The organism is Bianquea renquensis, assembly GCF_014384895.1.
GTDB classification, from domain to species: domain Bacteria; phylum Bacillota; class Clostridia; order Lachnospirales; family Bianqueaceae; genus Bianquea; species Bianquea renquensis.
Map to the genome: position 1 here is coordinate 230,687 of NZ_JACRSQ010000001.1, position 57,671 is coordinate 288,357.

Genomic DNA, 57,671 nt, shown 5'->3' on the forward strand with positions numbered 1-57,671 from the left:
ATGGCGGTTGCAGCGCTCCGATTGCGGCCTTTGCCACCATTGCCCATGATCAACTGACCTTGGAGGGGCTCTATCAAGAAGAGTCAACGCGGCGGGTCCTGCGGGATCGCATTACAGGTCCGTGTACAGATGCGGTGGAGCTGGGCCGGCGTCTCGCAAGAAGGATGCGGGAGGAGGCGGAGACGAGATGACAAAAACAGGAAAGGTTTACTTGGTCGGAGCAGGGCCGGGCGATGTGGGGCTGCTGACGACAAAGGGAAGAGAGATGCTGCAAAAGGCACAGGTTGTGGTGTACGACCGGCTTGTCAGCCGCGATATCCTGGAACTGATCCCGGAAGAAGCCATCCGCATCGATGTAGGAAAATATGCGGGGCGCCATCCAGTCCCGCAGGAAAGGATTAATGAGATCCTGCGGGAACAAGCGCTGGCTGGCCGTCAGGTTGTGCGGTTAAAGGGGGGAGACTGCTTCCTATTCGGCCGCGGAGGGGAGGAGCTGGAGCTTCTCTGGGAATCCGGGGTTCCCTTTGAGGTTGTACCGGGAATTCCGTCGGCGTTAGCAGCCCCCGCCTACGGCGGTATCCCCGTCACCCACCGGGATTTTTGTTCATCCGTCCACATCATAACGGGCCACAAAAAAGAGGATGGAGAGCTCTCCCTGGATTACGATGCCCTGATCCGGCTGCAGGGGACGCTGATTTTTATGATGTCAGTTGCCAGCGGCGCGGAGATCGCCAAGGGCCTCATGACACATGGAATGGCGGTCTCTATGCCCTGTGCCGTGGTGGAGAACGGCACGAGAAGTGAGCAGCGCACCTTTGTGACCACATTACAACACCTGGAAGGCATCATTCAAAAGGAGCGGATTCAGTCGCCGGCTTTGATCGTGGTAGGTCCTGTTTGTACCCTGGCGGAAAAATTCGATTGGTTTTCGAAGCTGCCCCTAAAGGGGGCCCGATTGTTGGTGACGAGGCCAAAAGAAAAGGAAGGCACTCTCGTGGGCCGGCTTCGGGAGCTTGGCGCCCATGTGACCAGTCTTCCGGCCATTGCGACAAAGCCCGTACCCTTTCCGATCCCAGACCTATCCCAATACGGAGTTTTAGTGTTCACCAGCGGCGCGGGGGTGAACAGCTTTTTTCAAGCTCTTTGGAGGGAGGGGCTGGACGCCCGCAAGATGGCGGGTTTGAAGATCGCTGTGGTCGGCAAGGAAACAGAAAAACAGCTTGCCACCTATGGGCTTCGCGCAGATTTTGTGCCAACGGTTTTTTGCGCGGAGACATTGGCCGGCGAAATGCTGGAGAGTGGATTTTTGGAGAAGGGAATTCGGGTTCTGCTGATTCAGGCGAAGATAGCGTCGGAAGAGGTATTCCAGCGGTTGTCGGCCCGAGGTATCCAGACTGACCGGCTGACAGTTTATGAGACGCAGTACGTTCAACAGGAAGGGATTGATCCGGGGGAATATGACTTCGGAATCTTCACCAGTGCCAGCAGCGTCGAGGGCTATGCCAGGGCATTGGGAGAGAAAGCGGAAGTCGAAGCCCTGGCGGCGGTCTGCATCGGGGAAAAAACAGCCGCGGCCGCCAGGGAACTTGGTATGCCGGTTTATGTAGCGAAAGAAGCGACGATCCAATCCCTAATTGAGACTGTATGGGAGCAATATAGGGATAAAAAGAAGGAGAACGAGGGATGAAGCTCTGGATGATTGGCGCGGGCCCTGGGGAACCCTCCCTTATAAGCGCATACGCCCTTGAAGTGATGCGGGGGGCTCAGGTGGTGTTGGCAACGGAAAGGCTTTATGAAGCCTTTCAACCCATCCTGGAAAATGTCCGTCTCGTATCTTTAACCGAGATGGAGACGTTTTTGGCAGACAATCCGGAAGACGTAAGCAGGGTGGCGGTGCTGGCTTCTGGGGATGTGGGGTTTTACAGTATTTCCAGAAGATTGACAGAAAAGTTAAGTGGGCGCTGGGAGATCGAGCGCGTCAGCGGGGTCAGCAGCCTTCAATATTTGAGCGCGAAGCTCAACATAGACTACGACGATATTAAGACGGTAAGCGTTCACGGTCGAGACCGGTCAGTTATTCCCTTTGTCAGCTACAATGGGAAGGTCTTTGTCCTAACCGGTGGGCAATATCGTGTGCAAGATGTGGCGGAGCAGCTGTATCAGGCGAATATGGGGCATGTGATTCTCCACGTGGGGGAGAATCTGTCCTCTGGGCAGGAGCGGATTCTATCGGCAGCGCCCGCCGTCATCCGGGAAATGGAATTTGGCAATTTGGCGGTGCTGCTCATTGAAAATCCCCATGCCGCGGATTGCCGGCATCAGCTCCGCGATGAAGATTTTCTCCGCGGCAAGGTCCCCATGACGAAGGAAGAGATTCGGTTGCTGAGCGTGGCGAAGCTGGATATCCATCCTCAGGATGTGATCTGGGATATTGGAGCCGGCACGGGCTCTGTGTCCATCGCCTTGGCCTACGCGGCTTCGGAGGGGATGGTGTACGCCATTGAGAGAAACGAGGAGGCTGTAGCCCTGCTTGCGGAAAATAGAAAGCGGCTAGGGGCCTATAATGTACAGATACGCCAGGCGACGGCACCGGAGGGACTGGAGAAGCTGCCAGCGCCGGATAAGGTCTTTATCGGCGGCAGCAGTGGAAACATGGATGCCATCCTGGAGGCGGTCCTTCGAAAAAATCCGACGGCCCAGGTGGTAATCAATGCGATCACCCTGGAAACGCTGCAAGCTGCGGTCAGTTCCATGGAGCAACGCCAGATGGAGCCGGAGATTCTATGCGCCTCTATGGCGAAGGCGGATGTCGTCGGCGGCTACCACATGATGAGGGGATTGAATCCCATCTATATTCTGAGCGGAAGGCGGCGAGCATGATGCGACAGAACATTCCGCGGTTTATGCTCGTTGGAACGGGAAGTGGCTGCGGTAAAACCACGATTACCTGTGCCATCTTAAAGGCGCTGTCCAATCGTGGATTGGCGCCAGCCAGCTTTAAATGCGGTCCGGATTATATTGATCCCATGTTCCACAGCAAAATATTAAAGACGAAATCTAAGAATCTAGACCTCTATCTGTGTGGTGAGGAGACTGTCCGCTTTTTGCTAGCCAGGAGTGCGGCCGGTCACACCGTATCCGTGCTGGAGGGAGTCATGGGGATGTATGATGGACAGGGATTTGAGGATGATACGTTCTCCTCGAACCATCTGGCAAGGGTAACCCAGACTCCCCAGATCTTGGTGGTCAACGTAAAGGGGATGAGTGTATCCGTAGCAGCCTTGATCAAAGGGTTTATGGAATACCGCCCCAATGAAATCAGAGGGGTCATTCTAAACCATTGCAGCAAGGGCATGTACCCGGTGTATCAGAAGATGATCCAGAGGGAGCTAGGAATTCCAACGTATGGATATATGCCACCTCTGCCAGAGGCTGCCATCGGTAGCCGGCATTTAGGATTGATCACGGCGGATGAGGTGGAAGACCTGATGGAAAAAATGAATCTTTTGGCGGCGACGGCGGAAGAAACCCTGGATCTCCATGGCCTTCTGGAGTTGGCCAGGACAGCGCTACCCTTAGTCTATGAGGATCTCTGGAAAGACTATACAGGGTGTATGGCAATGAATCCCCCTCTGCGGATCGGATTCGCCTGTGATCAAGCCTTTTGTTTTTTCTATGAGGACAATCTAGAGCTGTGGAGGGAGATGGGGGCAGAACTGATCCCCTTTTCTCCGCTGACAGATCGAGAACTGCCGGAGGAGCTGGATGGACTGCTGCTGTACGGGGGATATCCAGAGGAACACGCCCAGGCACTGGCGGAAAACGAGAGGATGCGGGCGAGTATTCGCAGAGCCGTCCGGGATGGATTGCCGGTTTTAGCCGAATGCGGGGGCATGATGTACCTGCAAGAGACGCTCACAGATGGAAAAGGAGAAACCTGGCCTATGGCGGGGGCGCTGGCGGGGGATAGCCATATGACGGCGGGGCTGACGCGCTTTGGGTATGCTATCTTGGAAGCCAATCAAGAAACGCCCATCTGTGAAAAAGGGGATACGCTGCGAGTCCATGAATTTCACTATTCTGACAGTACGTCCAATGGAGATGGATTTACCGCGCATAAAGGAACGAGATCTTGGCCCTGTGTCCATGTGACAAAGACTCTGATGGCGGGCTATCCGCATCTCCATTTTGGAGCGTACCCACAGTGCGCGAAGAAATTCTTGCAGACATGCCATACAGATGCCATTACGAAATGGAGATCAAGATGGAAATAGGAATTGCAGTATTGCTAGGTTTTTTGCTGGATTTGTTGCTCGGGGATCCCCACTGGCTGCCCCACCCTGTCCGTCTCATCGGATGGATGATTGCCAAAGGGGAAACGATTCTGCGTAAGCTGTTGCCACGGCATGAAAGAATGGGAGGCGCAGTCCTCACCATTTTCGTGACGGGGATTTCCTTTGCTCTGCCCCTGGGGATATTGCTGCTGGCAGGGCGGGTTCATGTGGGATTGCGCATTGGGATTGAGACGGTTTTTTGTTATCAGATTCTCGCGACAAAGTGCTTAAGGGTGGAAAGTATGCGGGTCTATACGTACCTAAAAAAAGGAGATATTCCCAATTCAAGGAAATACCTCTCCTGGATCGTCGGCCGGGATACGGAAAACCTCAACGAAGAACAGATTTCGAAGGCTGTGGTGGAGACCATTGCGGAAAACACCTCGGACGGCGTGATCGCGCCTATGCTATTTCTGATTATTGGCGGCGCCCCTTTGGGATTCTTTTACAAAGCGGTCAACACGCTGGATTCCATGATCGGATACAAGAACGATCGGTATCTCTATTTTGGCCGGTTCGCGGCCAAGCTGGATGATGTCATGAATTTTATTCCCGCCATTATATCCGCATGGCTCATGATTCTGGCCAGCTTTTTACTGCGCTTAGACGCCAAGAACGCCATTGCGATCTATAAGCGGGACCGGCACAATCACGCGAGCCCTAACTCTGCGAAAACAGAGTCGGTGGCGGCGGGGGCTTTGAATTTACAGCTGGCAGGGGATGCCTATTATTTTGGAAAGTTGGTCACAAAGCCAACCATCGGGGACTCGAATCGAAGGATTACCATCGAGGATATTCCCTTGATGAACCGGCTCATGTATATGACGGCGGTGCTGTCGCTGCTGATCATGAGTGCGGCACGCTGGGGGATTTTGTTTGGACTGGGTGTAGGACCTTTTTAGGAGTGGTGTAATAACGTCCGCTTCGCGAACTTTTCTTTAGGATAACAATGCCGCTGTCAAGCGGCAGTATGGAGGTAGCAATGGCAAAGGCAATTATGATACAGGGGACGACGTCCAATGCGGGGAAGAGCCTGCTGGCTGCTGGGCTATGCCGGGTCTTTCACCAGGATGGATATAAGGTGGCTCCTTTTAAATCGCAAAATATGGCACTAAACTCATTTATCACCAAGGATGGGTTTGAAATGGGCAGAGCCCAGGTGATGCAGGCGGAGGCTGCCGGAATTGCGCCGGATGTAAGGATGAACCCTATTTTGTTAAAACCTACCAGCGATAAGGGATCCCAGGTCATCGTCAATGGCGAGGTGCTGGGCAATATGAACGCCAAGGAATACTACGCCAAGAAACACGAACTCATCCCCGATATTATGAAAGCTTATGGGGAGCTGGACGCGGAATACGATATCATCGTGATCGAGGGGGCAGGAAGCCCGGCGGAGATCAATCTGAAAGAGCAGGATATAGTAAACATGGGAATGGCCAGGATGGCAGGCGCGCCGGTTTTAATCGTGGGGGACATCGACAAAGGCGGTGTTTTCGCGGCTCTTGCCGGCACAATGCTGTTGCTCACAGATGAGGAAAAGGCCATGGTCAAGGGAACCATTATCAACAAGTTTCGCGGGGATGTCTCCATACTAAAGCGGGGATTGACTATGTTGGAGGATATCATCCATGTGCCAGTGGTGGGGGTGGTCCCGTATCTGCGCATCCACGTCGATGACGAAGATAGTCTGACGGAGCGTTTTGAGCGCAGTCAGAAGCCGGCGCTGGTCGATATTGCAGTTCTGCGGTTTCCCCGAATTTCGAATTTTACGGATTTCAATCCGCTGGAATATATCGAGGGTGTGTCTCTTCGATATGTGGGCAGTGTTGCAGAGCTCGGCGATCCGGATTTGATCATCCTTCCCGGAACGAAAAATACGATGGCCGATCTGCTTTGGATGCGGCAGTGTGGTCTGGAAGCTTCTGTGCTTAAGCACGCAGCCAAGGGAAAACCCGTCTTTGGCGTCTGCGGCGGCTATCAGATGCTGGGGATGACACTCAAGGATCCCTATGGAGTTGAACACGGAGGCGAAATGGCGGGCCTCGGTCTGTTGGATATGGATACCATCTTTGAGAGGGCGAAAACCCGGACACAGATTTCCGGGAATCTGCCAGCTCTCGATGGAATCTTTTCCTCTCTCTCGGGACTTCCCTATACGGGCTATGAAATCCATATGGGACAGAGTGGCCGGGAGGAGAAGGTGGTGCAGAGCGGGAACGTGTACGGCAGCTATCTCCACGGATTATTTGATCAGGATGGGATCTCGAAGGCCATTGTAGAGGCACTGTTGAGGGCAAAGGGGCTGGACGCCACCGCAGTGCAGAGCTTTGATATGGAACAGTATAAAAATCAACAGTATGATCGATTGGCAGATGCGGTGCGGGAATCGCTGGATATGGAGTATATTTACCGCATCATGGAGGAAGGGGTGTCTCAATGAGTAAAGGACTGGTCCATCTATACTGTGGCGACGGCAAAGGAAAGACGACTGCGGCTATGGGCTTGGCCGTGCGCGCTGCGGGGAGCGGTATGAAGGTAGTGGTGGTGCAATTTTTGAAGGATGGGGACAGCAGCGAGCTATCCATCCTGTCCTCACTGCCCAATGTGACAGTGCTGTCGGGAAAGCCTGTGAAGGGCTTTTCCTTCTCCATGACTCCGGAGGAGAAGGCGTTGGTAGCGAAGACCCACAATGGGTATTTGGAGACGGCGATCGCGTTGTATCAGGAGGGCAAGGCACAGCTTATCGTGCTGGATGAGGCGGTGGCCGCTCTATCCCTGAATATGCTCAATCGAGAGAGGCTTTTAACCTTTCTGCGGGGAGATGAGCATCCCGAAGTGGTTTTGACAGGGCGAGGGCCTGATTCGGAACTTCAGGAGTTGGCAGACTATATAACAGAGATGACATTGCGGCGCCATCCCTATGATCGGGGCATTATGGCGCGAAAGGGTATTGAATATTGAACCTGATACGTAACATCGGAATCATATACTTTTTATAAAAATAACCGAGGAGTTTCAACATATGACGCGCAACCTAACGAAGGGAAATCCGGCAAAGCTCATTGTCCTGTTTACAATCCCATTACTGATCGGCAACCTCTTTCAACAATTCTACAGCATGGCGGATACGCTTATCGTAGGCAGGACAGTGGGAGTCAACGCTCTGGCGGCAGTAGGCTGCACGGGGAGCCTTTCGTTTTTGATTTTAGGATTTGCCCAGGGATTGACATCCGGCTTATCGATCATTACAGCCCAACGGTTTGGAGCGGGCGATGATACGAACGTTCGAAGTAGCTTTGCCGCGTCTGTGTTAATCAGTGTTGTGGTGACAATTCTCCTCACAGCGCTCTCCGCTCCGCTGGCAAAACCGGTCCTGCGGCTGATGCAAACGCCGGATGAAATCATAGAGGATGCTTATCAATATATTGTAATTATTTTTTGGGGAATCGGCGCATCCGTGTTGTTTAATCTGTTATCCAACGTGATTCGCGCTCTAGGGGATAGCCGAACGCCCCTGCTTTTTTTAGTCGTGGCCTGCACTCTCAATATTGCGCTCGATTTTTTGCTAATCCTCGTGTTTCACATGGGGGTAGCGGGTGCCGCAGTCGCAACGATAATTGCTCAGATTCTCTCCGGCGTTATGTGTCTTCTATATATGGTCAAGCGATTCCCGATCCTTCGGCTGACGGCAGCAGATTGGAAGATTCGAGGGGAGACGCTTCGAGCCCATTTACAGGTTGCGCTGCCCATGGCGTTTCAGTCCTCCATTATTGCCATTGGCGCCATTATTCTACAATTTGCCCTGAATCATCTAGGGGCGACATCCGTTGCCGCATATACAGCTGCACAAAAGATCGATATGGTGGCGACGCAGCCGATGGCGTCCTTTGGCATTACCATGGCGACCTATGCAGCGCAGAATTTTGGCGCGGGACAGTATCATCGCATACGACTGGGGGTTCGTCAGTGCTGTGTGATCTCGGTGGCGTTCAGTCTATTTATGGGAGTAGTCAACATAACCTGTGGACGGTGGCTGGTCGCGCTATTTGTCGGGGCGCAACTGGAGGTTATTTCTCTTGCAAAGATTTATCTCCTCACCAACGGAGCCTGCTATTGGATCTTATCCCTCCTGTTTATTTACCGCTACACCCTCCAGGGATTGGGCAATAGTTTTGTCCCCACTATAGCCGGAATTATGGAGTTGGGGATGCGGACCATTGCAGCGGTGGTATTCACGCAATTCTGGGGATTTACAGGAGCATGCCTGGCAAATCCGTTGGCCTGGCTTGGCGCCTGTGTTCCTCTGGGGATCGCGTATTTTTCTGTGATTCGAAATTTACCGCAAGATACAGGGGATTTGTCAACGGCTGGAAATCAGATAGAAAAAGATGAAGAATTGTTATAATCTAGGCAATGTTGTGCGCATTTGCACGTTTATAGGCCGTTTTTTTGCTCAATATGAAATATTGCCGCATTAACTAGCCAAATGAGCAGAAATGAGGTATGATAGAGAAAATAAACAGTGAGGAGAGAGCGCTATGATTCCCTTTCAAACAATGAGTATCACGGATTTTGTCAACACGACGTTTCCCTGCGACTGCGGCAAGGAGCATCGAATGGATATGGACCGGATTATGGTGTCGGAAGGAGCCATCCAGGACATTCCGGATCTGATGGCGCAATATGGATACGTGAAAGCGTACCTGATAGCCGATGAAAACACATGGAAAGCGGCAGGGCAGACAGTCGAGACCTGCATCCTGGAGAGCGGCCGTACCTGCCAGCGGTTTATTTTCCACGGGGAGAGCGTTGTGCCCGATGAACAGGCTATGGGAAGCCTTCTGATGGATATTCCCGTGGACTGTGATGTTGTCATTGCCATCGGCAGCGGAACTCTCAATGACATGGGCCGTTTTTTGAGCTATAAGCTGGGGCTGGACTATTTCATCGTGGCCACGGCGCCCTCTGTGGATGGATTTGCATCAGGGGTGGCAGCGCTGATCACAGACAATCTCAAAACAACCTACCCAGCCCATGTGCCCAAGGCGTTTATCGGGGATCTATCGGTTTTATCACAGGCGCCCATGGAGACGATTGTGGCCGGAGTCGGCGATATCATCGGGAAGTACACCAGCCTGTGCGATTGGAAGATGAGCGCCATCATCAATGGAGAGTATTATTGTCCTGTGCTGGTGGATTTAGTCGAGGAGGCGGTCAAACGGGTCTGCGAAAGTAAGGCAGGACTACAGAGCCGGGAGCCGGAGGCGATCCGCAGCCTGACGGAAGCGCTTTTGCTGTCGGGGATCGCCATGGGCTATGCTGGAAATTCAAGGCCGGCTTCAGGGAGTGAACATCATATGTCTCATTTCTGGGAGATGGATTTCCTGTTTAGAGGAAAGAAAGCTGTACTGCACGGGATCAAAGTAGGAATCGGGACCGTAGTCTCCTGTAAGCTCTACGAGTACTTGCGCAGCCTAAGCCTTGAAGAGATCAAGGGGCGGCAGATGGAGAGGGAGCCATTTAATAGACAGCGGTGGGAGAAGGAAATGAGGAGGGTGTACCAGAGCGCGGCGGATGGAATCATCCGTCTGGAGGTGGAAGCGGAAAAGAACGAGGAATCGAAACGCGCAGTCCGAATCAAGAGCATTCAGGACCATTGGACGCAAATTCAGAATGAAGCAAAGCGCCTTCCAGGGACTGCCCAGATTGAAGCGCTGCTTGCAAGCATGGGTGGTCCGATCCGGCCAGGGCAGGTGGGGCTATCGAGAGAAACAGTCTACGATAGTATCCTCTACGCGAAAGAGGTTCGCAATCGATATACCATCCTCCAGCTGCTGTGGGATATTGGACTGTTGGAGGATGCGGCAGGTAAAATCGTCGATGACCTATACTCTTAGTCGAAGAAAGGAGCTTACATGCTGAATATTCAGCGCCTGGATTATATTCTGAAGGAACTTCGGGACAAGAAGACCGTGTATGTGGCAGATCTCGCAGAGAGATATTACGTCAGCCCGTCCACCATTCGCCGAGACTTGGCCAGTTTGGAGAGGGAGGGGATTGTGCGCCGTATTTACGGGGGAGCGGTCCTCATCGAACGGGATACTTCTGAAATCCCGTATCTAATCCGTCAAAATGAAAGACAGCAGGAGAAAGATACGCTGTGTGCGCTAGCGGCGGAGCTAGTGCAGGACGATATGATGATCTATCTCGATCATACCAGCACAGCGGTCAATATGGTAAAATTTCTGGTGTCCAAAAAAAATCTAAAGATTTTGACGACGAGCTTGCAGGCAGCAGCTAGCTGTCTGGATTCGCTTTCCGCCAGTGTATATTGTACAGGCGGCTGGCTAAATCCTAAGCTTAGAGGGTTCACCAGCGAAGCGGCGAGACGGCAGCTTGCATGTTTCTATCCGGATCTTAGTTTTTTTTCAGCCCGAGCGCTCTCTCTGGAGGCTGGCGTTACGGATGTCAATGAAGAAGATATCTTTCTCAAGCAGGAGGTTCTCAAGCGCTGTAAAACATCGGTATTGCTCTGCGATGGCAGCAAATGGGGGAAGATCTCCTATCGAAAACTTTGCGAGCTGAGTGAGCTCGATGCCATCGTGACGGATCAGAAGCCGGATTCTCGTTGGATGACCGCTTTGGCTGAGCAAAAAGTCAGGCTGTATTATCCCAAATAACTCTTGACTTTCCTGTCGCTTTTTTATATAGTGAATGGGAATAAGGAAATACGAGGGAGGATACAAGATGGAGCAGAGTGAATATCACGGTTTTTTGCGGTTAGATTTTGAGTACCAGGGACGGGAGGTCATCGTCGTATGCCCTAAGCAGAGGGCAGCCGGAAATCCTTGGGTCTGGCGCGCTGAATTTTTTGGCGCTTTTGATACGGTGGATGTGGAGATGTTGAACCGTGGATGGCATGTTGTGTACTATCAGGTGAGCAATATGTACGGGTGTCCGGAAGCGATCTCTCTCATGAAAACCTTTCATGATTTTGTGACAGTTGCATATGGACTTAGCCAGAAGGCCGATATTTTTGGATTCAGCAGAGGCGGCCTCTACGCGGTTAACTATGCGCTTCGGTACCCGCAGGAGGTCTCTACCCTGTATTTGGACGCGCCGGTAGTGGATTTGATGCAGTGGCCCCGGGAAAGCGCCGGGGCGGAGTGGGCCGAATGTAAAGCCGTCTATGGAATTCAAGAGGATTCGGAGCCTATCGCGGAAAATCCCATCTCCCATTTGGAGGAGCTGGCCGCCACCCAGATACCAGTTATTCTTGTAGCGGGGGATGCGGATCAGGCCGTGCATTATGAGAGGAATGGAAAGATCCTGGTGGATACACTTGAGAGGAAAGGTTCAGAGGTGCAAGCCATCGTCAAACCTGGCTGTGACCATCATCCCCATAGCCTGGAGGATCCCACACCCGTAGCGAATTTTATCGCGCGCCGCCGGGGACAATGGGATGAATATACGCTGGAGCCAGGTGAGTGGACCAACGCATGGTATGAGCGTCCGTCCGAGGACCGTACGCGCGTTATGTTGATCGGAGATTCCATTACCTACGGGTATCGCCCCTTCGTCCATGTCAATATGGGCCAGGAGGTCTGCGTGAATATGTTGGCAACGTCCAAAGCCGTGGATAATCCATATTTCATACCGGAATTGGATTTCGCCCTGGATCAGTACGGGTTACAGTATGATCTGATTCATTTTAACAATGGGCTTCACGGGCATCACTTGTCGACGCAGGCATACGCGGAAGAGTATGAGAGAGTGATCCGGCATCTGCTGGAGCGGTATCCTGACGCAAAGCTGTGTTTGGCGCTTTCGACCCCTTGTTCAGAGACAGACAATATCATGGTGATCAAAGAGGATGAGGATCGCACGATCCGAGAGAGAAATGCGGTCGTTGTTGCATTGGCAGACAAGTATCATGTGGCGGTGGACGACTTATATGAGGCGATGCTTCCCCATCCGGAGTACCATGTCGAGGATGGGTGCCATTTCACCGATGAAGGACGGGAACAGCAGGGGAGACTCATAGCAGAGTTTATCAGAAGGAACTTGGGATTGGGAGAGAATTGACATGCAGTGCTCTCATGATGAGCTTATTCAGGGGAAAGGCCTATCGATATTCGGAAGGCGTTTTCCCTGTGATCTTTTTAAAGGCCCGATTGAAGTTTGCCGTGTTGTTGAATCCACATCGGCAGGCGATCTCTAGAATGGAGCTGTCGGTGGACTCCAAATATTCGATGGACTGTTCAATGCGCTTAATCGTAATATAATCCCATGGGGAGATTCCGTTTAAGCGCTTAAATATTGTAGAAAAATACGACCGGCTCATGTTGGCGGCCTTTGCGAGATCGTCTAAGCTCAAATCAGAGTCCAGATGGTCATGGATATAGTGGATGGCGTCCTCGATTTGGGAGAGGCTTTTGACATGAACCGCAGGCCGGGATGACTCGCGGGAAACATAATCATAATGGCGGCTGACCGTCACGAGAATGGTCAGCAGTTGAATTTTAACCATAAGCTCGTATTCGGGAAGCTGCTTGGCAAATTCGTCCTCCATTTGCAGGATTAGGCTGCGGATCACGGCCGTTGCAGGGTTCTGGCGGTCCAGCCGATTCTCAAAGGCATCGTTCCGCTCAAAAAAGATTTTAAGATATTTCGCGTCAAACAGATCATTGCCCGTTGACCAGATGAAGCGCGGCTCGAAATGGACATTGAGTAAAAGCATATCCTCACCCTCGTGGATTTCTGTAATACAGTGTACCTCGTGGGTGCTGAAAAGAAAAATATCGCCGGGCTGGATGGCATAGGCGGTATCTCCAACCGTATAGGTGCCACTGCCGGATTTGAATAATGCGATTTCAAATTCCGTGTGATGATGGCGGCGGTTCTGGCGCTTTCCCGGCTTTACCTGCGAGTGGTACAACTTAAGCAAGAACATATCCTTGGTTCTCGCAGGAATCAGTGCTTCCTGAAATTTCATAGGACCCTCCTTTGGTCGAAATATAATTTGCAAGGTTCATAACAAAGTTGATGCCATTCAAGGCCTTGCTGTATATAGTTATTATAGTCAGGCAAAATAAAAAGTCAATGGAGGGTCTATGGAAAATAGCAATATATTTGATGGAATGATGGGCAAAGTGCGGACAGAGTCCGCGCCCTCTCAGTTGAGAATTACGGATCTCAGAATTACCAATATCGATGGAGCGCCAAAGCACTGTATCCTGTTAAAGCTCTTTACCAATCAGGGACTGATTGGATATGGAGAGCTTCGGGACGCCTCCAGCGCCACCTATGCGCTGATGTTGAAGAGCCGGCTATTAGGGGAGAATCCCTGCAATGTCGATCGCTTATTCCGGCGGATTCGGCAATTCGGCGGAATGTCCCGGCAAGGCGGAGGGGTTTCCGCTGTGGAAATCGCGCTTCTGGACCTTGCGGGGAAGGCCTATGGGATTCCAGTTTATCAGCTTTTAGGAGGACAATACCGCTCTCAGGTCAGAATGTACTGCGACACAGATGTTGAGGGAAAGCATTCGGGGACACAGATGGGGGAGGCACTGAAGAGGCGCATCGAGCGCGGGTATACCTTCTTAAAAATGGATCTAGGGATGGACCTATTGTTTGACGAGCCAGGCTGCCTCAACGCGCCTCTTGGATTTCTGGAGGATGTGGAGAAATACTCTGCCAAAGCCCTTCGACATCAGAGCGGGTCCATCGCTCCTGAGGTGATGCGGGGAAGACACTATGAGACTTTTACCATTCCGCACCATGCCACGGGAATCCATTTGACGGAGCGGGGAATCCAATACTTAGTGCAATATGTGCGGGAAGTCCGCGACGTGATTGGATATGAAGTGCCCTTGGCAATCGATCATCTGGGACACCTTGGCCTCGGCGACTGCATTCGCCTTGCGCGGCAGCTGGAGCCGTATAACATCGCATGGCTGGAGGATGTGGCGCCGTGGCAGTATACAGAGCAGTATGTAAAAATCGCCAATGCCACGACTATTCCCATCTGTACGGGGGAAGATATCTATCTGCACGACACCTTCCGTCCTCTGTTGGAATCCGGGGGAGTTTCTGTCGTCCACCCCGATGTGCTGACCATTGGAGGAGCTATGGAGATCAAGAAGCTAGGAGATCTGTGCGAACAATATGGCGCCGCGATGGCGATTCATATGGCAGAGAGTCCCATCGGCTGCATGGCGGCGGTTCACGCGGCGGCAGCGCTTCCCCATATTTTGGCGGTGGAACATCATTCGACGGACATTCCATGGTGGAATGATTTGGCCATGGGAATTGCCAATCCCTTGGTGCAGAATGGATTTATTCAGGTTCCCGATACGCCAGGGCTGGGGATCTCAGAACTCAATGAGGAACTGATCCGGGAGCATCTTCACAGCCGCAAGGCCGGATACTGGGAAGAAACGTCGCAGTGGGATGAGGAATGGTCGAATGATCGAGTCTGGAGCTGAGAAAGGAGGGATTACAAATGCAATGGAAGGAATTGGAAGGCAAAAAAGCGTTGGTGACGGGATCGACACAGGGGATCGGAAGAGCGCTGGCGTTAGCTCTGGCGTCATGTGGCGCGCGGGTTACCGTTCACGGCGCATCGAGCCGTGAGAAAGCCATGGCTGTGGCAGAGGAAATCACGGCGGCAGGGGGAGAGGCCTCCTGCGCCATAGCGGACCTGCGGCGGCTTGACTGCGCCGCCACTCTGTTTCAGCAGACAGGGCCTGTCGATATTCTGATCTTAAATGCCTCTGTTCAATATCGCAGAGAGTGGGCTTGTATTTCACAGGAAGAATTTGAGGCGCAGATGCAGGTCAATGTCCACGCAACTCTACAGTTGATGCAGGCCTATGTGCCAGGGATGAAGCAAAAAGGGTGGGGACGGATCCTAACCATTGGAAGTGTCCAGCAATATAGACCTCATGAGCAGATGCTGATCTATGCCGCGTCGAAGGAGGCGCAGATGAGTATGATCAAGAATCTGGCAAAACAGCTGGCGCCAAGCGGAATTACGGTCAATTCTGTTGCGCCTGGCGTCATTGATACGCCGCGCAATCGAGAGGTGCTTGCGGATGAGCAGTACCGGAAGGCGGTGCTCGCCAAAATTCCCTGCGGGTATATTGGCGCGGCGGAGGATCTGGCAGGAGCGGTTCTTCTTCTGTGCTCAGAGGGAGGACGCTATATTACGGGAATTGATCTTTTGGTCGATGGCGGGATGCATTTGTAGTGCCGCAATTGTGAAGGAGGAAATGAATCGATGCATTTCAATGATCGAGAGGAAATCATAGCTCTCACTCCGCAGTGGACTGGGGAGCGTTTTGCGGACGGAAGGCCCAAAGTGGCAGATCGATATTTAGATGCCCTCTATGGCATGACGCTAGAGGAAGTTTGGAAGCCGATTTTCTTGAAAGGGTATGAAAATCAATTTGAGGGAAAGCTTTCGACGCTGCACCAAGGGAAAAAAATGGTTGGACGGGCGGTAACCTGTTCTTTCTGCCCCACGCGGCCGGATCTGCATGAGACGGCGATGATCACCGGAACTTCTGAGGGCAGGAGAGGAACATACAATCAGTGGGTGATTGACAGCTTAGTTGAGCGGGATGTCGTGGTGGTGGATATGTATGATAAGATCTATAAAGGAACCTTTTTAGGTGGGAATCTGACGACGGCGGTGGCTGCGAGAACAAAAAGCGGCGGTGCGGTCATCTGGGGCGGAGTGAGGGATCTGGAACAGATGAAGGCCATTTCCGATGTACAGGTCTTTTACCGCGGGATTGATCCGACCCCCATCCGAGATTTTGTCATGACAGGCTTTAATACAACGACTCGAATCGGAGGCGCTGTCTGTCTTCCCGGGGATGTGGTGTTTGGCGCCGGAGGCGGAGTGCTGTTCATCCCCAGCCATCTGGTAGCGGAGGTGGTAGATGGAGCAGCGAAAACCCATGTGAAGGACATATTTGGGTTCGAGATGATCTCACAGGGGGTATTTACCACGGCGCAAATTGATCAGAGCGTTTGGTCCCGCCATATGCTGGACCGGCTCATTCGCTTTATCCAAACGGATGCCCGGGGAGAAGAGTATCGGGAGCTGGATTGGACGCAGGAGTACGCGGCAGCAGAAGAGCTGACGGGAGGATACGGGCAGTCTGCCTTATAGGGAATATGCGGTTTTACTCGGGCGGTGTATGGCACCGGAATGGAGGTCAAGTATGGAATCACTGTATATTGGAACGTATACGGACAGGCAGAGTGAAGGGATCTACGGAGTAACGGGAGATCCGGAGACGGGGCGGTGGTCATCGCCTGCCTTGCTGGCCAAAACTCTGTCCCCCACCTATATGTGTTGGAACACGGATCGAAGGGTTTTGTACGCAATCTCCGAGGAACCTTCCGAGATTGCGAGTCAAGCGAGAGGGAAGGTCATGTCGTACCGGCGCGACCCGGAGACAGGAGCCCTGACGGAGCAGAGCTCTGTAACGGCGCCGGGATTGGCTTTTTGTCATCTGGCGGTTGACAGCCAGAGCCGGTATCTGTTTGCCGTAAGTTACCGTGAGGCCTCCATCCAAAGCTATAGGCTCCGGCCGGATGGGTCCATCGGGGACCTTGTCTGTCACACGGTTCACTATGGCAAGGGGGTTAACCCTGAGCGGCAGGAGAATGCACACGTTCACTCTGTGTGGTTTTCACCGGATGAAACACGGCTGTGCATCTGCGATTTGGGTCTGGACCGGTTATACTGGTACAGCGTGGATTGGTCAACGGGACGCTTTCTATATGAAAACTCCCTTGCCTTTCCTGGCGCCAGCGGCCCACGGCATCTGGTCTTTCACCCAAATGGGCATTTTGCCTATGTGGTGGCGGAGCTGAGCTGCCAGATTTTCGCGCTGGCGTACACCCAGGAGGGGTTTCAAATTCTCCAATGCTTAGAACTTTTGGATGAAGCGGATCCTGATTCCACTGCGGCGGCCGTGCGCATAACCGGTGATGGGCGATTTGTCTATGCCTCCACCCGAGGGCAGGATGTGCTGACGGCCTTTCGCTGTGGGGAGGACGGCTATTTGACGCGGATTGCGCAATATCCCGCCAGAACCGCCCATCCCCGCGATTTTCAATTGATCCACGGTGACGCCTATATACTCTGTGCAGGGAGGGATTCCGATTCCCTCGCTGTCTTTCAGAGGAAGGCGGATGGTGGGCTCCAGTATGAGCATTCGATTGCCGGTCTATCGATGCCCGTTTGCATACTGCCTTTTTAACCGAAGCAAGGACGGCCTGCGAAATCTGTCGCCAGTCTTGAAATTCGCCGCCGTTTATGATATATTTAGTTGAACTGCCAAATTGCGTTTGACGAAAGGAGATTACTATGGCACGGGAATCATGTATAAGCGGGCAAGGCGAGGAAATTGTTACCTTTGCGAGAGAAGAGCTGGAACACTATCTGTCGCTGGCGGGAGATACTTTTCAGCCTCCCCGCATTGTTGTTGACAAGGAGTATGCGAAACAATGCTTTCCAGACGAGACAAACGGCCTCAAACCCGATGGTTTTGTGATCGGAAAAAAGAACGGCGAGGTTATGATCGGGGCGATCAATGACCGCGGACTGCTCTACGGAGTGTATGAGTATATTGAACACGCCGTCGGAATCCGTTTTGTCGACGCGCCCTATGGAGAAGTTGACACCGGAGTGCGTGATCCCCAATGGCCAGCAGAAACCATACTAGAAAATCCCACCTTTCCATATCGCGGCGGCAATATGCACATGGCGCGGAGTGATGAAAATTTCTGCTACAATGTCGACCGCCTTCCTAAATTTCGGTTCAACAACGTCCTTCTCTTTTCCCAGCAGCTGGATTTGCTCAAGCGGCACATCGGGGAGTTTAGAAAGCGCGGTATCTGCGTCACGCTGGGAGGGCATTGCTGGCCCTATCTCTTCCGCAATCGCGGTCAGGTATCGCCGGAGGAGTTTATGCGTGAGCATCCCGAATGGCACGCCCTTGTTGACGGGAAACGCATGATGTGCGAGGATTCTGAGGGGCACTTTTGTCTGTCCAATGAGGAAGCGGTAACAAATTTTGTGAACAACGCCCTTTCGATGATTGAAGAGTATAAGGAATGCATCGACATCATCAGCCTATGGCCGAACGACACAGATGCGCTTTTCTGTGAATGCGAAAATTGTGCTAAGCATCGAAATTCCGACCTTGTGCTGCGCCTGATAAACCGCGTCGCTGACGAAGTCGCGGTCCGCTATCCGTATATGCAGGTGGAAATGCTCGCCTATGAGGATTTCACCGCACCTCCCGAACATACCGTTCCGTCTCCCAATGTTTTGGTCAATTTTGCCGCCATACAGCGCGATTACCGTCTTCCAATTTACAGCGCGGAACGCCGCAATATAGCACTGTTCCGTGACCTTCGAGGCTGGCGTGCACTCCGCAAGGATCTCCCCATGATCGTATACGAGTACTACCGTCTGGACGGCACCACAAAGTCCTCAGTCATCGAGTATGAGCTGGAGCGCCTGCAAGAGGAAGGACTCATGGGCGTGATGGAGGATACTTTCCAAGTCAACAGGCCCGACGATGTTCAGGAGGCGATTGGCTTTATGACCTATCTGGAGTCGAAGCTGCTGTGGAATCTTGAACAGAGCGCGGATTCACTGCAGCGCGAGCTTGTGGAGGCGATGTTTAAAGAGCAGTCGTCAGTGGTCTTGCGATCGCTGCACCGGTTGGAGCAGATCCATTCGGGACGGGCATATTACGATCTTACGTGGCACGACTGGCGCCTCCGCCCGATACGCAACGTACAAGTGCAGAAAGAGCGCCTTGCCTTTATCACGGGGGAGCTTGCCGATCTCCGTGAACGTATATCCGAGGCAGCGCAGAAGTCAGAGGGAGCGGTTCGCGACCGCCTTTCCATGATGCTGGCTTCGCTGGAACGTCAGTATCAGTTCATGGCCGCCATCGAGTACCAAATCAAAGCGCAGCTTGTTTTTTTAACAGACGGCCCTCAAGAGGAAGCGGATGAGTGGCTGAGACGCGCTCTGGAGGTGCGGGGCCTTGAGGCGAGCGATCTGAGTCAGGATGCCATCCGGGCCTATTGTAAAGCCTACGGCGAGCTTCCCGAATCCTCAGTCCGTATGCTGATTCCCATGGACCGCAAAGACCGTGTGGGTCGAGTTGCCATCATGGAGAAATGTGAACATATCTGCAAGCGCATAATGGAGTCCGGCGAATGTATGCGCTGCACAATGCCAGTATGCATTAAGGCTGTACGGAATACGCCTCTGCGCGGGTATATCTGAGCTTTACAACGTATCAAAAAGGGGGCTGGCGCGATTTTTAGCGGTAGCCCCCTTGAACATTCTATCACAAATGAAATTTTTTGCGCAGTTCTGCCGCCATTTCCTTATGCCGAAAGATCGCCACATATGCCAAGAAGACAAGGCTGGTGCCGATGCAGATGACGGACGGATAGCGAACGGTTAATTTTTGAAGAAGCAGCGGAATCAGGGGCAGGAGGCCGAAGACACCCGCCATCAGCCAATAGCTCATATACTCTTGCACGGGGAGGTGTTGCACGGTGGAGATTGTCAGCATGGATGCGATCGTGAGGATGCAGACGGCAGGGATGACATACTCCATCGACCAGCCAGCCCAGCCTGTCCAGACATCCCAGAGGAGTACGGCGGCAGAGATGACAATGAGCTGCCATATGGCGTTTTTTAGCAAATTATGGCGCTTGACGATTCCAACCGCCAGCGCGACCCACATACAGAGCATTCCACCTACAACAAACAGGGACCACCAATAGGCAGTGGAAATCATGAAATTGAGGGAGACCGCTGCGATAGCCACCACGACACATGCGAATGAGAACCAGCGAAAGAAAGGCATTCCTGGATAGGACGTCTCTGGTATTTCTGGAAAGATGGGGTCCTTTTCATCGCTGGTGCCGGTGAGCTCCCCCTGGCATAAAGGACAGTGGGTATGGTTTGTCCGAATCGAAACATTGCATTTATTGCAAAATAGCATGACACACACCTCTCATTTACGCCGGTCCTGTTTTGCGGCGATTTCCACGTCGATTCCGTGACCTGACAGCATCCGGAAAAAGTTTCGCTGAACGGTTGAACTTTCAAAGCAGGAGGTAAAGCTTAATGTCAGCACATCCTGGAATGAGCAGACGCACAGCTCAAGCTTCGGCGTGCTGGTGAAAACATCGAAAAGCCGTATATATGGCGAGAATTCCTCCGGGACATGCAGAACCCCCAGATTGGATAAAATCGCTGTGGTGGAGCTGGTTGACGCCTTGGCGGCAATCCGCATCCCCAGATCCTTCAATGCAAGAGGCAGGAGGCGGAGAAAAACATTATGCTCTAGCGCGGCCAAATCATTCATTCGCAGGGAAATATTCTCCGATGTCAGCTCTTGCTTAAAAACGGTGTCTAAGTTTCGAATCACATCCTCAAAGGTCTCCATTCCGGCAAAGGTGTATCCTGCATTGATCCAGCCGAAAAAATTGCGGGCGGATTCAGAGGGAAAATAGTTTCGAAGGTTTACGGGAATCATGAGGACAATGGGTTTCTTTTCTTGCCGGCGACTTACATCCTGGTGTATCGCCGATATGAGAAGAGCTGTCAAGAACACAGTCAAGCTCGTGTGATACTCCTTGGCTTTGGCCAAAATCTTTTTGACAGAAACACAGCCTTCAAGGATTTGCATGTGCCCGTACTCATTTTTATATCCGTGAAGCTGGTACGCGTGGACGCGATTCTTCGAGGCCTGTTTTCTGTTTTTGGTATAGTATTGCCGGAAGCTGTCGCCGGCGCGCTCTTCGTCCGTCGCATCGTAGGAAGGGAGGAGGGGCTTCGGGGTAGTTTGGTCAAAATACCGGAGCAGAAGATATTGACAGACTAGGTGCTTTAAAAAATGCATGGCGCCCGTGCCGTCAGTCAGCGCATGGAAGACTTCAAAATTAATCCGCTTTTTATAGTATGTCACCTCAAACAGCAGTGTTTTCTTGTCTTTAATATACAGATGGCTGCATGGAAGCCGGTATTCCTCTCGTACAATTGGTTCGAGATCGCTGTCTTCAAAGTAATACCAGAAAATTCCTTTCCGTATCACAGAGCGGAACATCGGAAAACGGTCTAGAGTCAACACTAGGGCCTGTTGAAGCAATGGAGGGTCGACTGGATCGTATAGCTCGCAGGCAAATCGAAAGACGCGGCTGTCCTTTTTTCCACTTGTAGCGGGAAAAATTTTAGCGGCGTTATCAAGACTTCTCCAGCGCTTTGTCTTGCTGATTCGCATAGGATTTACACCCCTTTGAGAAAGTGATTGATCAATTGATAGCTCTGCCGAACGTGGCGAGACTGGATCCCTAGGGCAAAGTATCCGTGCAGCGCATTTCGAATGCGACGGATTTCCACCTCGTTGCCAAATTGCCGCAGTTTTTCGCCGTAGGCTTCCCCCTCGTCGCGCAGTGGATCATACTGGGCCGTGATGATCAGCGTGCGGGGTTGGCGGCTGAGATCTTTGGCAATCAATGGCGCGAAGTAAGGATTGGACAGGTCCTCGTCGCTGCTGCGATACAGGGCGAGGTATTGTTGAAGTTTTTTGGCAGTCAAGAGATAGTCGGTTCCGTTTTCTCTGACAGAAGGGTAGGGAGACGTTTCCGAATGATCATTATTGGTACAGGGATAGATTAAAATCTGCCGTTGGGGCAGAAACTCTCCCCGGTCGCGGGCCATGAGAGACAGTGCTGCTGCTAGATTGCCACCGGCACTGTCCCCGATGAGGGTGATCCGTTTTGGATTCACCTTCAACAGCAGGTGATTGCCGTATACGGCTTTCGCAGCTTCATAGCAGTCTTCCAGACCGATGGGAAACGGGTATTCCGGGGCGAGGCTATAGTCGATGGAGATGACCATATGGCTTGTATGACGGGCCAGGTCCGCACAGACTTTGTTGTACGTCTCCACGCTCTCGGTAACCCAGCCGCCTCCATGGATGAAAAGAAGAACCGGAAAGGGGTCTTCGATTTCACAGTCTGTTTCCGGCAGATAGACACGCAAAGGAACCTCATGGTCCCGATTATAAACCTTGGTATCCAGGGTGTGGTAGAAGATTTTCAAGGGATCCAATGCCTTTATCCCAGCCAACATCCGGGATTTGCGCACATCGATGTCCGAATAGGACAGAGCCTTTAGCGCTAAGCGCATCGCTTTGTTGATTGCCATAATTAGCCTCCCTGGTCTGGTTTTTTGTGTCCGCAGTGCAATCGAGCCTGCCAGCAGGCTCGATCACGGGCTTCGCCCTATGTTCGTCCATGCCAGCGCCCCAAAATGAGCAAGCTCATTTTGGGACTCTGCCATTCCCTCACGCACTGCTCATGGCTTTCGTGTATATTGTACCACAAAGCTGGCGAAAAAACTAGCAGTATATTGGAAGGTCTGGGGCGGGAAAATAAAGGTTGCAACGTTTTGCAAATAATGGTATAATAATTAAGTTTATAGGAAATCATCCCGCTGTCACGGAGACTTGCAGGGTGGTACGTTTTAATGTTTGGAGGAGCGATTTTGGCAGGCAACAACCAGAAGGAAATTGATAAGAGGCGGACGTTTGCGATTATCTCACACCCTGACGCGGGAAAAACGACGCTGACAGAAAAATTGTTATTGTACGGTGGCGCCATCGCACTGGCTGGCTCTGTTAAGGGGAAGAAGACGGCGAAACACGCGGTGTCAGACTGGATGGAAATTGAAAAGCAGAGAGGAATCTCCGTAACTTCGTCGGTCATGCAGTTTCAATATGACGGATACTGCATCAACATTTTGGACACACCTGGACACCAGGATTTCTCGGAGGACACGTATAGAACGCTTATGGCGGCGGATTCTGCTGTGATGGTCATCGACGCGTCCAAAGGGGTCGAAGCGCAGACGAGGAAGTTGTTCAAGGTCTGTATGCTGCGGCATATCCCCGTCTTTACTTTTATCAACAAGATGGATCGGGAGGCAAAAGACTCCTTCGACCTGCTGGCTGACATTGAGACTGAACTGGGAATCGAAACATGTCCCATCAACTGGCCCATCGGTTCGGGGAAAGAATTTAAAGGCGTCTATGACCGCATTCGAAAAGAAATCATCTCGTTTACGCCGGGCAGCGGTCAGAGAGAGGTTGAGGCGACCAGCATTGACCTGGCAGACGCAGGCTTGGACGCCTTGATCGGTGCAGACAAACGCGGGAAGCTGGTGGAGGAAATCGAGCTGCTGGATGGCGCGAGCCACGAATTTGACATGGAGTTAGTTCGGGCAGGGCAATTATCGCCGGTCTTTTTTGGATCGGCGCTGACCAATTTTGGAGTGGAGCCGTTTTTGAAGGAGTTTCTCCGTATGACCACGTCCCCGCTTCCCCGGGAGACGGACAGCGGAACGATCGATCCCTTCAGCCCCTATTTTACGGCCTTTGTGTTTAAAATACAGGCGAACATGAATAAAGCGCACCGCGACCGTGTGGCGTTCATGCGAATCTGCTCCGGAAAATTTGAAAAGGGTATGGACGTCTACCATGTACAGGAGAACAAACGGATGCGTCTGTCACAGCCACAGCAGCTGATGGCACAAGACCGGTCCATTGTGGATGAGGCCTATGCCGGGGATATCATCAGCGTCTTCGATCCAGGCGTTTTTTCCATCGGGGATACTATCTGTGAAGCAGGAATGGAGCCCATCGCCTTTCAGGGAATCCCTACCTTCGCGCCAGAACATTTCGCCAGGCTGAGGCAGGTCGATACTCTTAAGCGCAAGCAGTTTATCAAAGGCACGACGCAGATCGCCCAGGAAGGCGCAATTCAGATCTTTCAGGAACCGGGGAAGGGCATGGAGGAAGTCATCGTCGGGGTGGTGGGAGTTCTGCAGTTCGACGTGTTGGAGCATCGCCTCAACAATGAATACAATATTGACATCCGCCTAGAGGGACTGCCGTATCAATATATTCGATGGATCGAAAATGAAGAGATCGACTTATCATCTCTACAGCTGACATCCGATACAAAAATCATTCAGGACTTGAAGGGAAATCATTTACTACTTTTTACAAATGAATGGAATATCACATGGGCTGTGGATCACAATAAGGAATTGCGGTTATCCGAGTCCGGACGATAAAGTGTAAAAGGAGGGATTTCATGAAACATGTACGACAGCTGGCGGCAGGGATGCTTATGGTTTGGATGCTCTGTATTCTGTCCTCCTGTCAGCTTAAAAGTCAAGAGGAGCTGTTCGACCAGTACTTGACAGACGTTTTTAAGGAATCCGTTGTATCGGATAGTATTACGCTACATTTCATGCTAAAAGACCCGGAGGCATATGGCATTGACAGGATTGAGCCGACTTTGGGTTCCATCTCGCTGGAGGCGGATGGAGAGGAATCGGCATCGGAATCACTCAAAATACTAAAGAAATTTAAGTATTCGCAGCTCTCAGAGGAGCAGAAGATGTGTTATAGTATACTAGAAGCTTACCTGACGGTGGAACAGATGGCGGAGGGGATGGAGTACTATGTGGAGATTTGCAGTCCAGGACAGGGAATTCAGGCCCAACTTCCCACTCTGCTAGCGGAGTACAAATTCTATGTGGAGGAGGACATCCAGGATTATGTAGCGCTGCTCCACGATACAAAGCGCTATTTCCAGGAGGTCATTGCCTTTGAGCAGGAAAAATCAGAGCAGGGACTCTTCATGGCCGATTTTTCTCTCGATGAGGTGATACAGGGATGCCAGGATTTTGTAGACGCTGGGGAGGACAACGTGCTTTTGGCGACTTTCAGGGAACGTCTAGACGCCTTCGATGGACTGTCCGGTGAACAAAAAGCAATCTATGAGGAGCAGAACGTGGAAGCAGTGGCTGTGGTCGTTTCCGCCTATGAGACTTTTATGGAAGAGATGGAGAAGTTAAGGGGAACTGGCGTCAATGACGGAGGGCTTTGTAATTTTGACAGGGGACAAGAGTACTATGAGTATTTAGTCGCCAGTGGAACCGGATCGTCCAAAAGCGTAGATGAAATCGCCAATGCTCTGCAAAAGCGGCTTATTGCAGAGTCTCAATCGATGTATGAGTATTTGATGATGGATGAGAGTATCCTCGACCTAGCGGATCATCCGCCCTACGATACGGATGATCCGGCTACGATGTTGGAAGAACTGAAAGAGCGGATTGCCGAGGACTTTCCAGCGATTCCAGAAGTCCACTATGAAGTCAAGGAAGTGGCAGAGTCGCTACAGGGGAGCACAAGTCCAGCCTTCTATTTAATACCGGCCATCGATAATGCGGCGGAAAATGTGATCTATATCAACCCTTCGGAAGAATATGCCCATATGGATCTCTTCCCCACCATTGCCCATGAAGGCTACCCTGGGCATCTGTATCAGAACGTGTACTATAATTCCACAAATCCTCCTCTCTTTCGCCATTTGCTAAGCTTCCTTGGCTATTCAGAGGGATGGGCCAACTATGTGGAAGGGCTGTCCTATGAGTATTTTGGCTTTGAAAATGAGGCGTTGGTGGAGATCTTAAAGTGCAATAGCTATATCAACATTCAGCTTTCAGCCCTCCTTGACATCGGCATACATTATTATGGATGGGATCTGGAGGATCTGCAAGACTATCTCTCCCAGTTTGGGATTGAAGATGAGGACGACGTCCGTGATACTTTTGAGTATATTGTCGGCAATCCATCGGCGTATTTGAGCTATGCGGTGGGCGGAATGGAGATCTTGGAGCTGCGGGAAAATGCAGAGAATGAGCTGGGGGATGCCTTTTCCCTTAAAGATTTCCATAAAGCAATTTTAGATGCAGGACCAGCTCCCTTCAGCATTGTGGAGGAGTTTGTCGACGCCTATATTGAGCAGGCGGCCGCCTAAGGGAGCGAAAGAGGATAAAAAAATTGCCTGTTGCATCATGCAACAGGCGATTTTTTATCCTATAGGAAAGCCGCCGCAGGACCTGATTCCGAAGAACCGAAGGTTTTTCTTGAATCAAAGGATTCGGAGGCTTTTGCCGGAGAGGTTTCAGATGCGAATGATTCCCAGCGCGTTGAGGATTGAGCTGATGAGAATTGCCACTATACAGACCGGCGCTGCATATTTGATGACGACCACAAATAAGGATTCCCGCTTGAAAGGACCTGAACTTTTCACTTCATCGGAGATGGTTTTCGTTTTGATGACATACCCGATGAAAATGGAGGTCAGCAGGGCAACGATGGGCATGATGACACTGTTGCTCAGAAAATCAAACATGTCGAGGATGGACATTCCCATGAACTGAACGCATTTCCAGGGGCCAAATCCGAGGGAAGAGGGAATGCCGATGGCAATGGCGCCCAGGGCCACGACAATACAGGTTGTGTGCCGTTTCCAGTGCAATTTGTCCTGAATGATGGAGACGACAGTCTCCATCAGCGAGATGGCGGAGGTCAGCGCGGCAAAGAAGACCAGCAGGAAGAAGACTCCACCGATGGCGGCGCCAAGCTTCATGCTGTTGAACACCTCAGGGAGGATGATGAACATGAGGCTGGGACCTGATTTTAGCACCGATTCATCCCCACCGGAAAAGATAAAGACAGCGGGGACGATCATCAACCCTGCGATGATGGCGATCCCTGTGTCAAAGAGTTCAATCTGTTTGACGCAGGATTCCAGATTCACATCCTTTTTCATATAAGAGCCATAGGTGATCATAATTCCCATAGCCAGAGACATGGAATAGAAAAGCTGTCCCAAGGCTCCCAAGACGGTGTTGATCGAAAATTTGCTAAAGTCCGGTTTAAAATAATAGGCGACGCCCTCCAGTGCGCCGGGGCGGGTTACGACGAAGCCCGCGATGAAGATGGATAGAATCACGAGCACCGGCATTAGGACTTTGCTGGCCTTCTCAACTCCCTTTTCCACGCCAAATAGGACGATGATCGCCGTTATGGCGATAAACAGACAGAGCCAAAATATAGGCTGTCCCGTCTGGCCGATAAAAGCTTCAAAATACTGTCCACCCGCTGTGGCGGCACTGTTGCCGGATACAAAGACAGTAAAGTACTTGATAACCCATCCGCCGATGACACAGTAGTAAGGAAAGATGATCATGGGGACGATGGAAGTCAAGTATCCAAGGAATGACCATTTGCGGTTCAAGGCTTTAAAAGCACCGATGGCAGATAATCCAGTCTTGCGGCCGATGGCAATCTCCCCGATCATCAAAGCGAAACCAAAGGTTACGGCTAAAAGTATGTAGATTAACAAAAAGATACCGCCGCCATATTTTGCAGCCAGATAAGGAAACCGCCAGATATTTCCTAGCCCCACGGCGGACCCGGCAGCGGCCAGGACAAATCCAATTTTTCCTGAGAAGTTACTGCGCTCTTTTCCCATTGAGAGAACCCCCTGTAATAGTATTGACAACCATTCGATTATGCCATAAAATTCTAAAAGATTCAATATATTTTTGTAAAAAAGATAAGAAGAAAAAATCTCAACGAGGCGGGCAAGGGAAAATTTTGGGAAAGACTAGCGCATCGGTGGAATTCATGCTATAATACAGACAATGTGGTTAAGCTGAAGAGAAAGGATCGGGAGCGATGGTAATTGTTTTGGTTATCGACCGGTATGACCAGTTGAACAATGGAACGACAATGACGGCGTACCGTTTTGCGAAGATGCTAGAAAAACGAGGACATGAGGTGCGTGTCGTTGCGGTAGGCGACCCGTCGGTAAATCCATATGCAGTTCAGGAATTCAAATCTCCTGTTTCGCCTATTGCACATAGCCAGGGCTTTTTATTTGCAAAGCCTGATAAAGCGGTATTCAAGAAGGCATTTGCCGGGGCGGATCTGGTGCATTTTCTGTTGCCGCTGCCCTTTGAGAAGAGTGCGTATAAATATCTTCGTCAGATGGACATCCCAATGTCAGCGGCATTTCATTTGCAGCCAGAGAATATTACCTTTATCACCCATACCGATTGGTGTCCCGCGCTGGCCAGGGGAATCTATAAATTTTTTAACTGGTATTTTTACCAGTATTTTACCCATATACATTGTCCGTCGCGGTTTATAGCCGATCAGCTGAAGATAAATGGATACGCCGCGAAAACTCACGTCATATCCAATGGCGTCGATGACGATTTTGTGCCGGCTACAAAGCGCCAGAAACATCAGGATGGACTTTTCCATATTTTGATGATCGGCCGGCTTTCCCCTGAGAAACGACAGAAGGTTCTGATCGACGCCATCCGCCATTCCAAGTTTGCGGACAAGATTCAGCTGCATCTGGCGGGAAACGGCCCTTGTAAGAAAAAATTGATGGAACAGGGGAAAGAGCTGAAACATCAGCCCACCTTTGGATTCTATTCCAAGGAGGAGCTGATTCAGTTGATTCACGCCTGCGATCTCTATGTCCATGCGTCTGTCATCGAGATCGAGGCTATATCCTGTATGGAAGCTTTTTCCTGTGGGCTGGTCCCTGTCATATGCGATTCAGACCGCTCCGCGACTCCGCAGTTCGCAATTGATGATCGAAGTCTCTTCAAACCGGATGATAGCAAAGACCTAGCGCAGAAAATCGACTATTGGATCACGCATCCCATGGAGAGGGAGAGAATGTCAAAGGAATATGCGAGTCAGGGGGACCGGTACCGGGTCGAGCAATCCATTTTAGAGGCGGAGAAGATGTTTCAGGAGGTCATAACAGAGCACGCAGCAGCCAAGGCAAGGCAATAGGGGATATAAGAAGGGGAGCTTTATGAGGATAGTGCTGGTGACAGACCGGTGGATGAAGCGGAAGTCATGGAAGATGACGCAGATTGAAGCATTGCGGGAGGAATTGGAGCGGCAAGGCCACCAGACGCTCCTGCTTTCTAACTGGAAAAAACAGAAAAATGGGACCGCGCTTCGCGGAAAGAGGGGCGTGCGCTCATTTCAGCTGTACCGGCGCTTTGGCGTCATTGCGGCGAAACCGAGAGATCGAGTGTTGCAAAAAGCCTTTGAGGGAGCAGACCTGATTCATTTCTGTAGCCCCTTTTTTTTAGGGCGGAGGGGGGAGGAAATCGCCCGGCAGATGAGGATTCCCACTTCCGCGTCCTTCTTTTTAAATCAAACCGAGCTGCCAAACGTGTGGGATCGCTGGTTGCAGTACTGGAATGATCACTTCTATAGCCATTTTTATCGGATTCTCTGCTTTGATTCCAGTACGTCGGAACGCCTCCATACCGCAGGCTACCAGTCTGTTCTTTCGGTGGCGGAGAGCGTGGCATCCTGGGAGTCCTTTTTCGAGGAATCCATACAAGATGTACAATCCCATGGATATCGTCCGATTCATCTGACGAAGTTCCAGCAGCTGTTCTGTCCTGACTTGTCAAAACAGAAGGGACACTATTTTCACCGGTCGGGACTTCGGCATCTGCTGAGCCGACTTCTGACCAATTGCCTTGCCGTCCTGCTTTTTATCATCAATCATATATTCTTTGGATTTCGAGTTGAGGGCCGGCGGAACTTGCGAAAGGTGTCTGGCGGCGCTGTCTCGATAATGAACCATATGCATCCCATGGATTGTACCATGGTTAAGGTCGCACTCATGCCAAGAACCCTTTGGTACGTCAGCCTATCTCGGAATTTTACCCTTCCCCTTGTGGGCTGGCTTATTAAGGCATTAGGCGCAGTCTCTCTGCCTGAGACCGCGCCTGAGCTGATTGCGTTTCAGAAGCAGGCGGTGACAGTGGTGGAAAAGGGGGACATAATCCACTATTACCCGGAAGGGATGTTGAGCCCTTACAATGTGGATGTCAGGCCATTTTACAGAGGGGCGTTTACCGTTGCGGCGGCTGCAAAAGCCCCCATTATCCCCATGACGCTGATCCCCAAAAAGACAGGCCTCCTCCGGCGATTGGTTACCTCAAAACCGAATTTGGTGCTTCGAATCGGAGCGCCTATCTACCCGGACGAGGGGGGCAGCATCCGCCAGAGGACAGATCAATTGATGGAGGAGGCATATTTGGCTGTGACGGGCACCATGGCTAAAATGAAAGGGACAGGGCGATTTTATGGATTACGAAAGGATGATTGAGGCCTTCAAGGCGGAGTCGGATCAGGAGGCGAAGGATCAGGAGACGATGTTGGCGTACATACGGGGAAACAGGTCCACAGTTCTCTACCGGGAGAACAAAATCGCCCACATGACAAGCTCTGGATTTATTATGAATCCGTCATTGGACAAGGTTTTGATGGTCTATCACCGGATCTACGACTCCTGGTCATGGACTGGAGGACATTCCGATGGGGAGAGGAATCTGCTCAAGACAGCTCTCAGAGAGGCGGAAGAAGAGACGGGGGTTGAAACCTTTCAGACGCCTATGAAGGAACTCCTTTCCCTGGCGATACTGCCGGTTCCCGCCCACTATAAGGGAGGGGGCTATGTCGGTGTGCATCTCCATTTTGCCCCTTCTTTTCTTCTGTTAGCGGAGGAGGATTGCCCCCTGCGAATCAAGGAGGATGAAGATGCGGGGGTCCGATGGCTGGACGCGGATGCCTTAGCGCGCTATGTGACGGAGAGAGAGATGCTGCCGGTCTACCAGTGGCTCATTGGAAAGGCCCGCGCGCTGCGAAGGAGCGGGAAGATATGAGGATCGTGGTGGACGCTGACGCCTGTCCGGTGAAAGACATTCTGATTCGAATAGCAAGAGAGCGGCAGATTCCCGTGATCATGGTCTGCGACACAGCACATGAGCTGTCCGATTCATACAGCACCCACATAACCGTGGATAAAGCCAGGGATAGTGCGGACATTTGCTTAGCAAATCTGTTGGAGAGAGAGGATCTTGTGGTCACTCAGGACTATGGAGTGGCAGCCCTGGCGCTGGGCAAGGGGGCTAGAGCGCTGAACCCTATGGGGCTGGAATATACCAACGCCAATATGGATCAGCTGCTCTTCGAGCGGTATGTGGGGCAGAAGATCCGGCGCGGCGGTGGCAGAGCGGGCAAAAATAAAAAGCGGACAGCGGCAGATGATAAAGCGTTTGAAAGAGCGCTGCTTCGCGCGGTGGATGGAAAAAATATGGAGTGATGACTTGATTTCTCTCCTGTTTTAGACTATAATAAAATGTAAACGATTACTCATCGAAGATTAAGGAGGGTCAACTATGAAGACGTTACCAGTTGCATTGCAGGTGTTCTCCGTCCGAGACGATGCAGAAAAGGATTTCAAGGGTACAATGCAGAGGATCAAGGAGATGGGCTATGATGGGGTTGAGCTGGCCGGCCTGTATGGACATACGGCGGAACAGATCCGCAAAATGTTGGACGAAGTGGGAATCCGAGCTATTTCCGCGCACATTCCCTACATGGATTTGATTGCCGACACGGAAGGGATCATCGACCAGTATATGGCCATTGGCTGTGAATATATTGTCATCCCCTATCTGAATGATGAATACCGTCCAGGTGTGGAGAATTTTGGCGAGGTTTTAGAGGCCATCGCCAAGATCGGGGCTGTATGCAAACAGAAGGGCGTTACCCTGCTGTACCATAACCACGATTTTGAGTTTGTCACAATGGAGGACGGATCTTTCGGACTGGACTATATGTACTCCCACGTTTCGCCGGAGTACCTGCAGACGGAGTTGGACTGCTGCTGGGTGAAGGTAGCAGGGCAGGATCCGGCCGCCTACATCAGAAAGTACGCGGGGCGTTGTCCAGTTGTCCATTTGAAAGATTACCGGGGAGAGAAATCGGAACATATGTATGAGCTGATCGGTTTGGAGGAGGACAGAAAAGATGAGGTGAAGAGCACCTTTGAATTCCGCCCTGTAGGATACGGTGTTCAGGATATGCCCTCAATCCTTGCCGCCTCTGTGGAGAGTGGCGCCGATTGGGTTGTGGTGGAGCAGGATGACTCCCTTGACCGGCCCCCCATGGAAGCGGCGGCGATGAGCCGCGAGTATCTTAAATCCCTTGGATGGTAAGGCGCCATGTAGGAAAACCGTACGAGGGTTTCCTTGCCCCAAAAGAGGCTCTAGAGAGGCTATAGCAATGGAAAGCCCCGTTTTCGGGGCTTTTGCCATCACAGAAAAAAAGGACGCCGAGGGCTGCGAAAGCGGTATCCAGGGTGTCCTTTTTGTCCTAAGTTCTGCTATAGTGAAATGCTCATGGCGTCCTTGACTTTCTTTACGGTTTCATCTCCCACCTTGTTGGCCTTCTCGCTTCCGGACACGATGATATCCCGAACCTCGTCCCTGTGCGCTTCGTAGTACGCCCGCTTTTCACGGAAGGGATCAAGCATGGTATTTAATTTTTCAGACAGCTGTTTCTTACAGGCGACACACCCGATGGATGCGCTGCGGCACATGGAACAGATATTGTCATAGTCTTCGCTGTTGAACACCTTGTGATATTGGCTGACCATACAGACATCGGGGTTTCCAGGAGTCTTGACGGATATGCGGTTCGTATCCGTGATGGCGGAGCGAACCTTTTCGGTGACAACCTGGGGAGCGTCAGAGAGGTAGATAGCGTTGCCTAGGCTTTTGCCCATTTTGCTATTGCCGTCAAGCCCAGCCAGTCGGGGACAATCGCTCAACATGGCCTGAGGTTCCTTCAGCGTCTCCCCATACATGTCATTGAAGCGGCGGACAATCTTGCGGGTCAGCTCCATGTGGGGAAGTTGGTCTTCTCCCACCGGCACCAAATCCGCGTTGCAGAAGGTGATATCCGCGGACTGGCTTACCGGATAGCCCAGGAACCCATAGGTGAGATCGTCATAGCCATACTGTTTTGCCTCCGTCTTGATCGTTGGGTTATGGCGAAGCACATTGACAGACACCAACATGGAATAGAAGACGGTAAGTTCTGCGATAGCGGAGATCTGAGATTGGAGAAATAAGGTCACATGCTCCGGATCCAAACCGACGGAGAGATTGTCGATGGCGACATCATAGATGCTATTGTGGATCAAGCCGGGATTTTCAAAGTGCGTCGTCAGCGCCTGGACATCCGCAAGCAGAATAAAAGTATCATAGTCGTGCTGAAGCCGAACTCGGTTTTGTAGGCTTCCCACGTAATGGCCTAAGTGAAGTTTTCCAGTTGTCCGGTCACCGGTTAAAATACGTTTTTTCGTCTCTGACATGGTTCAATCTCCTTCATGGTAATCTATTGTGTTCGCGTATCTGGCGCGTAACGTCCTATTCCTTGTACGGAGCGCGGCGCCCCGGACAGTTCAAGATGGGACAAAATTGACAGTTCTCGTAGGCTTCTTTGCTGGAAAAGAAGAAACCGGAAGAGGATTTGGAGGGAAGCATTAAAAAACTGTCGGTCAAGGCAACGCCGATGTCTTCCGCCCCATTGCCGAGAATCCGAAATAAGACAGCCTGTTGGGTGAGAGGCCATTCTTTGAGAGATCCCGGATTCATGGAGGACATGTGGCCGACAGGGAAGAAACGCTTGCGAATCTGATCGCTCATGTAAGAGCGGATTTTCCCGAGGTAGAATAGTTTGACCTGATCCGCCCAATACTGTTCTAAAGGATCAGAAAAATTGTGAGACCATGCCTCCAGTTCTGTTCCACAGGTGGCGATGTAGGGAAAGACGCGGTGTGTATTTTCTAGATTATGCATGACAAGGGGAGAGGTGATGCGTATCCCCTCGATTTCGATCCAATCGCTGGAGCGGGCTGTGATTTCTGCGATACAGCACACCGCCTTTGGGCTGGCGATTGACATTGCATCCTTCGCCATCCGGTGGATCATATTCAGATCTTCGTCATCATCCAAGATCGATTTGCCGACAATGAAAGCGAGAAGAGCATCTTCCGAATCGTCCAGCCATATGTCTCGAAACAGTATCGTTTCCATCGATCGATGCCTCCTAAAGGAATCCCTTCCATGGATATGCCGCGATCGGCATTCATTGTCTTATTATACATGCTCGCCATAGGAAATGCAAGAAAATCATAAGAAAAAATCCAGTGGGGTACAAAAAGAGAAGGATGCATTTGTCAACCTTTTTTGAAAAATGTTGACAAATGAAATTAATCTGGTAAACTCTAAGTAGATCGATATGTGACACGCGTTGCTTTTTTGTATTAGCAAAAGCAAGCAATCCAGTAGATATGAAGCCTTCATAGAAAATGAGATAGAAGATACGGAAAGGAAATGGAGAATTCTATGTTAGATGAAATACACAACCAGGCTCGCACAGCAATGATGGAACTCCTAAAGGTTGCGAACGTACAGAAGGAGGATATCGTCGTGGTGGGATGCTCATCCAGCGAGGTAGGAGGGCATGCCATCGGCACGGAGTCCAGTACAGATATTGCGGATACAATCTTTGCCGGCATATACCCTATTTTGAAGGAGAGAGGCTTATATCTGGCAGCGCAGTGCTGTGAGCACCTCAACCGCGCGCTTATCGTGGAGAGGGAGGCCGCCCAGCGCTACGGACTTGAGATTGTCAATGCGGTTCCGAAACCGAAAGCGGGGGGCTCCTTCGCGACGGCTGCGTATAAGGCCTTTGCGTACCCCGTGGCTGTGGAGAAGATTCAGGCGAGGGCCGGGTTGGATATCGGGGGAACGCTGATCGGTATGCATCTGGCGCCGGTTGCGGTTCCTGTCAGGATCAGCGTAACCAAGGTTGGAATGGCCAATTTAATCTGCGCCAGGACCAGGCCGAAATTTATCGGGGGCAGCCGGGCACAGTATGACGAAAGCCTTCTGTAAATAAAATGGAGAGCTCCTATGTTAAAAGATAAAATTCAGGCTAGACTTAAAATCCGTCACCTGGAGATGGAACATCTAACCCAGTTCAATGATTTGCTGCGGTATGCGTTCCAGGTCACCTATCAGGAGTTGCTCGACGCGGGTTGGCAGGAGGATGAGATCCGGCAGTCCAAATCCCCGGTTCTGCAAAAGGCGGATGTTCTGGGATGGTTTGATGAAGAGAAATTGGTATCGCAGATTGCCGTGTATCCCATGCGCGTCAATATTCACGGTCGAATCTTTGAGATGGGAGGCGTCACGGGGGTTGCCACTTACCCTGAGTACGCCGGTATGGGGCTTATGCATGAGCTGATGACCCGCAGCCTTCAAGAGATGCGGAGCCGGGGGCAGACGATTTCCTTTTTATATCCCTATTCCATCCCATTTTATCGGAAGAAGGGCTGGGAGATCGTATCCGATAAGATGACATTCTCTATCCGGGATACGCAGCTTCCGAAGCAAGTGGATGTTTCGGGTATGGTGGAGCGGGTTGATTTGGAGCACCCAGATTTAAAAGGCGTACACAATCGATTTACGGAAATTCGCCATGGCGCTCTTGTCCGCGATGATCTAGCGTGGGAAGAGTATTGGCGATGGGATTCTGAGGATGTTGTGGCGGCCCTTTACTATAATGAGCGGCATATACCCCTGGGATATGTGGTCTATTGGATTCGGAATGAAGTCTTTACCATCAAGGAACTAGTCTATCTGAATGAAGAGGCGCGTCATGGCCTTTGGAATTATATCAGCGCCCATTTTTCCATGATCCGCAGGGTGCAGGGGGATAACTACACGGGAGAACCGTTGGCATTTTTGTTGGAGGACAGTGAGATTACCGAGAGCATCGCTCCGTATATCATGGCCCGCATTGTCGATGTACAGGAATTTTTAAAGAGGTATCCTTTTTCGGGAAGTGCGCAGAGGAAGAGTCATACTAAGCTGACGTTTTCCATCGCAGATCCCATGGCGGAGTGGAACCGTGGGATCTTTTCAGTCCAGTGGGATGCGCAGGGAGTACAGCATATCTCGCGGGAAGTGATCGGTGAGCCAGTGGAAATGGATATTCAAACCCTGACGGCTATGCTATTGAGCTATAAACGGCCGTCGTATCTATATCGGATTGAGAGGATCAAGGCGGCGCAGGAGGATATCGAGGTGCTGGAGACGTTGATCAGGCGAGAACAGCCGTATTTTTCAGACTATTTTTAAGAGGGGAGTTGCGCGCCAATGAGCCCGGGGATATGGGAGATCGACATTCATAATCTAAATCAGTATCAGGCTAAGATTCGGATTGAAAGCCAGCTTCGGCGCGCGGACCGCGCGGTATATGTCCTCAGAATCATCCATGGCTATAATCAAGGAACAGCGCTGAAAGATATGATTCGGACACAATTCAGCGGGCATCAAAAGGTCAAGCGGATTGTCCCCGGGTCCAATCCAGGCGTTACAGAATTGATTTTGCGGGAGTTATAATGTCAACACGCGGGGCGGCAGCAATGCCAATATACTTGCAAACACGTGGCATAGGAGACATAATCTTATGATTCGAGAAATTAACCATGAGGATCTTCCTTCCTTGCTTGAACTCTACACGCAGCTTCACCATAACGAAATGCCCCAAGAAAGTGAACAGCTCGTAGAACTTTGGAACAATATTGTAAATGATAGGAATCATCATATTATAATTGCAGAAAAAGATAGAAAAATTGTATCCTCCTGCGTTCTTGTCATCATTCCCAACCTCACTCATGGCCAGCGGCCATACGCACTTGTGGAGAACGTCATAACGGATCGTGACCACAGGAAACAGGGCTTAGCATCAGCTTGCCTTGATTACGCAAGACAGATAGCCGTTGAAAGCGGTTGTTATAAAATCATGCTTTTAACAGGTTCAAAAGAAGAAAGTACGCTAAATTTTTATGAGCACTGTGGATACAATCGAAACGATAAGACTGCATTCATCCAGTGGCTGAATTCTTAAAATGATGTGAAGGGATATTCATGAGCCACGGCGGCGAAACTGGTTCGGCGTGGCCCCCATATAGCTCTTAAACTGGCGATAAAACTGTGTTTTATCGCCATATCCTACATCTGTGGCAATCGTCTCAATGGGCCAGTCGGTGTCCTGTAGCAGACGACATGCCTTTTCAATGCGTTTGCGCTGAATGAAATCGGTCAGGCTCATGCCACTGTACTCTTTAAAAACCCGGCTGAAGTAGGAGGGGTTGTAGAAACATTGTTCCGCCAACTCTGGCAGCGTAATTTTTTCAGAGCAGTGTTCCTCGATGTAGGCTAAAAGATCGGGAGTCAGGGGGCTGGATGAGACAGGAGAACTTTCATTTGCCAGCTGCATCCTGCGCAGGATATGGACAAGGAAAACCTGCATATAACCTTTGAGAATTGACTGATAGCCGGTTTGCTTTGCCTTAAATTCCCGATGCATGGCATCGGTGATTCCCTCGATCTCCAAAAGTTCTTTCCCTGAAAAGGAGACGAAAGGCGTTGTGGGGTTGAGGCTGCGAAATTCCTCAAATGCTGTCAGCGCCAACAGCTCAAAGGCGTTCTCCGAGTTAATCAGTTCCATGCTGATAAACTCTGGTTTTAGCAGAATATTATAATACTCAATGCTGGTTTTTGTCGAAAATGCATGAGTCTGCCCATAATTGATAAAGAGCAGTGTGCCCTTCTGTATGGGATAGCAAAGCCCGTTGACCGATTGCTGCCCGTCTCCGGATAGAACATAGACGATTTCGATGAAATCATGGGTGTGAACGGCCTCTGTACCTGAGGTGCGGGTCTTTTGGATGGTGATGGACTCGTTCCGGCTAAAGAGCTGATCCGCGCGGTATTGAAACATGGCTCCAACCTCCTAAAGCGTCGACTGCGCCCATTTTTTTCGATACGCTAAGGGCGTCATCTTTTCCCGATTCTGAAATAGGTTGATGAAATGATTGACGTGATGGACGCCAACGAGTTCTGCAATGTCTGCAACGGATTGATCCGTACATTTGAGAAGTTCTTTGGCCTTGGTAATACGCAAATTGATCAAATATTCATGGGGAGGGGTCCCGATGTACCGCTTGAACTGCTTTGCCATGTGATATTTGCTAATACTAAACTGCTTTGCCAGATCATCGAGACAGATGGGGGATGCCAGGTTCTGCTGCATATAGTCTGCGCACTGCCGGATATAAGACGGGATTGACTCCCTGTTCAAGGAGGAATCCTGGGCCATGATCATATCCGTCAACAGATCCACGAGATGCCGCTGCATCAAGATATCATAGCGGGACAGGGGCATGCGGGCGAGAGCAAGGAGAGCGCTGAGGGTGTGAACAATGGAGCTATCGCGGTCGGTCAAGATCACGGGGCAATCGTGTTCCGCGTACTGTTCATAAAAATAGGGGGCCATGGCGCCGTTAAAATGAAGATAGAGGAAAGACCAGATCCCATCGCCTCGATTACGATAGTCGTGATCCTCCATACAATCAATCCAAAATATATGCCCTGGAAGAAGCGTATACTCGCGCTGATGATAGCACAGAAGTCCTGTTCCGGAAAAGGTGTAAAGCAGAAGATGAGAATCCAGACCGCTGCGATGGGTAAAATAGGAGGGATACGTGTGATACTCGCCGATTCCTTCCAGGCAAAGTCCGGAGAAGCGGGCGATGATACTGGGAACAGGCGAAATCCCGAAGGATTCAGGTGTAATGCTTAGATTATATTGAATAGACTGCATGGCTACCTCCAGGACCAATCACAAGATCCTTATATATTATCACAAGATTCTGACTTTCTTTCTCCATTATAATGAAGTATACTAAAAAAGTAAAGACTTTTATTGTACCGGGTTACATCACAAGATAGTTTACTTCGGAATATGAAAAGAGCATGGAGGGATAGGATCATGGCGATGACCTTACGAGAGAATTCACTAGCAATTCTGCGCTATGAAAATTATGAGAAGCTTCCCATCGTCAATTTCGGATACTGGGGAGAGACACTGCAAAAGTGGGTGCAGGAAGGGCATTTGACCCAGGACGAGATTCAAAATGCGGGGGATGGGTCTGAAAATGATCGCAGGATAGGAAGAAAATTAGGGTTTGATTTCAACTGGTATTCTTGCTTTGGCGGGAGCTGTGGGATACACCCCCCCTTTGAACAAAAGGTGCTGGAGGTGCGGGAAGATGGCTCCAAGATCATGGTGGATTCCAACGGAGTCATTGTGAAGGTCAAGGATGATATTGTTTCCATACCATCGGAGATCGATCACATGTTAAAGGACCGGGAGTCATGGGAGAGGGATTTTAAGCACCGCCTTCAGTACAGTGAGTCGCGCATCAATCTGGATGCGCTGGCGAAGATTCCGAGGCCGGAGGAGCGGGAGACGCCTTTGGGCATTCACTGTGGCAGTCTGTTTGGCGAGATTCGGAATATTTTAGGAGTCGAAGGGACAAGTTATGTATACTGTGACGATGAAGAGCTCTATGATGAGATCATCGACACAGTGGGAGAACTATGCTACAAGGTTGTCAAGCGAATTCTGGAATCCGGTGTTCAGTTTGATTTTGGACATTTCTGGGAGGACATCTGCTTTAAAAATGGTCCACTTGTGATTCCATCGGTCTTCGCGGAGAAGGTCGGTCCCCACTACAAGAAAATTACGGAACTTCTGCGGGAGCATGCTATCGACATCGTAAGTCTGGACTGTGATGGCCAGATCGATGCGTTGATTCCAATCTGGCTGGAGAATGGAGTGAACACCATGTTCCCCATCGAGGTTGGTACTTGGGGGGCCAGCATCGCGCCGTGGAGGGAGAAGTATGGAAACGCAATCCGCGGGGTGGGAGGCATGAACAAAACAGTTTTCGCCCAGGATTACGCGGCGGTGGACCGAGAAGTGGAGCGCCTTAAGCCTTTAGTCGCGCTGGGGGGATACATCCCCTGTATGGATCATCGGATACCGCCCGATGCGAAATGGGAAAATGTACAGTATTATTGTGAGCAGATGCGCAAAGCCTTTCAATAATCATGGCGTATGAGGCGGTTAGGAGTATGTAGCTGCATATGAGTCAGACTTTTGGATGGAATATATTTCCTGGGAAATAATGGTAAAAATCGGGGGGATTCATTCAAGCTTGCAATTCTCTCCTTTCCATGATAAAATAAGATGGGATTATGGTTTTGACCATATGGGAAAGGAGAATACAGAAGATGACCATTACTCTGACTGATTTTATACAACAGCTCTTTTCGAATCCAGTCCTCTTCGTTACGGTTATCCTCACGCTGTCTGTTATTCTGGTCAATGGTTGGACTGACGCCCCCAATGCCATTGCAACCTGCGTATCGACCAGAGCCATGACGCCAAGAGCCGCTATCATGATGGCCGCCATCTTTAACTTTCTTGGCGTACTGCTGATGACGTCCCTCAATGCGACCGTAGCGATGACAATTTACAATATTGCGGATTTTGGTGGAAATTCCGCGGATGCACTTATTGCTCTCTGTGCTGCCCTTTTGGCCATTGTGGTCTGGGCCACCGCAGCATGGATCTTTGGGATTCCTACCAGTGAGAGCCATGCGCTCATCGCCGGTATTTCCGGCGCCGCCATCGCGCTTCACGGGAGTTTCAAGGGGATTCACGGCCAGGAATGGATGAAGGTCATCTATGGTCTGCTGTTGTCAACCGTATTGGGTTTCGCAGTCGGCTGGTTGGTAGTCAAGTTCACTGGATATCTATTTCGAAGGTTTGACCGCCAAAAAACAGATCAAGTTTTTAAATACGCGCAGATTGCCGGCGGAGCGGCCATGGCCTTTATGCACGGCGCACAGGACGGACAGAAATTCATGGGTGTTTTTCTGCTGGGAGTGTTTCTCGCCAACGGAGTGGGAACCGTGGAATCCTTTCAGATTCCCATATGGCTTATGATCCTATGTTCACTGGTCATGGGACTCGGCACGTCCATTGGCGGATATCGGATAATCAAAACTGTAGGGATGGATATGGTCAAGCTGGAGCGGTACCAGGGTTTTTCGGCGGATGTGGCCGCTGCCGGCTGCCTTCTCCTATGTTCCATCGCGGGCATTCCGGTGAGTACGACGCACACAAAGACAACGGCCATTATGGGCGTCGGAGCAGCTAAGCGGCTTTCCGCCGTCAAGTGGTCCACTGTCAAGGAGATGGTGTTAACCTGGGTCCTTACCTTTCCAGGATGTGGATTGATTGGATTTTTGATGGCAAAACTGTTTATATGGATCTTTTAGAGCGCGGTTGTTGAGGAAAGGATGAGCACATATGGGAGATAAGGAAAAAGACAAAAGCAAAGAGAAAGAGAAGGCCAAGGAAAAAGATAAAAATAAAAAGAAGAAAAAAAAGAAACAAATGAATTATTTTGAAGCGTTCATCGACGCGGTGGAATTATCCTGTCTCGCTGCGGAGATGTTGCAGTCGGTTCTAGAGAATTTTGACCGGTCGCAGATTGAGAGTCAAGTGAAGGAGATTCACAAGATTGAGCATACCGCGGACTTGGAACAACATGTGGTGGTGCAGAAGCTTATGCATGAGTTTATCACACCGATTGACCGGGAGGATATCAACCGTCTATCCCATGAGATCGACGCGGTGACGGATTCGGTGGAAGAGGTGCTGATGAACGTGTATATGTATCGGATCGAAGAGATTACACCGGCGGCCAACGAGATGGCCGCCCTGATCGTGCGCTGCTGCCGCGCCCTCAAAAATGCCATGGAGGAATTCCAAAATTTTCCTAAAACCAAAATGCTCCATGAAAAGTTGGTGGAGATTCACGATCTGGAGGAGCAGGCGGATCGGATCTATTCCAAAGCAGTCTATGAGCTATACGGAAGCCAGGACCCCATCAAAGTGCTGGCGTGGAATCAGACATACGACCACATGGAGAGCTGCTGCGATGCCTGCGAGCATGTTGCTAACGCAATCGAGAGCGTCATGATGAAGAATACGTAATGTAAGCATTCAAATAAAAGACGAAAGCTTTCGCAGCTTTCGTCTTTTGTTTTTCTCGTCCTATCGGAACGTCCGCCGTGAGCGGACCGGATTCCGAGGAGCCGAAGATGTGGAATGGGGCAGCTCACTCTTGAATGTTTGTGACAAGATTATACATCTCCCCTGGGTAATAGTCCAGCGTAATGGTGTCGCCCACAGAGTACCGGATCACTTGAACAAAATCTTTTACGGGGATGTCGAATATTTCCTTGGATTGGCTCAACATGAGATAATAGTGGGAGTTTCCGTCGATGACGGCTTCCGCAATCCTCTCAATGGAGCCGGTTATGGTTTTGCCCGTCCCCTCAGAAGGCTCCGCTTGAATTCCATTGCTGTTCATGAGCTCGATATAGGTTTTTTCACATTCCTGCACGCTATTTCCCACGGCGACGATGGTATACTTTTCAATATTGACCATGGCGTACATTTTGACAAGACCGGCATTATCCTTCAGCGCCATGAAATACGTGGGTTCGTCCGCGATGTTGAGGAGGAGAGGGAACGTGGCCTCATATCCCAAATGCTGGACTTGGCCTTGGGCGGAGTCCATTGCAGAATATTCTTTTGCGCCGGGGATGACGTAATACCGCGTCTCCATCGTGCGCTGATTCATCAAAACGAAACCGACGATGGACTGATCCCCGCTGACGGAGGTGACACCGGTATAAACCCATACGTCATCGTCCAGGGCGATGTAATTGTATCCCTCCGTTGTCTGGAGACAGTCCTTTTGCCCGAGTACGCTGTTGAAAAAGCCGTGTTTCAGGGTTCCGTAGTAATCGTATAAACCGACGAGCAGATCGGCGGAGTACACGCGGTCGATCCAGGTGGGTGCCTCCTCCACGGCATAGTCCTGAAGTTCCCCTGTGATGGCGTTGACCAGCACGACCCGTCCGATGGTGACGCCCCCAAAAAGGCCGATGTTGTATTGCTTGACCGGGCAGATCCAGTAGGGCGTCCCGGTATCGTCGATCTCAAAGCTGGGGTCATCGAAGATGTAGGTGGGAAAATTAAATCGCAGGTGGCGCTTTAGATTGCGGTTAAAATGGTCAAAAGGGGTGTATTTCATGCCCTGCTCGAGTATGATGCATTCCACATCCTGCGTCGCCATGTTGATACGAATGTACGCAGGAATTCCATCGCCGGAGTTCGTCAGCCATTTGATGGTATTGGCATACCGCAAGGGCGTCACCCGATAGGGGGATTCCTGAAAATTAATCTGCGTATACAGATCACTGACTTCAAACTGGGAGACCATGTCCACCAGGCTCCCCATCTTTCGCTGCCCTAGGACAGTGGCGGAATCCTTGTCCAGCAGCGGAATCTCGTTGAAACTGATTTCCTGGATATCCTCAGTAAAATTTCGCTCCTCAACAGCCATCAGCTGTTGGTACTTCTTCGCATTGACGATGGGGGAGGAGAGAAGGCTTCCAATCAGAAAGATGGCCAGAATAGCGCCCAACACGATGATGCCAGTCAGTTTGACCTTTTTGATGGGAACTCCCCGCTTTTTATAGAGCCCTCCATAGATTGCGGCGAAGATCGCAGCGCAGAGCACAAAAATGAAGATCCAAAATCCGGACGCGTGGATATTGATCGCCGGAAGGGTAATGTAATAGTACAGAAATGCTGCCACTAGGACTAAGATAATCCCAAGACCGGTCTTGCCCTTTTTTTTCATACATATCCTCCATTCGCCATTCTCCAGGGCGCATTTTGTTAAGTAGGGCTATTCTACCATTATTCGTGGAAAAAAACAAGGCGGTATCGATAAAAACTTGCGGGCAAAGGACTTGCTTTTTCTCTGAGAAGCCAGTATAATAAACCCTTGACATATGGATGTTTCTATACCTTTTGTAAAAAAGTTGGAGGGACCATGATTACAGTAACAGATGTAAGCTTAAATTTTAACGGACAGAAACTCTTTTCCGACGTAAATCTAAAATTTACCAATGGAAATTGCTACGGAATCATCGGCGCAAACGGCGCGGGAAAATCCACCTTTTTGAAGATTCTTTCTGGAGAGATTGATTTTTCAACCGGTGAAGTTAGCATCACACCTGGCACCCGTATGTCCATTTTGAAGCAGGATCACTATGCCTATGATGCCTTTACGGTGCTGGACACCATCATTATGGGCAATGCCAGGCTGTATGAGATTATGAAGCAGAAGGATGCGCTGTACGCCAAAGAGGAGTTTACAGAGGAGGATGGAATTTTGGCCTCGGAGCTGGAGGCGGAATTCGCGGAGCTGAACGGTTGGGACGCGGAGCTGGAGGCCTCCAAGCTTTTGCAGGGATTGGGCATGAACGCGGATGAACTTTTATACAGTCCCATGTCGTCTGTCGCTGAGAAGCAGAAGGTTAAAATCCTTCTAGCGCAGGCTCTGTTTGGGAATCCGGATATCATCCTTTTGGACGAGCCCACCAACTCGCTGGACATCGATTCTGTGAGCTGGTTAGAAGACTTTTTGATGGAGTACCCGGGGACTGTTATCGTTGTATCCCATGACCGGTATTTCCTCAATACAGTCTGTACCCACATCGTGGATATCGACTATAATAAGGTCAAGATGTATACGGGCAACTATGATTTCTGGTATGAGTCATCCCAGCTGATTCAGCGGATGATCCGGGATCAAAATAAGAAAAATGAAGATAAGATCCGGGAGCTTCAGGCTTTCATCCAGCGATTCTCAGCGAATAAATCCAAATCCCGCCAGGCCACTAGCCGGCGAAAGCTGTTGGATAAACTGACAGTGGAAGAGATGCCGGCGTCCTCCAGACGGTATCCCTTTGTCGGTTTTACCATGGACCGGGAAGTTGGACGCGAAGTGTTGACGGTGGACAATCTCACCAAGACCATAGATGGCGTGAGAGTTCTCGATCATGTTTCCTTCCGCGTGAACCGGGAAGACAAGATTGCCTTTGTAGGAGATCAGGAGATCGCCGTTACGACTCTATTCCAGATTTTGATGGGCGAGTTGGAGCCCGACGAGGGGAGCTTTAAATGGGGAGTCAGCACCTCCCAGGCCTATTTCCCGAAGGACAATACCCAGTTTTTCCAGGGCAGCGAGCTCAATCTCTTGGAGTGGCTAGGGCAGTATTCCAGGACGGATCTTACGGAGACCTATCTCCGGGGCTTTCTGGGAAAGATGCTCTTTTCCGGCGATGAGGTCTTTAAACCGGTGAAGGTGCTGTCCGGCGGTGAAAAAGTCCGCTGTATGCTGTCGAGAATGATGATGAGCGGTGCGAACGTTCTACTGTTGGATCAGCCGACCAACCACCTGGATCTGGAATCGATCACGGCTGTGAACAATGGCTTGATAGATTTTAAAGGCGTCGTCCTGTTTGCATCCCATGATCACCAGTTCATCGACACCATCGCAAACCGGATCATGGAATTCACACCCGATGGGTTGATCGACCGTTCCGTAACGTATGAAGAGTATCTGGCCATGAAGAGCTCACAGAATGCAAACTCTAACAGAACATCCGGTTCTTTGGAATGAAAAAAGCCTGACAGTATCAGGCTTACGTGCGATCAGCCAGCTTTTGCAGGTGTTTGAGGAACCGGCGCTCCTGTAAGTCATGCCGGTCGATCAAAGTAATTTTCATTTCCTGCGCCCGCTTGAGTATAGTGGGCGCTTCCTTTTGGGCGTCGCAGGTGGTGATCATCACCGTCTTGGAGAAACTTCCGCCGAAGCGCTTTGCGTAAAGCTCAATCTCATTGAGTGCCGCGGTGGATGGCACAGAACTTTTGCAGGAGATGAAAACCGGTGTCGCGCAAGAAATTAGGAGGGCGTCGATCTCGTTGACCGCACAGGCAAAATCATTTTCTGGACCGTCCCAATCGATGATGACGCTCATGCGATGGGCGGCAAACAACCCAGATCGCTTTGCTAAAATATGCACATACATTTCCAGCCAAACTCCCTGGGAGGTAAGGCACTGGTGGTAAAAGGGGCTGGCGTAGGTAATCTCAATGGTTTTGGCTGTCAGGCTATATGTCTGAATGAATCCGAGGGATCGGGCCAGCTGAAGAAACTCCACATTTAAGGATAAGAGACGGCCGTTTCCCGTCAGGGAGGAGCGGGGACCATAGAATTTCGTGCGGCTGGGTTTGCCCTTATTGGTTTCAGGCTTTAATGACTGTAGATACCAGCAGAATTGTTGCCATTGTTCTGGCTTTTCCACAGTTTTATGGAAAAAGGGCAGGATTTGATCATAGTCTTCTTCCGGGACATCCATATGAATGTGGCCGCTGATGGATGCCCCGGCGGCTTCGATGAAATCTTCCAGATACAAAGTGGGAAGATGAAAGGAAGGGAGAAGAGCTGAGGCAAAGCCCAGGTCCAGCATCCGTCCCGACGGATAATCGATGGAAAAATGGGGAATCCTAGTGGAATGACAGAAGTGGCTGGCACAGACAAGTCCGCCGTGGCTGTTGCCGCCGGTGCAGTCCAAGACCATATCCGGATATTTGGCATATAGCAAGGAGAGGGCCTCAACAATGGTATCGGGTTTGTGATAAGAAATAGGGCGGAGCGTTATGTCCATGGCGGGAAATCGCTTTGTCAGACTGTGACGGATATGATGCAGCTGTTCTGTGTCGTCCTGGGCAGGGTCATACAGATAGACGCAGCGCGCAGGGGTCATGCAGTGAACGGATACGATATTATACAAAATCTCGGAGTCATAAAATTTAATCAGCGTATTCACGGGAGGCCTCCTATATCAGAATAAAACTATTATACTGCAATTTGTCCAAGGCGGCAAGGCTTATTCGTGTTGGACGGGCGGGATAAAAAAGTCGGCGGAACGCGAACTTTTGTTAAAAATACCCTTTTCATTTTTGTCGGATTATGATATAGTTATAAGCATTCGGGAGTTATACACCTGAAAATAAAAAAGGAGGAGACATCGCATGGCTGAAGAGAAAAAGCTATCCCTGCCGGAAGCGGAAAATTTTATCGAACGTGAAATTAACAGAGATCTATCGGAAGGTGTGTATGCGCAGGTGTGTACGAGATTTCCGCCGGAGCCCAACGGATACATGCATATCGGCCATATCAAGGCCATCTGCATTGACTTTGGCACGGCCCAGAAATATGGCGGAAAATGCAACCTTCGCTTTGACGATACGAATCCTGCCAAGGAAGATACGGAATATGTGGACTCAATCATGGAGGACATCCGTTGGATGGGCTTCCAGTGGGATAAACTTTTTTATGCCTCGGAGTACTATGATAAACTGTATGAATTTGCGGAGATTCTCATCAAAAAAGGCGTCGCCTATGTGGACGATCTGTCGCAGGAGGAGATGCGGCAGTATCGCGGCACGCTGACGGAGCCGGGAAAGAATAGTCCCTACCGGGACCGCTCCGTCGAGGAGAATCTGGATCTGTTTCGCCGGATGCGGGCAGGGGAATATAAAGAGGGGGAGAAGGTTCTCAGAGCCAAGATCGATATGGCTTCCCCCAATATGAATATGCGGGACCCCGCCATATACCGAATCGCCTTTGCCCATCATCACCGCACGGGGGACAGTTGGTGCATCTACCCCATGTACGATTTTGCCCATCCGCTGTCCGACGCCATCGAGGGGATCACCCATTCCCTGTGCAGTTTTGAATTTGAGGATCATAGACCTCTGTACAATTGGTTTATTGAGCAGGTTGGACTATTTCCCACTCCGCCAAGACAGATTGAGTTCTCCCGCATGGAGATCACCAATGTGGTCACCAGCAAACGCAAGCTGCGGGCGCTGGTGGAGGACGGCGTCGTCGAGGGGTGGGATGATCCGAGGATGCCGACGCTGGCAGGACTTCGCAAGCGGGGGTACACGCCGGAATCCATCAAGACCTTCATCACCAGCACCGGGGTGTCAAAATCCAGAGGGGCCACCATCGATTACTCCTATCTGGAATACTGCATCCGGGAAGACCTCAAAATGGGCAATAAACGGCTGATGGCGGTTCTGGACCCCATCAAGGTTGTCATCACCAATTATCCGGAAGGACGGGTGGAGTATTTTGATGTGGACAATAACCCGGAAAATCCAGAGCTTGGCACCCGAAAGATTCCCTTTGAGCGGGAGCTGTATATTGAGCGGGGGGACTTCATGGAAGAGCCGGAGAAGAAATTCTTCCGCCTGGCTCCAGGGCGTGAGGTGAGGTTTATGAATTCCTACTTCATCACCTGCCAGGAGGTTGTGAAGGATGAGAGGGGAGAGATTGTGGAGCTCCGCTGCACGTACGATCCCGAGACCCGCAGCGGCAGTGGCTTTACCGGCCGGAAGGTCAAGGGGACGATCCACTGGGTCAGCGCCAACGCCGCTGTTCGGGCTAAGGTTCGTCTGTATGATCAGCTCTTTTCGTACAATGAGGAGACGAAGGAATACGAGATCAATGCCAATTCCCTTGCAATCCAGGAGAACGCGTTGATTGAGCCTTCTATTTTGGAGGAACCTCTCGGCTCGCGGTTCCAGTTCGTCCGGAATGGATACTTTATCACGGACCCCCAGGAGTCAACGGAAGACTCTCTCGTCATAAACCGCATTGTCGCGCTGAAGAGTTCGTATAAGCCAGTGGAGGCATAGAAAGTGGAGATCAGATGAAAACAGCGGCACGGAAGGGATACCCTACCGTGCCGTTTTGGTTGTAAGATTTGAAAGCGCAGCAAATTCTATTGACTCTTTATCTAAAATAGAATATAATAATTTTAGCTAAAATGGAGGTGCTTATATGATTACGGCAACAGCAACCGAGGTTCAAAATAATTTCGGAAAGTATTTAAATATAGTGCAGACCGGGGGCGAGGTTATTGTCCTTAAAAATGGAAAAGAGGTAGCCAGGCTGATTTCTCACGATAAAAGTGTTTCTTTTCTTACGGATTCGTTGGTCGGCGTGTTGAAAGGCAATTATGATGACAGAGAAGCAAGATCGGAGAGAATGACGAAATATGAAAGTGTTGATTGATACAAATAGTATTCTTGACGTACTGTGCAGCCGTCGGGAGTTTCTTGAAGACTCGGTCAAGATATTCAAGCTCTGTGAGATCAAGAAAATTGACGGCTGTATTTCTGCGCTCTCCATTCCCAATATCGTGTATATAATGCGAAGAGAGTTGGACGCAGAAAAAACAAGGGATATTCTTGGAAAACTGTCTTTGATTTTTACAATTGCTGATTTGAGAGCAGAGGATCTAGTAAGAGCAGCAGAAATGGATTTCAAGGATTATGAGGATGCTCTCCAGAGTGCCTGCGCGACGCGCATCAAAGCGAATTATATCATCACAAGAAATATAAAGGACTTTGCCAATAGTAAGGTGGCGGCAATCAAACCATCAGAATTGTTTGACAGGCTGGAATTCAAATTTTCAGAATAACAGCGGCACGGAAGGGATACCCTACCGTGCCGCTGTTGTTGTCCGCCATATTACCCTTCTATAGGGGGATTGGGATCGTCCTTGACAGGAGCGTCAGGCGTCGCAGAGTCGAAAGGATTCCAGCCCGGCTGTCCCGCAGCAGGTGTAAGGGACTGACTCGTCTGGAGAATGCTCTGCATGTTCATAACCGTTGTCTGAGGAGTTTTCGTGATCTGGCCCCAGCTGATCAGGATGCCTAAGATCAGGAAGATGAAGGAAGTGCCCATTTCTTTGACGATTTCCGCTAGAATATCCGGCTGAATAAATAACTGGAAGCATTCCACCGGTGAGAAGATGCCATATTCTTGATAGACGCCAAAGACGAGGACGACATACTCAAGGACGAACAAAAATACGATGGACAGCACAATGACCATGGCGATTGCAGCTTTGTTAAGCTTGCCCTTGCATAGCTTATATCCCCAGTAAATGCACAGAGGAATCAGCGCATACAGCAGACTATAGATCCGCTCCATAAATAGGATGGTCAGGACCGAGGGAATGATGCCAACGAAACCACCCAAAAGCCCACCGATCAGGCCCAATAGATAGCTGCCATTCTGCTGGTTGCGGGCGGCAGCGTCGGAAACCTGCTCCATGGCGGTATGTAAACACTGCGAGTGAACTGCGCGGTATCCACCGGCATAAAATGCCGCTGTGTCACAATTCTCCCCGTGACATATGGGACACTGCGAGATGGGAGCCAGTCCGTTTTGCTTGAAGAAAGCCAGGGCAGTGTTCTTGACCGATTCAAACTGGTCATCGACATCGGAGTCCCTTGCGGTGATCTGAAACCGAATCGTACCCTGATTGACATATAGGCCGGCGGTCTTAGCTAGCGATTCGCGCAACTCCTTCTGCTGCATTTTGTCCAAAGGCGCCTTCAGCATGAATTGCAGGATCAGAACGCTGCGCTTTCCATTGCCATTCGTGTATTCTAGGCTCACAGGATATTGATCCAAAATTCCGAAAGCCATCTTGCCGGAAGTTAAAAACCCCTTCTGCCCGGCAAAGGTTTGAAATGCTTGAATTTTCATTCTAGTCACCCCTTTTTAGTATCGGCTCTAGTATATCATAAAGTCTTACAAAAAAACAGATAAAAGATAAAAAAAAATACATAAAAAATTAATAAAGCATTTTATTTTGCGGAAAAATTCGGGCTTTATGTGCAAATTGCATAATGATTCCTGCTCAAATTTGTATAAAAGAGGTATCAAAATTCAATTCACAAAAATTTAACATGGTAAAGAGTTTACAAAGTGCGAGATTTACGGTATAATAATTAGACATATCTTTTGTCGCATATAGAAAAAGTCCCAGTGGAAAAGAAGGGATAAAAGGAAAGGGGCAACAACCAATGGCATATGAGAACTACTACGATATCACGCCGGAGATTTTGAGATTGAGCAAACTTTGTGAAGATAAAGGAAAAATCGATCCAGAACTATATATTCAATATAAGGTAAATCGGGGCCTTCGCGATCTAAATGGAAACGGGGTTTTGACAGGTCTGACGGAGATTTCTGAGGTCAAGTCATCCGAAGTTGTGGACGGCCAATCGGTCCCATGCGAGGGAAAGCTGTACTACCGAGGAGTCGATGTCGAAGACATTGTCCGCGGATTTGTAACGGAAAAGCGCTTTGGCTACGAGGAGGTCTGCTATCTGCTCATTTTTGGAGCTCTGCCGGACGCGGACCAGCTTGCGGAGTTTAAGGATCTGTTAGCGCTCTATCGAACGCTGCCCACCAGCTTCGTGCGCGATATCATCATGAAAGCTCCGAGCTCCGATATGATGAATACTCTGGCGAGAAGTGTGCTAACGCTGTACTCCTACGACGAGAAGGCGGACGATATATCCATCCCAAACGTGCTGCGGCAGTCTCTACAGCTAATCGCGCTATTTCCCCTGCTATCTGTATACGGGTATCAGGCATACAGCCATTATATAAATGGAAAGAGTCTATTCATTCATGCGCCGAAACCAGAGCTCTCCACTGCGGAAAACATATTGCGCCTGTTGCGCCCGGATAAACAATATTCAGAGTTGGAAGCGCGGATTCTGGATATTGCGCTGGTCCTGCACGCGGAGCATGGAGGCGGCAACAATTCCACATTTACGACCCATGTAGTCTCATCCTCCGGCACTGACACATACTCAGCAGTAGCCGCTTCCCTCGGTTCTCTAAAGGGGCCGAAGCATGGGGGCGCCAACATCAAAGTTGTCCGCATGTTTGAGGATATGAAGGTCGCAGTAAAGGACTGGAATGATGAGGAAGAGATCGAAGAGTATCTGCGCAAGCTTTTACACAGAGAGGCCTTTGACAGAGCAGGTCTGATTTATGGCATGGGCCACGCGGTGTATTCCCTGTCAGACCCACGGGCCAATATCTTTAAAAGCTTTGTCAAACGATTGTCGCAGGAAAAGGGAATGGAGGAAGAATTCAACCTGTACTCCAGGGTAGAGCGGCTAGCGCCCAAAGTGATCGGGGAGGAGCGCAGAATATACAAAGGCGTCAGCGCCAACGTAGATTTTTACAGCGGCTTTGTGTATCACATGCTGGGCTTGCCCCTGGAACTGTACACACCGATCTTCGCCATTGCGAGAATTGCCGGATGGAGCGCACACCGCATCGAAGAATTGGTCAACGGCGGCAAAATCATCCGGCCCGCCTATAAGAACGTTCAGAGCCACTTAGAGTATGTGCCCATCGGACAGCGATAAATCCAAATAATCGATACTGCTACACAGACGGCCGGCCATGCCGGCCGCCTGTTTCATGTCAAACTATCGAGAGAAATGGGAAAATTTGTTCGCATTTTGGGGAATTGGCATTGACACTGCTATGAGGATTGATTTATAATAGTACCGTTAGCTTAGCAGGAATAGCCAGCAGGGGGAGGGCGTGGCCATGGGAAAGGCGGAAGTGCGCCAGCTTACGCGTGTCCTGTACTCGCTGTACCCAAAGGTTCAGGAAGAGTATGGGCGGTATACGCAAGATTACCGAAAGATTCTGGCGGATATTTTTCAGCAGGACCCGGAGCGAATGGCCGGAATCTGGCTGGAGCTCATCAGCGTCTACCCGGAAAGCATTCGGGAGATGCGGAGCGCTTCCTATCTGACGGAAGATATTTTAGAACAAATCATTCCGTTGCAGGGATTTACAGAATTTTTAGAGTCGAACGATCGGCTCTGCAAAAAATTATTTGCAGAATCCGCCAGCGTAACCCAGGTCTGTGAGACGGCGCTGTGCGTCTGTCTCCAAAAGGGAAAGGCAGCGCTTTTTGATGAGTTGATGGAATACCGGCAGGAGAATTCTCTGTGCCGCCGGGACGATGCGCTGTTCGCCAAACTTTTAAAGCTATCCTTCTCCAAAGAGATCTTTGAGGATATCCAGGCTGTGATGAAGAAGTGGGGATTCAAGTTGGCGCATAACGCCCAGCAGGGAAAGGAATGGGCTATGAGAATGCTGACGGCGGATGCTGTCAGCCGTATGACAAAGGGAAACCAAGCCGGTTCAATCGCGGAGGCGCAGGAACAGCTGATACTGGAGTTGCCTGGCGAGTTGGGCGGGTATAAGTCAGAACCCATTCCGCAAAAGATGAAAAAAAACGAAGCCGACCCATACAGCCGGATGCTGGCCATCGCCCCAAAAAGACGGTCGGGCAGCCGGATCTATATCGACCCAAAAGAACAATTTTACCAGCAGGCCGAATCGATGAAGGACTTTGAGGGGATTCCCTGTGAGGAAGTCCACTGGACGAATTATTGGGTTACCGTTCCGACCTACGCCAAGATGAATCGAAAACAGTTGCAGTGGTACTTCTACTGGAGGGCGAGGGTGCGCCAGGGGGAGCTTCCGCCTGCGGACATTGAATTCGTCTACCTGTATGCATTCGAACTTCTGAATCAGATCGGCGTGCAGGACGCGGACGATGGAATGCAGCGGTTAGTTTCCCTGTATCACAACTATGGAAGAGTCTATGGGATATGCGATCGATACCTATTTGTTTGGATCCACGATTATATCCTGTACTATGGTCTGGATATGGAGTATCTGCGCTCATTTGTCGCCGGCGAAAAGGATATGGACACCTTTCGAATGGAAGAGATCGCAGTGGCCTTGGAGACCGATCGCTGGGATGGATTTTTAGGCCTGGTTGAGGATATTTCGTCCTACCATTTTGAGAAGAGTCGATTTTATAGAGAAAAAGCGAGCTGGCTGGAGGAGGCCTTCCGCTATGTGGTCAGAGATATAAGGGGATATTTTCAAGATAAGTCCCAATCTCTGACAGAAAAATTTATTGGAAAGCCGTACCCAGCCAACTGGACGCCCTTTGGCAATGCACCGGTCCTGCTGCCTTCGGAACCTGACACAGTGAAGATTTATGTCAACCGGTGCGAGAGCTACCGGTGGAAGCGGGGCCGCTGGATGGGGTGGCGTTATTATGACGCTGACGAGCGGTTTGTGGGTCAAATCATCAGAGAGACGGAGCGAATCCTCCGGCAGCTGACAGGATATCCGTATCAACTGAAAGCGACAGAAGGTTTGTCCACGGAGATCGCCGGTATAATCCAAAAAAGTGTGGAAACCTATTGTCTAGAATGGGATCGCATGGATCTATACAAGCGGCTTAAGTCGGAGGCTAAGGCAAAAAAGAAGGAAGAGAAACAGCAGAGACCGCCGGTGGTCGTGGACCCAGCAAAGTTTCAATCGATACGGGAGGCGGCCGACAAGATTCAGGAGAAGCTTGTGGTGGAGGAAGAGGAGGAAGAGATGCCGGCGCCGCAGGGAGCTCCCGCTTCCCCTGTGGATATGGAACCAACCTCTACCGAAACCTGTTTCACAGAGAGGGAGACGGCCATTCTGAAAAGGGTCTTAGAGGGGGAAGACCTGTCCGCTCTCGCAAAAGAAATAGGCGTCATGCCGCAGGTTTTGGCGGAGGAAATCAATGAGAAAGCAATCCAGTGGCTTGGAGACACGGTGTTGGAAGAGGTGAATGGCGTGTTTCGGATTCTGGAAGACTATGTGGACGATGTGCGATCGATCTTGTAGGAGGATTGGAATTCTATGCAGGGTAAGGTGCCAAAAAGAATTGCGACAGCAATTTTGAACTCATTAAAGGGGGGCGTAGTTCCCCGAGTCGGACTGGGGTATATCGCGGTGGGCCGCGAGGCGGAGATCAGCGCATTGCTGACGGACATTGATATTATTGAGGAGGGCGGCGCGGCTTTCCGTTTTATTGTCGGCCGGTATGGCAGCGGTAAGAGCTTTTTACTTCAGACAATGCGCGGGCACGCCATGGACCGCGGTTTTGTCGTAGCCGACGCCGACCTCTCACCGGAACGGCGGCTTATGGGGACGAAGAATCAGGGGCTGGCTACCTACCGGGAATTGATCCAGAACCTCTCCGTCAAGGCTCGACCGGAGGGCGGCGCGCTGCCCTTGATACTGGAAAAATGGATTTCCGCCATCCAGGCGAAGGTTGCGGCTTCCACCTCTTTTGACGTGGGGGATCCGGCTTTTGAGAGGGCTGTAAAGGCACAGATTTTTGAGACCGTCGATGCCATGGAGGGGATGGTCCATGGATTTGATTTTGCCAGAGTAATCTCTCTGTACTGGGAGGCGTACCGCAGCGGGGACGAGGAGATGAAAACTAAGGTTCTGCGGTGGTTTCGCGGCGAGTACGCCACCAAGACCGAAGCCAAGCGGGATCTTGGCGTTCAGGTCATCATTGGGGATGAGGATTGGTATGACTACATCAAACTATTTTCCGCTTTCTTTGTCAAAGCGGGATATAAAGGACTTCTGCTCATGATCGATGAGCTGGTCAACATCTTCAAAATTCCCAATGCAGTCACAAGACAATATAACTATGAAAAAATTCTCACCATGTACAATGATGTGCTCCAGGGAAAGGCGCGGCATCTCGGAATCTTTATGGGTGCAACGCCGACCTGCATTGAAGATACGCGCCGGGGGGTCTTTAGTTATGAGGCTCTCCGCTCCAGGTTGGAGGAGGGGCGTTTTGCGTCCCAGACCTCCCGCGATATGTTGGCGCCCATCATACGCCTACAGCCTCTATCCTATGAGGAGATGTACGTTCTGATTGAGCGCTTAGCGGACATTCACTCGCAATTATATGGGTATGAGAAACGACTGTCGCAGGACGACATGATCGGCTTTATCAAGACGGAGTTTGGGCGGGTTGGCGCCAACCAGAACTTGACGCCGCGGGAAATCATCCGGGATTTTGTGGAGCTGCTCAATATACTGTACCAAAATCCAGACAAAACCGTGGGAGACTTGATGTCGGAGAAGGAGTTTCCCAGCGAGGTGTCGGACCCTCAGGGCGGGGAAGGTGTCAGCGAGGATTATGCGGAGTTCACTCTATGAGCGGGTTTTATGAACGGCTGGCACCCTTTATTCAAGACTATATCTATCGCCATAAATGGGATGAGCTGCGGGATGTACAGACGGCAGCTTGTTCCATCCTTTTTGATACAAATCTCAATCTGCTGTTATCGTCTGGAACTGCGTCTGGAAAGACGGAAGCCGCTTTTTTGCCGGTTTTAACGCTGCTTGAACAGAATCCTTCCCGCTCTGTGGGCGTTCTATATGTGAGCCCGCTGAAGGCCCTGATCAATGATCAATTTTACCGCTTGGAGGAGCTGCTGGAGGAGGGCCATATACCGGTAACAAAATGGCACGGCGATGTGAGTAGCGCCGCAAAAGATCGTTTGCTGCGCAATCCGCAGGGAATCCTTCAGATCACCCCCGAGTCCCTGGAAGCGATGCTGATGCGCCGGAGCTCCACGCTACACCGCCTGTTTGGGGATCTTCGCTTTGTGGTCATCGACGAGGTTCACTATTTTATGGGAGCTGAGAGAGGGGCTCAACTGCTGTGCATTTTAGAGCGATTGGCCAGAATCATTGGATACAGCCCCCGACGGATCGGCTTGTCCGCCACGGTGGGCGACCCGGACATGGCAGGGAAATGGCTCAGCCAAGGTTCGGGGATAGGGTATAAGGCGCCGCGCTTTTCGTCGAAGGGTCGGCGTGTCCGGCTGAGTGTAGAGTATTTCCCTCTGTCGGATGAGGCGGGGCCGGGACTCTACAGAAAGGAGGACTACTATCAATACCTGCTTGACATTACGAAGGGTCGGCGCTGCATTCTTTTTTCCAACTCGAAAGCGGAGGTGGAAGAGAATATCGCATATTTGAAGCGGTTGGCTAAGAGACAGCATCTTCCGGATATATATTTCGTTCACCACGGAAATGTGTCGGCGTCTCTGCGGGAAGTGGCAGAACAGAGGATGAAACAGGAAACGGGACCCATGGTGACGGGCGCTACTGTGACCCTAGAGCTGGGAATCGATCTCGGCAATCTTGAGAGGATCGTGCAAACAGGGACCACCTATTCGGTGTCCAGCTTTGTGCAACGTCTGGGCCGAACAGGGCGGCGGGGAAATCCCTCCGAAATGTGGTTTGCGTTTCGGCGGGAAGTGGAAGAGGAAGATGATGTCCTGTATCGAGGAATTCATTGGGAATTTCTATACGCCCTGGCAGTGATAAGGCTGTACCTGCGGGAGCGATGGATCGAACCTATCGCTGGCGATCCATTGCCCTATGGACTTTTGTACCATCAGACCATGAGCTTTCTCGCGGGGGCGGGGGAGGCAAGCCCCGCTGTTCTGGCGCAGAATTTGTTGACCCTCACCCCATTTCAGAAGATCACGAAGGAAGAGTATCGTGAGCTGCTCCTGTACATGCTGGACAGGGATCAGTTGGAGAAAACGGAGACGGGGACGCTGATGATTGGCCTGCGGGGGGAGCAGAAGATTAACGATTATGATTTCTTCTCTGTTTTTGAGACAGGAAAAGAGATCACCGTGTGCCATAGGGAGACGGTCATTGGGACGATCCAGGAGTTCTATCCACCGGGAACAAGATTTTCTCTGGCTGGACAGAACTGGGAGGTGCTGGAGGTTGAATCAAAACAGGGGCGGGTATATGTGACACCGGTTCGAGGTTTCTCGGCCAACACGTGGGTCACCCCTT

At 50.7% G+C, this 57,671-nt stretch carries 50 protein-coding genes (2 of these 50 running past the window's edge); 38 read left to right on the forward strand and 12 right to left on the reverse strand.

Annotated features, from left to right (window positions below):
• The 11 genes from hemC to H8730_RS01040 form a co-directional block, all read left to right on the forward strand.
• Positions 1-191 carry the 3' portion of a hydroxymethylbilane synthase gene (hemC, locus tag H8730_RS00990; RefSeq protein ID WP_177717596.1) on the forward strand. The gene continues 694 nt to the left of window position 1, outside the view, so the window shows 191 of its 885 coding nt (coding positions 695-885); the start codon falls outside the window, past its left edge; its stop codon occupies positions 189-191.
• Positions 188-1,687, forward strand: coding sequence for a uroporphyrinogen-III C-methyltransferase (cobA, locus tag H8730_RS00995; RefSeq protein ID WP_177717598.1), 1,500 nt, complete (start codon positions 188-190; stop codon positions 1,685-1,687). Before hemC ends, cobA begins: the two co-directional genes overlap by 4 nt.
• Positions 1,684-2,880 carry a precorrin-6Y C5,15-methyltransferase (decarboxylating) subunit CbiT gene (gene cbiT / locus H8730_RS01000; protein WP_177717600.1) on the forward strand — a complete coding sequence of 399 codons (1,197 nt, stop codon included), beginning with the start codon at positions 1,684-1,686 and terminating at the stop codon, positions 2,878-2,880. Before cobA ends, cbiT begins: the two co-directional genes overlap by 4 nt.
• Positions 2,877-4,274, forward strand: a complete 1,398-nt coding sequence (locus H8730_RS01005) for a cobyrinic acid a,c-diamide synthase CobB (RefSeq protein WP_346726532.1) — start codon at positions 2,877-2,879, stop codon at positions 4,272-4,274. The genes cbiT and H8730_RS01005 overlap by 4 nt, the downstream gene beginning before the upstream one ends.
• Positions 4,265-5,236 carry an adenosylcobinamide-phosphate synthase CbiB gene (gene cbiB, locus H8730_RS01010; RefSeq protein WP_177717602.1) on the forward strand — a complete coding sequence of 324 codons (972 nt, stop codon included), beginning with the start codon at positions 4,265-4,267 and terminating at the stop codon, positions 5,234-5,236. The genes H8730_RS01005 and cbiB overlap by 10 nt, the downstream gene beginning before the upstream one ends.
• Positions 5,237-5,316: 80 nt before the next feature.
• On the forward strand, positions 5,317-6,777 hold the full coding sequence (locus H8730_RS01015; protein ID WP_177717604.1) for a cobyric acid synthase: 1,461 nt from the start codon (positions 5,317-5,319) through the stop codon (positions 6,775-6,777).
• Entirely contained in the window at positions 6,774-7,298 is a 525-nt protein-coding gene (locus H8730_RS01020) for a cob(I)yrinic acid a,c-diamide adenosyltransferase (RefSeq protein ID WP_177717605.1), read from the forward strand. Before H8730_RS01015 ends, H8730_RS01020 begins: the two co-directional genes overlap by 4 nt.
• A gap of 61 nt (positions 7,299-7,359) precedes the next feature.
• Positions 7,360-8,742: an MATE family efflux transporter gene (locus H8730_RS01025; RefSeq protein ID WP_177717607.1), complete on the forward strand. Its 1,383-nt coding sequence runs from the start codon at positions 7,360-7,362 to the stop codon at positions 8,740-8,742.
• Positions 8,743-8,875: 133 nt separating this feature from the next.
• Entirely contained in the window at positions 8,876-10,234 is a 1,359-nt protein-coding gene (locus tag H8730_RS01030) for a sn-glycerol-1-phosphate dehydrogenase (protein ID WP_177717609.1), read from the forward strand.
• An 18-nt stretch (positions 10,235-10,252) separates the two neighbouring features.
• Complete coding sequence (locus H8730_RS01035; protein WP_177717611.1) at positions 10,253-11,017, forward strand: DeoR/GlpR family DNA-binding transcription regulator; 765 nt, start codon at positions 10,253-10,255, stop codon at positions 11,015-11,017.
• Between the two features lie 67 nt (positions 11,018-11,084).
• A complete protein-coding gene (locus H8730_RS01040) occupies positions 11,085-12,422 on the forward strand; it encodes an SGNH/GDSL hydrolase family protein (RefSeq protein WP_177717613.1) in 1,338 nt (445 codons plus the stop codon).
• 40 nt (positions 12,423-12,462) lie between these two features.
• Here H8730_RS01040 and H8730_RS01045 read toward each other — a convergent pair whose 3' ends face one another.
• Positions 12,463-13,332 (reverse strand): AraC family transcriptional regulator, encoded by an 870-nt coding sequence (locus H8730_RS01045; RefSeq protein WP_177717615.1) that lies wholly within the window; start codon positions 13,330-13,332, stop codon positions 12,463-12,465.
• A 118-nt stretch (positions 13,333-13,450) separates the two neighbouring features.
• Here H8730_RS01045 and H8730_RS01050 point away from each other — a divergent pair, with 118 nt between their 5' ends.
• The 5 genes from H8730_RS01050 to H8730_RS01070 all read left to right on the forward strand — a co-directional run bounded on the left by H8730_RS01050 (position 13,451) and on the right by H8730_RS01070 (position 19,665).
• Positions 13,451-14,824 carry a mandelate racemase/muconate lactonizing enzyme family protein gene (locus H8730_RS01050; RefSeq protein ID WP_177717617.1) on the forward strand — a complete coding sequence of 458 codons (1,374 nt, stop codon included), beginning with the start codon at positions 13,451-13,453 and terminating at the stop codon, positions 14,822-14,824.
• A gap of 17 nt (positions 14,825-14,841) precedes the next feature.
• Complete coding sequence (locus H8730_RS01055) at positions 14,842-15,588, forward strand: SDR family NAD(P)-dependent oxidoreductase (protein WP_249289159.1); 747 nt, start codon at positions 14,842-14,844, stop codon at positions 15,586-15,588.
• Between the two features lie 30 nt (positions 15,589-15,618).
• On the forward strand, positions 15,619-16,518 hold the full coding sequence (locus H8730_RS01060; protein ID WP_177718337.1) for an RraA family protein: 900 nt from the start codon (positions 15,619-15,621) through the stop codon (positions 16,516-16,518).
• Between the two features lie 52 nt (positions 16,519-16,570).
• Entirely contained in the window at positions 16,571-17,617 is a 1,047-nt protein-coding gene (locus tag H8730_RS01065) for a lactonase family protein (RefSeq protein WP_177718339.1), read from the forward strand.
• Positions 17,618-17,724: 107 nt separating this feature from the next.
• Positions 17,725-19,665 carry a DUF4838 domain-containing protein gene (locus H8730_RS01070; protein ID WP_177718341.1) on the forward strand — a complete coding sequence of 647 codons (1,941 nt, stop codon included), beginning with the start codon at positions 17,725-17,727 and terminating at the stop codon, positions 19,663-19,665.
• 64 nt (positions 19,666-19,729) lie between these two features.
• Here H8730_RS01070 and H8730_RS01075 read toward each other — a convergent pair whose 3' ends face one another.
• Genes H8730_RS01075 through H8730_RS01085 form a run of 3 tightly spaced genes read right to left on the reverse strand, consistent with a single transcriptional unit; the run spans position 19,730 to position 22,605 of the window.
• On the reverse strand, positions 19,730-20,395 hold the full coding sequence (locus H8730_RS01075; RefSeq protein ID WP_177718343.1) for a DUF6320 domain-containing protein: 666 nt from the start codon (positions 20,393-20,395) through the stop codon (positions 19,730-19,732).
• A gap of 12 nt (positions 20,396-20,407) precedes the next feature.
• A complete protein-coding gene (locus H8730_RS01080; protein WP_177718345.1) occupies positions 20,408-21,676 on the reverse strand; it encodes a condensation domain-containing protein in 1,269 nt (422 codons plus the stop codon).
• A 5-nt stretch (positions 21,677-21,681) separates the two neighbouring features.
• Positions 21,682-22,605: an alpha/beta hydrolase gene (locus tag H8730_RS01085; RefSeq protein ID WP_177718347.1), complete on the reverse strand. Its 924-nt coding sequence runs from the start codon at positions 22,603-22,605 to the stop codon at positions 21,682-21,684.
• A gap of 339 nt (positions 22,606-22,944) precedes the next feature.
• Here H8730_RS01085 and H8730_RS01090 point away from each other — a divergent pair, with 339 nt between their 5' ends.
• Together H8730_RS01090 and H8730_RS01095 are read left to right on the forward strand one after the other, a co-directional pair.
• Positions 22,945-24,534 (forward strand): peptide chain release factor 3, encoded by a 1,590-nt coding sequence (locus H8730_RS01090; RefSeq protein WP_346726533.1) that lies wholly within the window; start codon positions 22,945-22,947, stop codon positions 24,532-24,534.
• Between the two features lie 20 nt (positions 24,535-24,554).
• On the forward strand, positions 24,555-26,288 hold the full coding sequence (locus H8730_RS01095) for a DUF885 domain-containing protein (RefSeq protein ID WP_177716428.1): 1,734 nt from the start codon (positions 24,555-24,557) through the stop codon (positions 26,286-26,288).
• Positions 26,289-26,435: 147 nt separating this feature from the next.
• Here the strand turns inward: H8730_RS01095 and H8730_RS01100 are convergent, their stop codons facing one another.
• Positions 26,436-27,791 (reverse strand): sodium-dependent transporter, encoded by a 1,356-nt coding sequence (locus H8730_RS01100; RefSeq protein WP_249289163.1) that lies wholly within the window; start codon positions 27,789-27,791, stop codon positions 26,436-26,438.
• Between the two features lie 206 nt (positions 27,792-27,997).
• Here H8730_RS01100 and H8730_RS01105 point away from each other — a divergent pair, with 206 nt between their 5' ends.
• The 5 genes from H8730_RS01105 to H8730_RS01125 all read left to right on the forward strand — a co-directional run bounded on the left by H8730_RS01105 (position 27,998) and on the right by H8730_RS01125 (position 32,370).
• Positions 27,998-29,134, forward strand: coding sequence for a glycosyltransferase (locus H8730_RS01105; RefSeq protein WP_249289165.1), 1,137 nt, complete (start codon positions 27,998-28,000; stop codon positions 29,132-29,134).
• A 22-nt stretch (positions 29,135-29,156) separates the two neighbouring features.
• Entirely contained in the window at positions 29,157-30,476 is a 1,320-nt protein-coding gene (locus tag H8730_RS01110) for a 1-acyl-sn-glycerol-3-phosphate acyltransferase (RefSeq protein WP_249289167.1), read from the forward strand.
• Positions 30,454-31,032, forward strand: coding sequence for an NUDIX hydrolase (locus H8730_RS01115; protein ID WP_249289169.1), 579 nt, complete (start codon positions 30,454-30,456; stop codon positions 31,030-31,032). The genes H8730_RS01110 and H8730_RS01115 overlap by 23 nt, the downstream gene beginning before the upstream one ends.
• Positions 31,029-31,472, forward strand: a complete 444-nt coding sequence (locus tag H8730_RS01120) for a YaiI/YqxD family protein (RefSeq protein WP_177716440.1) — start codon at positions 31,029-31,031, stop codon at positions 31,470-31,472. The genes H8730_RS01115 and H8730_RS01120 overlap by 4 nt, the downstream gene beginning before the upstream one ends.
• Positions 31,473-31,548: 76 nt before the next feature.
• Positions 31,549-32,370 (forward strand): sugar phosphate isomerase/epimerase family protein, encoded by an 822-nt coding sequence (locus H8730_RS01125; RefSeq protein WP_249289171.1) that lies wholly within the window; start codon positions 31,549-31,551, stop codon positions 32,368-32,370.
• A 167-nt stretch (positions 32,371-32,537) separates the two neighbouring features.
• On the opposite strand, the gene trpS is transcribed toward H8730_RS01125, so the two are convergent.
• The gene (trpS, locus tag H8730_RS01130) at positions 32,538-33,530 is read right to left on the reverse strand and encodes a tryptophan--tRNA ligase (protein ID WP_177716446.1); all 993 of its coding nucleotides are present in this window, start codon (positions 33,528-33,530) and stop codon (positions 32,538-32,540) included.
• Positions 33,531-33,585: 55 nt separating this feature from the next.
• The gene (locus H8730_RS01135) at positions 33,586-34,254 is read right to left on the reverse strand and encodes a vitamin B12 dependent-methionine synthase activation domain-containing protein (protein WP_249289173.1); all 669 of its coding nucleotides are present in this window, start codon (positions 34,252-34,254) and stop codon (positions 33,586-33,588) included.
• 312 nt (positions 34,255-34,566) lie between these two features.
• Between H8730_RS01135 and H8730_RS01140 the strand changes: the two genes are divergently transcribed.
• From H8730_RS01140 to H8730_RS01155, 4 genes are all read left to right on the forward strand, one after another.
• Complete coding sequence (locus H8730_RS01140) at positions 34,567-35,118, forward strand: TIGR01440 family protein (RefSeq protein ID WP_177716449.1); 552 nt, start codon at positions 34,567-34,569, stop codon at positions 35,116-35,118.
• Between the two features lie 18 nt (positions 35,119-35,136).
• Positions 35,137-36,366 carry a GNAT family N-acetyltransferase gene (locus H8730_RS01145; protein WP_177716451.1) on the forward strand — a complete coding sequence of 410 codons (1,230 nt, stop codon included), beginning with the start codon at positions 35,137-35,139 and terminating at the stop codon, positions 36,364-36,366.
• An 18-nt stretch (positions 36,367-36,384) separates the two neighbouring features.
• Positions 36,385-36,630, forward strand: coding sequence for a Smr/MutS family protein (locus tag H8730_RS01150; protein ID WP_177716453.1), 246 nt, complete (start codon positions 36,385-36,387; stop codon positions 36,628-36,630).
• A 67-nt stretch (positions 36,631-36,697) separates the two neighbouring features.
• Entirely contained in the window at positions 36,698-37,138 is a 441-nt protein-coding gene (locus H8730_RS01155; RefSeq protein ID WP_177716455.1) for a GNAT family N-acetyltransferase, read from the forward strand.
• An 18-nt stretch (positions 37,139-37,156) separates the two neighbouring features.
• Here the strand turns inward: H8730_RS01155 and H8730_RS01160 are convergent, their stop codons facing one another.
• Together H8730_RS01160 and H8730_RS01165 are read right to left on the reverse strand one after the other, a co-directional pair.
• The gene (locus H8730_RS01160; protein ID WP_177716457.1) at positions 37,157-38,014 is read right to left on the reverse strand and encodes an AraC family transcriptional regulator; all 858 of its coding nucleotides are present in this window, start codon (positions 38,012-38,014) and stop codon (positions 37,157-37,159) included.
• Between the two features lie 12 nt (positions 38,015-38,026).
• The gene (locus tag H8730_RS01165; RefSeq protein ID WP_249289175.1) at positions 38,027-38,896 is read right to left on the reverse strand and encodes an AraC family transcriptional regulator; all 870 of its coding nucleotides are present in this window, start codon (positions 38,894-38,896) and stop codon (positions 38,027-38,029) included.
• A gap of 168 nt (positions 38,897-39,064) precedes the next feature.
• Here H8730_RS01165 and H8730_RS01170 point away from each other — a divergent pair, with 168 nt between their 5' ends.
• From H8730_RS01170 to H8730_RS01180, 3 genes are all read left to right on the forward strand, one after another.
• The gene (locus H8730_RS01170) at positions 39,065-40,186 is read left to right on the forward strand and encodes a uroporphyrinogen decarboxylase family protein (RefSeq protein WP_249289177.1); all 1,122 of its coding nucleotides are present in this window, start codon (positions 39,065-39,067) and stop codon (positions 40,184-40,186) included.
• Between the two features lie 185 nt (positions 40,187-40,371).
• A complete protein-coding gene (locus H8730_RS01175) occupies positions 40,372-41,424 on the forward strand; it encodes an inorganic phosphate transporter (protein WP_177716461.1) in 1,053 nt (350 codons plus the stop codon).
• 31 nt (positions 41,425-41,455) lie between these two features.
• On the forward strand, positions 41,456-42,145 hold the full coding sequence (locus H8730_RS01180; protein ID WP_177716462.1) for a DUF47 domain-containing protein: 690 nt from the start codon (positions 41,456-41,458) through the stop codon (positions 42,143-42,145).
• Between the two features lie 124 nt (positions 42,146-42,269).
• Here H8730_RS01180 and H8730_RS01185 read toward each other — a convergent pair whose 3' ends face one another.
• Positions 42,270-43,865 (reverse strand): CvpA family protein, encoded by a 1,596-nt coding sequence (locus H8730_RS01185; RefSeq protein ID WP_177716464.1) that lies wholly within the window; start codon positions 43,863-43,865, stop codon positions 42,270-42,272.
• A gap of 195 nt (positions 43,866-44,060) precedes the next feature.
• Between H8730_RS01185 and H8730_RS01190 the strand changes: the two genes are divergently transcribed.
• Positions 44,061-45,695 (forward strand): ABC-F family ATP-binding cassette domain-containing protein, encoded by a 1,635-nt coding sequence (locus H8730_RS01190; protein WP_249289180.1) that lies wholly within the window; start codon positions 44,061-44,063, stop codon positions 45,693-45,695.
• A gap of 22 nt (positions 45,696-45,717) precedes the next feature.
• On the opposite strand, the gene H8730_RS01195 is transcribed toward H8730_RS01190, so the two are convergent.
• Positions 45,718-46,905: a DUF1887 family protein gene (locus tag H8730_RS01195; RefSeq protein ID WP_177716468.1), complete on the reverse strand. Its 1,188-nt coding sequence runs from the start codon at positions 46,903-46,905 to the stop codon at positions 45,718-45,720.
• A gap of 205 nt (positions 46,906-47,110) precedes the next feature.
• On the opposite strand from H8730_RS01195, the gene H8730_RS01200 reads away from it, so the two are divergent.
• The 3 genes from H8730_RS01200 (at position 47,111) to H8730_RS01210 (ending at position 49,572) form a co-directional block, all read left to right on the forward strand.
• A complete protein-coding gene (locus H8730_RS01200) occupies positions 47,111-48,784 on the forward strand; it encodes a glutamine--tRNA ligase/YqeY domain fusion protein (protein WP_177716470.1) in 1,674 nt (557 codons plus the stop codon).
• A gap of 145 nt (positions 48,785-48,929) precedes the next feature.
• Positions 48,930-49,163 (forward strand): type II toxin-antitoxin system Phd/YefM family antitoxin, encoded by a 234-nt coding sequence (locus tag H8730_RS01205; RefSeq protein WP_177716472.1) that lies wholly within the window; start codon positions 48,930-48,932, stop codon positions 49,161-49,163.
• Entirely contained in the window at positions 49,147-49,572 is a 426-nt protein-coding gene (locus tag H8730_RS01210) for a type II toxin-antitoxin system VapC family toxin (protein WP_177716474.1), read from the forward strand. The genes H8730_RS01205 and H8730_RS01210 overlap by 17 nt, the downstream gene beginning before the upstream one ends.
• A 50-nt stretch (positions 49,573-49,622) precedes the next feature.
• Here the strand turns inward: H8730_RS01210 and H8730_RS01215 are convergent, their stop codons facing one another.
• Entirely contained in the window at positions 49,623-50,648 is a 1,026-nt protein-coding gene (locus tag H8730_RS01215; RefSeq protein ID WP_249289182.1) for a hypothetical protein, read from the reverse strand.
• Between the two features lie 320 nt (positions 50,649-50,968).
• Here H8730_RS01215 and H8730_RS01220 point away from each other — a divergent pair, with 320 nt between their 5' ends.
• The 4 genes from H8730_RS01220 to H8730_RS01235 form a co-directional block, all read left to right on the forward strand.
• The gene (locus tag H8730_RS01220; RefSeq protein ID WP_177716478.1) at positions 50,969-52,333 is read left to right on the forward strand and encodes a citrate/2-methylcitrate synthase; all 1,365 of its coding nucleotides are present in this window, start codon (positions 50,969-50,971) and stop codon (positions 52,331-52,333) included.
• A 187-nt stretch (positions 52,334-52,520) separates the two neighbouring features.
• Positions 52,521-54,665 (forward strand): TerB N-terminal domain-containing protein, encoded by a 2,145-nt coding sequence (locus H8730_RS01225; protein ID WP_249289184.1) that lies wholly within the window; start codon positions 52,521-52,523, stop codon positions 54,663-54,665.
• Between the two features lie 15 nt (positions 54,666-54,680).
• Complete coding sequence (locus H8730_RS01230; RefSeq protein WP_249289186.1) at positions 54,681-56,006, forward strand: ATP-binding protein; 1,326 nt, start codon at positions 54,681-54,683, stop codon at positions 56,004-56,006.
• Positions 56,003-57,671, forward strand: partial view of a DEAD/DEAH box helicase gene (locus H8730_RS01235; RefSeq protein ID WP_249289188.1) — the 5' portion only. The gene runs 506 nt beyond the window's last position; only the first 1,669 of its 2,175 coding nucleotides appear in the window; it begins with the start codon at positions 56,003-56,005; the stop codon falls past the right edge of the window. The genes H8730_RS01230 and H8730_RS01235 overlap by 4 nt, the downstream gene beginning before the upstream one ends.

Bases quoted from the DNA above. Each gene is read 5' to 3' on its own strand.
- cobA (WP_177717598.1), top strand. From the start codon at position 188: ATGACAAAAACAGGAAAGGTTTACTTGGTCGGAGCAGGGCCGGGCGAT.
- cbiT (WP_177717600.1), top strand. From the start codon at position 1,684: ATGAAGCTCTGGATGATTGGCGCGGGCCCTGGGGAACCCTCCCTTATA.
- H8730_RS01005 (WP_346726532.1), top strand. From the start codon at position 2,877: ATGATGCGACAGAACATTCCGCGGTTTATGCTCGTTGGAACGGGAAGT.
- cbiB (WP_177717602.1), top strand. From the start codon at position 4,265: ATGGAAATAGGAATTGCAGTATTGCTAGGTTTTTTGCTGGATTTGTTG.
- H8730_RS01015 (WP_177717604.1), top strand. From the start codon at position 5,317: ATGGCAAAGGCAATTATGATACAGGGGACGACGTCCAATGCGGGGAAG.
- H8730_RS01020 (WP_177717605.1), top strand. From the start codon at position 6,774: ATGAGTAAAGGACTGGTCCATCTATACTGTGGCGACGGCAAAGGAAAG.
- H8730_RS01025 (WP_177717607.1), top strand. From the start codon at position 7,360: ATGACGCGCAACCTAACGAAGGGAAATCCGGCAAAGCTCATTGTCCTG.
- H8730_RS01030 (WP_177717609.1), top strand. From the start codon at position 8,876: ATGATTCCCTTTCAAACAATGAGTATCACGGATTTTGTCAACACGACG.
- H8730_RS01035 (WP_177717611.1), top strand. From the start codon at position 10,253: ATGCTGAATATTCAGCGCCTGGATTATATTCTGAAGGAACTTCGGGAC.
- H8730_RS01040 (WP_177717613.1), top strand. From the start codon at position 11,085: ATGGAGCAGAGTGAATATCACGGTTTTTTGCGGTTAGATTTTGAGTAC.
- H8730_RS01045 (WP_177717615.1), bottom strand. From the start codon at position 13,332: ATGAAATTTCAGGAAGCACTGATTCCTGCGAGAACCAAGGATATGTTC.
- H8730_RS01050 (WP_177717617.1), top strand. From the start codon at position 13,451: ATGGAAAATAGCAATATATTTGATGGAATGATGGGCAAAGTGCGGACA.
- H8730_RS01055 (WP_249289159.1), top strand. From the start codon at position 14,842: ATGCAATGGAAGGAATTGGAAGGCAAAAAAGCGTTGGTGACGGGATCG.
- H8730_RS01060 (WP_177718337.1), top strand. From the start codon at position 15,619: ATGCATTTCAATGATCGAGAGGAAATCATAGCTCTCACTCCGCAGTGG.
- H8730_RS01065 (WP_177718339.1), top strand. From the start codon at position 16,571: ATGGAATCACTGTATATTGGAACGTATACGGACAGGCAGAGTGAAGGG.
- H8730_RS01070 (WP_177718341.1), top strand. From the start codon at position 17,725: ATGGCACGGGAATCATGTATAAGCGGGCAAGGCGAGGAAATTGTTACC.
- H8730_RS01075 (WP_177718343.1), bottom strand. From the start codon at position 20,395: ATGCTATTTTGCAATAAATGCAATGTTTCGATTCGGACAAACCATACC.
- H8730_RS01080 (WP_177718345.1), bottom strand. From the start codon at position 21,676: ATGCGAATCAGCAAGACAAAGCGCTGGAGAAGTCTTGATAACGCCGCT.
- H8730_RS01085 (WP_177718347.1), bottom strand. From the start codon at position 22,605: ATGGCAATCAACAAAGCGATGCGCTTAGCGCTAAAGGCTCTGTCCTAT.
- H8730_RS01095 (WP_177716428.1), top strand. From the start codon at position 24,555: ATGAAACATGTACGACAGCTGGCGGCAGGGATGCTTATGGTTTGGATG.
- H8730_RS01100 (WP_249289163.1), bottom strand. From the start codon at position 27,791: ATGGGAAAAGAGCGCAGTAACTTCTCAGGAAAAATTGGATTTGTCCTG.
- H8730_RS01105 (WP_249289165.1), top strand. From the start codon at position 27,998: ATGGTAATTGTTTTGGTTATCGACCGGTATGACCAGTTGAACAATGGA.
- H8730_RS01110 (WP_249289167.1), top strand. From the start codon at position 29,157: ATGAGGATAGTGCTGGTGACAGACCGGTGGATGAAGCGGAAGTCATGG.
- H8730_RS01115 (WP_249289169.1), top strand. From the start codon at position 30,454: ATGGATTACGAAAGGATGATTGAGGCCTTCAAGGCGGAGTCGGATCAG.
- H8730_RS01120 (WP_177716440.1), top strand. From the start codon at position 31,029: ATGAGGATCGTGGTGGACGCTGACGCCTGTCCGGTGAAAGACATTCTG.
- H8730_RS01125 (WP_249289171.1), top strand. From the start codon at position 31,549: ATGAAGACGTTACCAGTTGCATTGCAGGTGTTCTCCGTCCGAGACGAT.
- trpS (WP_177716446.1), bottom strand. From the start codon at position 33,530: ATGTCAGAGACGAAAAAACGTATTTTAACCGGTGACCGGACAACTGGA.
- H8730_RS01135 (WP_249289173.1), bottom strand. From the start codon at position 34,254: ATGGAAACGATACTGTTTCGAGACATATGGCTGGACGATTCGGAAGAT.
- H8730_RS01140 (WP_177716449.1), top strand. From the start codon at position 34,567: ATGTTAGATGAAATACACAACCAGGCTCGCACAGCAATGATGGAACTC.
- H8730_RS01145 (WP_177716451.1), top strand. From the start codon at position 35,137: ATGTTAAAAGATAAAATTCAGGCTAGACTTAAAATCCGTCACCTGGAG.
- H8730_RS01150 (WP_177716453.1), top strand. From the start codon at position 36,385: ATGAGCCCGGGGATATGGGAGATCGACATTCATAATCTAAATCAGTAT.
- H8730_RS01155 (WP_177716455.1), top strand. From the start codon at position 36,698: ATGATTCGAGAAATTAACCATGAGGATCTTCCTTCCTTGCTTGAACTC.
- H8730_RS01160 (WP_177716457.1), bottom strand. From the start codon at position 38,014: ATGTTTCAATACCGCGCGGATCAGCTCTTTAGCCGGAACGAGTCCATC.
- H8730_RS01165 (WP_249289175.1), bottom strand. From the start codon at position 38,896: ATGCAGTCTATTCAATATAATCTAAGCATTACACCTGAATCCTTCGGG.
- H8730_RS01170 (WP_249289177.1), top strand. From the start codon at position 39,065: ATGGCGATGACCTTACGAGAGAATTCACTAGCAATTCTGCGCTATGAA.
- H8730_RS01175 (WP_177716461.1), top strand. From the start codon at position 40,372: ATGACCATTACTCTGACTGATTTTATACAACAGCTCTTTTCGAATCCA.
- H8730_RS01180 (WP_177716462.1), top strand. From the start codon at position 41,456: ATGGGAGATAAGGAAAAAGACAAAAGCAAAGAGAAAGAGAAGGCCAAG.
- H8730_RS01185 (WP_177716464.1), bottom strand. From the start codon at position 43,865: ATGAAAAAAAAGGGCAAGACCGGTCTTGGGATTATCTTAGTCCTAGTG.
- H8730_RS01190 (WP_249289180.1), top strand. From the start codon at position 44,061: ATGATTACAGTAACAGATGTAAGCTTAAATTTTAACGGACAGAAACTC.
- H8730_RS01200 (WP_177716470.1), top strand. From the start codon at position 47,111: ATGGCTGAAGAGAAAAAGCTATCCCTGCCGGAAGCGGAAAATTTTATC.
- H8730_RS01205 (WP_177716472.1), top strand. From the start codon at position 48,930: ATGATTACGGCAACAGCAACCGAGGTTCAAAATAATTTCGGAAAGTAT.
- H8730_RS01210 (WP_177716474.1), top strand. From the start codon at position 49,147: ATGAAAGTGTTGATTGATACAAATAGTATTCTTGACGTACTGTGCAGC.
- H8730_RS01215 (WP_249289182.1), bottom strand. From the start codon at position 50,648: ATGAAAATTCAAGCATTTCAAACCTTTGCCGGGCAGAAGGGGTTTTTA.
- H8730_RS01220 (WP_177716478.1), top strand. From the start codon at position 50,969: ATGGCATATGAGAACTACTACGATATCACGCCGGAGATTTTGAGATTG.
- H8730_RS01225 (WP_249289184.1), top strand. From the start codon at position 52,521: ATGGGAAAGGCGGAAGTGCGCCAGCTTACGCGTGTCCTGTACTCGCTG.
- H8730_RS01230 (WP_249289186.1), top strand. From the start codon at position 54,681: ATGCAGGGTAAGGTGCCAAAAAGAATTGCGACAGCAATTTTGAACTCA.